General features: G+C 65.9%; 55 protein-coding genes, 1 tRNA gene and 1 riboswitch (2 of these 57 cut by a window edge). Of the genes, 22 read left to right on the forward strand and 34 right to left on the reverse strand.

Annotated elements, in window-relative coordinates; translation table 11 throughout:
- Nucleotides 1-15, forward strand: partial view of a FecR domain-containing protein gene (locus AAHK21_RS10905; RefSeq protein WP_367857246.1) — the final stretch only. Its footprint begins 915 nt before the window's first position; 15 of the gene's 930 nt are visible here — the last part of the coding sequence; the start codon falls outside the window, past its left edge; the stop codon is at nucleotides 13-15.
- Between the two features lie 71 nt (nucleotides 16-86).
- Here the strand turns inward: AAHK21_RS10905 and AAHK21_RS10910 are convergent, their stop codons facing one another.
- The 3 genes from AAHK21_RS10910 to AAHK21_RS10920 are packed head-to-tail and all read right to left on the reverse strand — an operon-like array spanning nucleotide 87 to nucleotide 3311.
- The gene (locus tag AAHK21_RS10910) at nucleotides 87-896 is read right to left on the reverse strand and encodes a nucleotidyltransferase domain-containing protein (RefSeq protein WP_367857247.1); all 810 of its coding nucleotides are present in this window, start codon (nucleotides 894-896) and stop codon (nucleotides 87-89) included.
- 39 nt (nucleotides 897-935) lie between these two features.
- Nucleotides 936-2141, reverse strand: a complete 1206-nt coding sequence (locus tag AAHK21_RS10915) for an RtcB family protein (protein ID WP_217868120.1) — start codon at nucleotides 2139-2141, stop codon at nucleotides 936-938.
- A 39-nt stretch (nucleotides 2142-2180) separates the two neighbouring features.
- Complete coding sequence (locus AAHK21_RS10920) at nucleotides 2181-3311, reverse strand: slipin family protein (RefSeq protein WP_367857248.1); 1131 nt, start codon at nucleotides 3309-3311, stop codon at nucleotides 2181-2183.
- A gap of 598 nt (nucleotides 3312-3909) precedes the next feature.
- On the opposite strand from AAHK21_RS10920, the gene rtcR reads away from it, so the two are divergent.
- Complete coding sequence (gene rtcR / locus AAHK21_RS10925) at nucleotides 3910-5493, forward strand: RNA repair transcriptional activator RtcR (protein ID WP_367857249.1); 1584 nt, start codon at nucleotides 3910-3912, stop codon at nucleotides 5491-5493.
- 36 nt (nucleotides 5494-5529) lie between these two features.
- Nucleotides 5530-5671, forward strand: a riboswitch (FMN riboswitch).
- Between the two features lie 80 nt (nucleotides 5672-5751).
- Nucleotides 5752-6402 carry a 3,4-dihydroxy-2-butanone-4-phosphate synthase gene (gene ribB, locus AAHK21_RS10930; protein ID WP_038707266.1) on the forward strand — a complete coding sequence of 217 codons (651 nt, stop codon included), beginning with the start codon at nucleotides 5752-5754 and terminating at the stop codon, nucleotides 6400-6402.
- A gap of 57 nt (nucleotides 6403-6459) precedes the next feature.
- Here ribB and AAHK21_RS10935 read toward each other — a convergent pair whose 3' ends face one another.
- Genes AAHK21_RS10935 through AAHK21_RS10945 form a run of 3 tightly spaced genes read right to left on the reverse strand, consistent with a single transcriptional unit; the run spans nucleotide 6460 to nucleotide 10220 of the window.
- Nucleotides 6460-7653, reverse strand: coding sequence for an SGNH/GDSL hydrolase family protein (locus AAHK21_RS10935; protein ID WP_367857250.1), 1194 nt, complete (start codon nucleotides 7651-7653; stop codon nucleotides 6460-6462).
- Between the two features lies 1 nt (nucleotide 7654).
- Nucleotides 7655-8818, reverse strand: a complete 1164-nt coding sequence (locus AAHK21_RS10940) for a DUF459 domain-containing protein (RefSeq protein ID WP_367857251.1) — start codon at nucleotides 8816-8818, stop codon at nucleotides 7655-7657.
- Nucleotides 8805-10220 (reverse strand): MBOAT family protein, encoded by a 1416-nt coding sequence (locus AAHK21_RS10945; protein ID WP_367857252.1) that lies wholly within the window; start codon nucleotides 10218-10220, stop codon nucleotides 8805-8807. The genes AAHK21_RS10940 and AAHK21_RS10945 overlap by 14 nt, the downstream gene beginning before the upstream one ends.
- 216 nt (nucleotides 10221-10436) lie before the next feature.
- Here AAHK21_RS10945 and AAHK21_RS10950 point away from each other — a divergent pair, with 216 nt between their 5' ends.
- From AAHK21_RS10950 to AAHK21_RS10965, 4 genes are all read left to right on the forward strand, one after another.
- Complete coding sequence (locus AAHK21_RS10950) at nucleotides 10437-10679, forward strand: exodeoxyribonuclease VII small subunit (RefSeq protein ID WP_011531978.1); 243 nt, start codon at nucleotides 10437-10439, stop codon at nucleotides 10677-10679.
- On the forward strand, nucleotides 10676-11563 hold the full coding sequence (gene ispA / locus AAHK21_RS10955) for a (2E,6E)-farnesyl diphosphate synthase (protein ID WP_367857253.1): 888 nt from the start codon (nucleotides 10676-10678) through the stop codon (nucleotides 11561-11563). The genes AAHK21_RS10950 and ispA overlap by 4 nt, the downstream gene beginning before the upstream one ends.
- 169 nt (nucleotides 11564-11732) lie before the next feature.
- On the forward strand, nucleotides 11733-13628 hold the full coding sequence (gene dxs / locus AAHK21_RS10960) for a 1-deoxy-D-xylulose-5-phosphate synthase (protein ID WP_367857254.1): 1896 nt from the start codon (nucleotides 11733-11735) through the stop codon (nucleotides 13626-13628).
- A gap of 71 nt (nucleotides 13629-13699) precedes the next feature.
- Nucleotides 13700-15577 carry a TonB-dependent receptor plug domain-containing protein gene (locus tag AAHK21_RS10965; RefSeq protein WP_367857255.1) on the forward strand — a complete coding sequence of 626 codons (1878 nt, stop codon included), beginning with the start codon at nucleotides 13700-13702 and terminating at the stop codon, nucleotides 15575-15577.
- Here AAHK21_RS10965 and AAHK21_RS10970 read toward each other — a convergent pair.
- The 12 genes from AAHK21_RS10970 to nrdR form a co-directional block, all read right to left on the reverse strand.
- The gene (locus AAHK21_RS10970) at nucleotides 15555-16367 is read right to left on the reverse strand and encodes a cobalamin-binding protein (RefSeq protein WP_367857256.1); all 813 of its coding nucleotides are present in this window, start codon (nucleotides 16365-16367) and stop codon (nucleotides 15555-15557) included. The genes AAHK21_RS10965 and AAHK21_RS10970 overlap by 23 nt on opposite strands.
- Nucleotides 16367-16786, reverse strand: coding sequence for an MFS transporter (locus tag AAHK21_RS10975; protein ID WP_367857257.1), 420 nt, complete (start codon nucleotides 16784-16786; stop codon nucleotides 16367-16369). The genes AAHK21_RS10970 and AAHK21_RS10975 overlap by 1 nt, the downstream gene beginning before the upstream one ends.
- Nucleotides 16783-17400, reverse strand: a complete 618-nt coding sequence (gene ribA, locus AAHK21_RS10980) for a GTP cyclohydrolase II (protein WP_367857258.1) — start codon at nucleotides 17398-17400, stop codon at nucleotides 16783-16785. Before ribA ends, AAHK21_RS10975 begins: the two co-directional genes overlap by 4 nt.
- Before the next feature lie 149 nt (nucleotides 17401-17549).
- The gene (locus AAHK21_RS10985) at nucleotides 17550-18296 is read right to left on the reverse strand and encodes a substrate-binding periplasmic protein (protein ID WP_367857259.1); all 747 of its coding nucleotides are present in this window, start codon (nucleotides 18294-18296) and stop codon (nucleotides 17550-17552) included.
- 16 nt (nucleotides 18297-18312) lie between these two features.
- Nucleotides 18313-18816, reverse strand: a complete 504-nt coding sequence (locus tag AAHK21_RS10990) for a phosphatidylglycerophosphatase A (protein WP_023632630.1) — start codon at nucleotides 18814-18816, stop codon at nucleotides 18313-18315.
- The gene (gene thiL / locus AAHK21_RS10995) at nucleotides 18813-19769 is read right to left on the reverse strand and encodes a thiamine-phosphate kinase (RefSeq protein ID WP_367857260.1); all 957 of its coding nucleotides are present in this window, start codon (nucleotides 19767-19769) and stop codon (nucleotides 18813-18815) included. Before thiL ends, AAHK21_RS10990 begins: the two co-directional genes overlap by 4 nt.
- An 18-nt stretch (nucleotides 19770-19787) precedes the next feature.
- Entirely contained in the window at nucleotides 19788-20288 is a 501-nt protein-coding gene (gene nusB, locus AAHK21_RS11000; RefSeq protein ID WP_046857317.1) for a transcription antitermination factor NusB, read from the reverse strand.
- The gene (gene ribE, locus AAHK21_RS11005) at nucleotides 20285-20761 is read right to left on the reverse strand and encodes a 6,7-dimethyl-8-ribityllumazine synthase (protein ID WP_023631199.1); all 477 of its coding nucleotides are present in this window, start codon (nucleotides 20759-20761) and stop codon (nucleotides 20285-20287) included. The genes nusB and ribE overlap by 4 nt, the downstream gene beginning before the upstream one ends.
- 91 nt (nucleotides 20762-20852) lie before the next feature.
- On the reverse strand, nucleotides 20853-21944 hold the full coding sequence (ribBA, locus tag AAHK21_RS11010) for a bifunctional 3,4-dihydroxy-2-butanone-4-phosphate synthase/GTP cyclohydrolase II (protein WP_102683824.1): 1092 nt from the start codon (nucleotides 21942-21944) through the stop codon (nucleotides 20853-20855).
- Nucleotides 21945-21962: 18 nt separating this feature from the next.
- The gene (locus AAHK21_RS11015; protein ID WP_023632720.1) at nucleotides 21963-22628 is read right to left on the reverse strand and encodes a riboflavin synthase; all 666 of its coding nucleotides are present in this window, start codon (nucleotides 22626-22628) and stop codon (nucleotides 21963-21965) included.
- 42 nt (nucleotides 22629-22670) lie between these two features.
- A complete protein-coding gene (gene ribD / locus AAHK21_RS11020; protein ID WP_367857261.1) occupies nucleotides 22671-23798 on the reverse strand; it encodes a bifunctional diaminohydroxyphosphoribosylaminopyrimidine deaminase/5-amino-6-(5-phosphoribosylamino)uracil reductase RibD in 1128 nt (375 codons plus the stop codon).
- 2 nt (nucleotides 23799-23800) lie between these two features.
- On the reverse strand, nucleotides 23801-24265 hold the full coding sequence (nrdR, locus tag AAHK21_RS11025; RefSeq protein WP_009685710.1) for a transcriptional regulator NrdR: 465 nt from the start codon (nucleotides 24263-24265) through the stop codon (nucleotides 23801-23803).
- 105 nt (nucleotides 24266-24370) lie between these two features.
- On the opposite strand from nrdR, the gene AAHK21_RS11030 reads away from it, so the two are divergent.
- The 4 genes from AAHK21_RS11030 to AAHK21_RS11045 are packed head-to-tail and all read left to right on the forward strand — an operon-like array spanning nucleotide 24371 to nucleotide 26497.
- Nucleotides 24371-24823, forward strand: coding sequence for a YbaY family lipoprotein (locus tag AAHK21_RS11030; protein WP_038707256.1), 453 nt, complete (start codon nucleotides 24371-24373; stop codon nucleotides 24821-24823).
- The gene (locus AAHK21_RS11035; RefSeq protein ID WP_046857321.1) at nucleotides 24824-25483 is read left to right on the forward strand and encodes a methyltransferase; all 660 of its coding nucleotides are present in this window, start codon (nucleotides 24824-24826) and stop codon (nucleotides 25481-25483) included.
- A 31-nt stretch (nucleotides 25484-25514) separates the two neighbouring features.
- Complete coding sequence (gene trxA, locus AAHK21_RS11040; RefSeq protein ID WP_367857262.1) at nucleotides 25515-26402, forward strand: thioredoxin; 888 nt, start codon at nucleotides 25515-25517, stop codon at nucleotides 26400-26402.
- An 11-nt stretch (nucleotides 26403-26413) separates the two neighbouring features.
- On the forward strand, nucleotides 26414-26497 hold the full coding sequence (locus tag AAHK21_RS11045) for a tetratricopeptide repeat protein (RefSeq protein ID WP_367858980.1): 84 nt from the start codon (nucleotides 26414-26416) through the stop codon (nucleotides 26495-26497).
- Between the two features lie 26 nt (nucleotides 26498-26523).
- Here AAHK21_RS11045 and AAHK21_RS11050 read toward each other — a convergent pair whose 3' ends face one another.
- Nucleotides 26524-26868 (reverse strand): hypothetical protein, encoded by a 345-nt coding sequence (locus AAHK21_RS11050; protein ID WP_263159433.1) that lies wholly within the window; start codon nucleotides 26866-26868, stop codon nucleotides 26524-26526.
- 134 nt (nucleotides 26869-27002) lie between these two features.
- Between AAHK21_RS11050 and AAHK21_RS11055 the strand changes: the two genes are divergently transcribed.
- The 5 genes from AAHK21_RS11055 to AAHK21_RS11075 all read left to right on the forward strand — a co-directional run bounded on the left by AAHK21_RS11055 (nucleotide 27003) and on the right by AAHK21_RS11075 (nucleotide 30905).
- Nucleotides 27003-27572 (forward strand): DUF2796 domain-containing protein, encoded by a 570-nt coding sequence (locus tag AAHK21_RS11055; RefSeq protein ID WP_367857263.1) that lies wholly within the window; start codon nucleotides 27003-27005, stop codon nucleotides 27570-27572.
- Nucleotides 27573-28283: an ABC transporter ATP-binding protein gene (locus AAHK21_RS11060; protein ID WP_110605257.1), complete on the forward strand. Its 711-nt coding sequence runs from the start codon at nucleotides 27573-27575 to the stop codon at nucleotides 28281-28283.
- Nucleotides 28283-29548 (forward strand): ABC transporter permease, encoded by a 1266-nt coding sequence (locus AAHK21_RS11065; RefSeq protein WP_367857264.1) that lies wholly within the window; start codon nucleotides 28283-28285, stop codon nucleotides 29546-29548. The genes AAHK21_RS11060 and AAHK21_RS11065 overlap by 1 nt, the downstream gene beginning before the upstream one ends.
- A gap of 23 nt (nucleotides 29549-29571) precedes the next feature.
- The gene (locus AAHK21_RS11070) at nucleotides 29572-30111 is read left to right on the forward strand and encodes a DUF3299 domain-containing protein (protein ID WP_156177772.1); all 540 of its coding nucleotides are present in this window, start codon (nucleotides 29572-29574) and stop codon (nucleotides 30109-30111) included.
- A 110-nt stretch (nucleotides 30112-30221) separates the two neighbouring features.
- On the forward strand, nucleotides 30222-30905 hold the full coding sequence (locus tag AAHK21_RS11075) for an OmpW family protein (RefSeq protein ID WP_367857265.1): 684 nt from the start codon (nucleotides 30222-30224) through the stop codon (nucleotides 30903-30905).
- On the opposite strand, the gene AAHK21_RS11080 is transcribed toward AAHK21_RS11075, so the two are convergent.
- Nucleotides 30893-32116, reverse strand: coding sequence for an MFS transporter (locus AAHK21_RS11080; RefSeq protein WP_367858981.1), 1224 nt, complete (start codon nucleotides 32114-32116; stop codon nucleotides 30893-30895). The two genes, AAHK21_RS11075 and AAHK21_RS11080, sit on opposite strands and share 13 nt — an antisense overlap.
- A gap of 97 nt (nucleotides 32117-32213) precedes the next feature.
- Here AAHK21_RS11080 and AAHK21_RS11085 point away from each other — a divergent pair, with 97 nt between their 5' ends.
- A complete protein-coding gene (locus AAHK21_RS11085; RefSeq protein ID WP_367857266.1) occupies nucleotides 32214-32654 on the forward strand; it encodes a winged helix-turn-helix transcriptional regulator in 441 nt (146 codons plus the stop codon).
- Nucleotides 32655-32684: 30 nt separating this feature from the next.
- Here AAHK21_RS11085 and AAHK21_RS11090 read toward each other — a convergent pair whose 3' ends face one another.
- Together AAHK21_RS11090 and AAHK21_RS11095 are read right to left on the reverse strand one after the other, a co-directional pair.
- Nucleotides 32685-33617 carry an NAD-dependent epimerase/dehydratase family protein gene (locus AAHK21_RS11090; RefSeq protein ID WP_139668147.1) on the reverse strand — a complete coding sequence of 311 codons (933 nt, stop codon included), beginning with the start codon at nucleotides 33615-33617 and terminating at the stop codon, nucleotides 32685-32687.
- On the reverse strand, nucleotides 33610-34494 hold the full coding sequence (locus AAHK21_RS11095; RefSeq protein ID WP_038707252.1) for a sugar nucleotide-binding protein: 885 nt from the start codon (nucleotides 34492-34494) through the stop codon (nucleotides 33610-33612). Before AAHK21_RS11095 ends, AAHK21_RS11090 begins: the two co-directional genes overlap by 8 nt.
- A gap of 181 nt (nucleotides 34495-34675) precedes the next feature.
- On the opposite strand from AAHK21_RS11095, the gene AAHK21_RS11100 reads away from it, so the two are divergent.
- Nucleotides 34676-35515 (forward strand): alpha/beta hydrolase, encoded by an 840-nt coding sequence (locus AAHK21_RS11100; protein WP_367857267.1) that lies wholly within the window; start codon nucleotides 34676-34678, stop codon nucleotides 35513-35515.
- 41 nt (nucleotides 35516-35556) lie between these two features.
- On the opposite strand, the gene AAHK21_RS11105 is transcribed toward AAHK21_RS11100, so the two are convergent.
- A complete protein-coding gene (locus tag AAHK21_RS11105; protein ID WP_023632678.1) occupies nucleotides 35557-36369 on the reverse strand; it encodes a helix-turn-helix transcriptional regulator in 813 nt (270 codons plus the stop codon).
- A 181-nt stretch (nucleotides 36370-36550) separates the two neighbouring features.
- Here AAHK21_RS11105 and AAHK21_RS11110 point away from each other — a divergent pair, with 181 nt between their 5' ends.
- On the forward strand, nucleotides 36551-37993 hold the full coding sequence (locus AAHK21_RS11110) for a sodium:alanine symporter family protein (protein ID WP_023632679.1): 1443 nt from the start codon (nucleotides 36551-36553) through the stop codon (nucleotides 37991-37993).
- A 75-nt stretch (nucleotides 37994-38068) separates the two neighbouring features.
- Nucleotides 38069-39058 carry an asparaginase gene (locus AAHK21_RS11115; RefSeq protein WP_367857268.1) on the forward strand — a complete coding sequence of 330 codons (990 nt, stop codon included), beginning with the start codon at nucleotides 38069-38071 and terminating at the stop codon, nucleotides 39056-39058.
- Nucleotides 39059-39153: 95 nt separating this feature from the next.
- Here the strand turns inward: AAHK21_RS11115 and AAHK21_RS11120 are convergent.
- The 7 genes from AAHK21_RS11120 to fdnG all read right to left on the reverse strand — a co-directional run bounded on the left by AAHK21_RS11120 (nucleotide 39154) and on the right by fdnG (nucleotide 48326).
- A tRNA-Sec gene (locus AAHK21_RS11120) sits at nucleotides 39154-39249 on the reverse strand.
- 6 nt (nucleotides 39250-39255) lie between these two features.
- Nucleotides 39256-41178: a selenocysteine-specific translation elongation factor gene (selB, locus tag AAHK21_RS11125; RefSeq protein ID WP_367858982.1), complete on the reverse strand. Its 1923-nt coding sequence runs from the start codon at nucleotides 41176-41178 to the stop codon at nucleotides 39256-39258.
- Complete coding sequence (selA, locus tag AAHK21_RS11130; protein ID WP_367857269.1) at nucleotides 41175-42602, reverse strand: L-seryl-tRNA(Sec) selenium transferase; 1428 nt, start codon at nucleotides 42600-42602, stop codon at nucleotides 41175-41177. The genes selB and selA overlap by 4 nt, the downstream gene beginning before the upstream one ends.
- A gap of 133 nt (nucleotides 42603-42735) precedes the next feature.
- Nucleotides 42736-43656: a formate dehydrogenase accessory protein FdhE gene (gene fdhE, locus AAHK21_RS11135; protein ID WP_367857270.1), complete on the reverse strand. Its 921-nt coding sequence runs from the start codon at nucleotides 43654-43656 to the stop codon at nucleotides 42736-42738.
- A 4-nt stretch (nucleotides 43657-43660) separates the two neighbouring features.
- Entirely contained in the window at nucleotides 43661-44311 is a 651-nt protein-coding gene (locus AAHK21_RS11140; protein ID WP_367857271.1) for a formate dehydrogenase subunit gamma, read from the reverse strand.
- On the reverse strand, nucleotides 44308-45258 hold the full coding sequence (gene fdxH / locus AAHK21_RS11145) for a formate dehydrogenase subunit beta (protein WP_038707246.1): 951 nt from the start codon (nucleotides 45256-45258) through the stop codon (nucleotides 44308-44310). The genes AAHK21_RS11140 and fdxH overlap by 4 nt, the downstream gene beginning before the upstream one ends.
- Nucleotides 45258-48326: a formate dehydrogenase-N subunit alpha gene (gene fdnG, locus AAHK21_RS11150; RefSeq protein WP_367857272.1), complete on the reverse strand. Its 3069-nt coding sequence runs from the start codon at nucleotides 48324-48326 to the stop codon at nucleotides 45258-45260. The genes fdxH and fdnG overlap by 1 nt, the downstream gene beginning before the upstream one ends.
- A gap of 235 nt (nucleotides 48327-48561) precedes the next feature.
- Between fdnG and AAHK21_RS11155 the strand changes: the two genes are divergently transcribed.
- A complete protein-coding gene (locus tag AAHK21_RS11155; protein WP_231867457.1) occupies nucleotides 48562-49056 on the forward strand; it encodes a heme-binding protein in 495 nt (164 codons plus the stop codon).
- An 88-nt stretch (nucleotides 49057-49144) separates the two neighbouring features.
- On the opposite strand, the gene AAHK21_RS11160 is transcribed toward AAHK21_RS11155, so the two are convergent.
- The gene (locus AAHK21_RS11160; protein ID WP_023629920.1) at nucleotides 49145-49693 is read right to left on the reverse strand and encodes a single-stranded DNA-binding protein; all 549 of its coding nucleotides are present in this window, start codon (nucleotides 49691-49693) and stop codon (nucleotides 49145-49147) included.
- 9 nt (nucleotides 49694-49702) lie between these two features.
- Nucleotides 49703-51097, reverse strand: coding sequence for an MFS transporter (locus AAHK21_RS11165; RefSeq protein WP_046857339.1), 1395 nt, complete (start codon nucleotides 51095-51097; stop codon nucleotides 49703-49705).
- 129 nt (nucleotides 51098-51226) lie between these two features.
- On the opposite strand from AAHK21_RS11165, the gene uvrA reads away from it, so the two are divergent.
- On the forward strand, nucleotides 51227-54061 hold the full coding sequence (gene uvrA / locus AAHK21_RS11170) for an excinuclease ABC subunit UvrA (protein ID WP_046857340.1): 2835 nt from the start codon (nucleotides 51227-51229) through the stop codon (nucleotides 54059-54061).
- A gap of 72 nt (nucleotides 54062-54133) precedes the next feature.
- On the opposite strand, the gene bfr is transcribed toward uvrA, so the two are convergent.
- Together bfr and AAHK21_RS11180 are read right to left on the reverse strand one after the other, a co-directional pair.
- Nucleotides 54134-54598: a bacterioferritin gene (gene bfr, locus AAHK21_RS11175; protein ID WP_016715322.1), complete on the reverse strand. Its 465-nt coding sequence runs from the start codon at nucleotides 54596-54598 to the stop codon at nucleotides 54134-54136.
- Nucleotides 54599-54761: 163 nt separating this feature from the next.
- On the reverse strand, nucleotides 54762-55445 hold the end of the coding sequence (locus tag AAHK21_RS11180) for a catalase (RefSeq protein ID WP_367857273.1). It continues 756 nt past the right edge of the window; 684 of the gene's 1440 nt are visible here — the last part of the coding sequence; its start codon lies beyond the right edge, outside the window; its stop codon occupies nucleotides 54762-54764.

Below are 55445 nucleotides of genomic sequence, written 5' to 3' on the forward strand. Positions count from 1 at the left end.
TTCATCAGCCGCTGAAATACCCAAATCGAATCGCGGCCACGCCGTCCCGTTAAATCACACCGTTACGCTCGAGGTCGGTGTTGGCGTCAGTTGGGCGTTGACGAACTTCGGCGCACGATGTCCCGCAGGAAATCATCCAGCAGCCCGGTGTCACCACGCGTCACCGGCACCTCCCGCACCTCGTCAGCCCGCGCCAGCTCGGCCTCGATGAACCCATGCAGTACCTCGTCTCGCGGCCCGTGCTCGGCTTCGCCGCTGCGTCGTTTCACGGCCAGCAACGCATCGATCGCCGCCTGCAGGCGCGGGTCATCGACGGTGCGTGCCATCAACGCGGCGAACGCCGTCGGCGGCATGCCCAGGCCCTGGTCGATCCAGCGCACCGCCAGCAACGGTCGCAGCACATACAGGTACTTCTTGAAGCGAACCGTCTCGCCCATCAGGTAGCCACGCAGGTTCTTGCGTGCCATCGACAGGTAGTGATGGCGCACCGCGCGTGGCGAGTAGAACGCCTCGCCCAGCTCGCGCAAGCGCCTGGTAGCTTCGGCGTCGGCGCGATACACCAGCGGCGAGCCCAGCCACTCGAGCAGGCTCGGGTTGGCGCCGCGCATCAGGCGCAGGGTCTTGCGCAGCTCCCAGCCGCTGATGTCCAGTTCGTCGCTCAGCGGCCGCTCGATCACGTCGCGCGGCTCATCCACCCGCAGGTACCAGTCGTTGCGCGGCACGTAGACGAAGCGCACATCGTAGTCGCTGTCAGGCGAGGCAAAGCCCCAGGCCCGACTGCCGGACTCGCAGGCATAGAGCACGGTCACCTGGTGCTCGCGCTCGATACATTGCAGTTCATCGAGCACCCGGGCGCGCATCGCCTCGGGCAGTGGGTGGGGGTCGTCCTGATACATGTCTTCGTTCCTTGTACTGGGCGCCACACGGCGCCCGTCTCAACCTTTCACACACACCACCTGACGCAGGGTGTGCACCACTTCGACCAACTCACGCTGGGCCTGCATCACTGCATCGATATCCTTGTAGGCCATCGGGATCTCGTCGATCACATCCTTGTCCTTGCGGCACTCCACATGGGCAGTGGCGCGTTGCTGGTCTTCGACCGTAAAGCGGCTCTTGGCCTTGGTGCGGCTCATCACCCGGCCCGCACCATGGCTGCACGAGCAGAACGATTCCTCGTTGCCCAACCCTCGCACGATGAAACTCTTGGCGCCCATGGAGCCGGGGATGATGCCCAGCTGGCCCTTCTGCGCCGACACTGCGCCCTTGCGGGTCACCAGCACCTCGCGGCCGAAGTGCTGCTCTTTCTGCACATAGTTGTGGTGGCAGTTCACTGCCTCGAGGCTGGCCTCGAACGGTTTGCCCAGCACCTTGCGGGTGGCGGCGACCACCGCCTGCATCATCAGTTCGCGGTTGTGCCGGGCGAAGTCCTGCGCCCACTCCACCGCCTCGACATAGTCGGCGAAGTGCCGGCTGCCTTCCTCGAAATACGCCAGGTCGCGGTCCGGCAGGTTGACCATGTGCTGGCGCATGTCGGCCTGGGCCAGTTCGATGAACAGGTTGCCGATGGCGTTACCCACACCACGCGAGCCGCTGTGCAACATGAACCAGACGCGGTCGGCCTCGTCCAGGCAGACCTCGATGAAGTGGTTGCCGCCGCCCAGTGTCCCCAGGTGCTGGCGGTTGTTGGTCTTCTCCAGACGCGGATGCTTGTCGGTGATTGCCTTGAAGCGCCCGGCCAGGCCGCTCCAGACCTGGTCGGCCTGGTTCGGCACGTTGTCCCAGGCACCCTGGTCGCGCCGGCCGAAGGTCTTGCCGTGGGGCACGGCCTTCTCGATGGCTGTACGCAGGCCATGCAAGTTGTCCGGCAGGTCACGGGCATGCAGCGAGGTGCGCGCGGCGATCATGCCGCAGCCGATGTCCACGCCCACCGCCGCCGGGATGATCGCGCCCACGGTGGGGATCACGCTGCCGATGGTCGAGCCCTTGCCCAAGTGCACGTCCGGCATCACCGCCAGGTGCTTGAAGATGAACGGCATCTTCGCCGTGTTCATCAGTTGCTTGCGGGCGTCGTCCTCGACCGGCACACCGTCGGTCCACAGCTTGATCGGCTTGCCGCCCGCCACTTCGAGTATGTTCATTACCTTGTTCCTTGTTGCGTTACGTCGTGTCGCACAGGGTCAACCCGCCTTGAGGCTGACCATGCCATTCAATACCTGATCCAGGCCACCGAACACCGAAATCCGGTCGATGCGCTCGGCCACCCGCTCCAGGGTTTCCAGCTCTTTCAGGCGCAGGGCCGTCGGGTTGCCTTCCATCACCTTGGCGGTGTTGAGCAGCGAGCGGGTCGCCTGGGTTTCCTCACGGCGGCGGATCACGTTGGCCTGGGCGGCCTTCTCTGCCTCCACTACCTGCGCCAGCAGGGTTTTCATTTCGCCCGGCAGGATGATGTCGCGCACCCCCAGGCTGCTCACCTCCAGGCCACAGCCTTGCAGGTGCGCCAGCAGGTGCTCGGTGACGCTACCGTCGATGGACTGCTTGTCTTCCAGCAGTTCGTCGAGGGTGCGGGTACCCACCGCGGCACGCAAACCGAACTGCAGTTCGCGGTACAGGTGCTCCACCGGTTTGCTCATCTGCCCGTGGGCGCCGAGTACATCGGTGTAGCGCCAGTTGGCCACCAGGCTCAGGCGCAGGCTGACCTTGTCACGGGTGAGGATCTCCTGGCCGTTGACCTCCAGCGCCTGCAAGCGGGTGTCGACCATCTCCACCGCTACCTGGCTGCCGCAGCGCCAGTAGCCATGGCGGCCCGGGGCGAGCAACCCGGCCACCACGCCGTCAATCTTCAGCACACCGACATGGAACGCCGGCACCAGCGCCAGCAGCACCAGGTCCGTGCCGGCCACGCCGGGGCGGTTCAGGCGGACTACCAGTCCATCGTCCAGGCGCCGTCCCTGATTCAGGTCGATGCGCTGCAAGCCATGCTCGACCTGGCCTTTCCAGTACAGGCGGCGACTGTCCGGTGCCAGCAACTCGACCAGGCGGCCGTCCTCGAAACGCAGGCCGGCCTCGTGCTGCGCCAGGTCCATGGCTTCGAAATGCTGCTCGACCAGAGCTGGCTCCTGCCCGCGCAGGTACTGTGCCAGCGGGTGGTCGAACAGCGGGGATTGGAGGCTGAAAGTGGTCACCGTCAGCCGGTCTTGCCAGTCGAAACGCGAGTACTGGCCAGGCTCGAGAATCGACACGAAGTCACCTTCGCTCATCAGCAGGCCACGTTCGTTTTTCTTCACCACAAAGCGTTTCAACAGTTTCATCTTGCTCATCCTTTTCCAATGTCCTTAAGTGCCGGGGTCGCCAACCCATAGGGCGTCGCGAGCGAAGCCTGGCGGAGTCCGGGGCCGGGAGCATTGCTCCAGCGGCCACCATCGTTGCGCCAGGCCCGGCCGGCGAGCCGGGTGGGCCAGCGGCGGGCCAGGCGTCCTTCGCAGTGACGGGCCGTCCTGGCCCTGCTTGCGTTGCCTGTGCCCACCCGGCGGGTGTTGCGGTTACAGCTACCTTAGGAGGGTAGTGCCGGGGCTTTGCCCGGCGAGCGTCTGCGCCGGCCGTTCCAGGGGCCCAGCGCAGCAATGACCGGTCGTTGCGGCGGCGGCATGCACGACACCGACACCTGAAGGTGGGTACGTGCACCGGCGGGGGGTTCCCCTGTCCCGAGGGCCTGCCTGGCGATGCGGTCGAGAGGGATATAGCGAGCGGCGTGCCAGGTTTTCATTCGCCCTTGAAAAAATCTTCTAACTAACTGATTTATAAGCATTTATTTTTTATTGCGCGTTAGCATGTACATTGCAACGCGTCATACCTATTCCATTTTTCGTATATCCTGAGATACATATTTATCTTTTTGGATAATCACGGATGACCAAGCCCCTCGTTGCCATCGGTTTTCTCGGCACCACCCTCGACCGCAACGGCAAGGGTGCGGCGCGCTGGAACAGGTGGCGGCCAACCATCGGCCTGTGCCAGCAACCCGACCTGCCCCTCGATCGCCTGGAACTGATCCACGGCCCCGGCGCACGCGACCTCGGCCTGGCCGAGCGAATCCGCGCCGACATCCAGCAGGTCTCGCCCGGCACCGAGGTGCGCCTGCACCCGCTGGCGCTGCGCAACCCGTGGGATTTCGAGGAGGTCTACGGCGCCCTGCACGACTTCGCCAGCGGCTACAGCTTCGACACCGAGCACGAGGACTACCTGGTGCATATCACCACCGGCACCCACGTCGCGCAGATCTGCTGGTTCCTGCTCACCGAGGCGCGCTACCTGCCGGCGCGCCTGGTGCAGACCTCGCCCTCGCGCAAGCACGACGAAAACAGCGACCCGGCCGGCATCGCCACGCTGATCGACCTCGACCTGTCGCGCTACGACCCGATCGCCTCGCGCTTTCGCCGCGAACAGGTCGAGGGGCAGTCGCTGCTCAAGTCAGGCATCGCCACGCGCAACCCGGATTTCAACCGCACCATCGAGCAGATCGAACGGGTCGCCCTGCGCTCCAAGGCGCCCATGCTGCTGGTCGGCCCGACCGGCGCCGGCAAGTCGTTCCTGGCACGCCGCGTCCATGAGCTCAAGCGCGGTCGTCACCAGTTGGGCGGTCGCTTCATCGAGGTGAACTGCGCCACCCTGCGCGGCGACGGCGCCATGTCGACCCTGTTCGGCCACGCCAAAGGCGCCTTCACCGGCGCGCAGAACGCCCGCGACGGCCTGCTGCGCGCCGCCGACGGCGGCATGCTGTTCCTCGACGAAATCGGTGAGCTGGGCGCCGACGAACAGGCCATGCTGCTCAAGGCCATCGAAGAAAAGCGCTTTTTCCCACTGGGCGCCGACCGCGAGGTGGAAAGCGACTTCCAGCTGATCGCCGGCACCCACCGCGACCTGCGCGCCAAGGTCGCCGACGGCTCGTTCCGCGAAGACCTGTTCGCCCGCATCAACCTGTGGACCTTCGCCCTTCCGGGCCTGGCCCAGCGGCGCGAGGACATCGAGCCGAACCTGGATTTCGAGTTGCAACGCCACGCCCGCGAGCAAGGCCGCCAGGTGCGCTTCAACCTCGAAGCCAAGCGCCGCTACCTGGCCTTCGCCCACGCCAGCGAAGCACGCTGGGCCGGCAACTTCCGCGAGCTGTCGGCATCGATCACGCGCATGGCGACCCTGGCCGACAGCGGGCGCATCGACGAGGCACTGGTCGAGGAAGAGATCGAACGGCTGCGCTATGCCTGGGGCCTGGAATCGGCAACCGAGCCGCTGCTGGACGGCCGCGAACTGGACCTGTTCGACCAGGTGCAACTGCAGGCGGTGATCGATGTGTGCCGCCGCGCCCCTAGCCTGTCCGAGGCCGGGCGCCAGCTGTTCGCGGTGTCGCGGCAGGAGAAGGCCAACCCCAACGACGCCGACCGCCTGCGCAAGTACCTGGCGCGGTTCGGACTCGACTGGCAGCAACTAAAGTCGTAGGGCTTGCCAGCAGACCGCCACCGTGGGGTATGCTTGCCCGGTCTTCAGGGCGGGGTGAAAGTCCCCACCGGCGGTAAATCGAAAGATGAGCCCGCGAGCGCCCCGGCCATGCCGGGGGTCAGCAGATCTGGTGAGATTCCAGGGCCGACGGTCATAGTCCGGATGAAAGAAGGCGTTTGGCAGGGGCCACCCAGGCGCCCTTGCGCGCGCATTTTGTTCGCCCCGAGACGTTCATCGATCATTCACGAGGAGCGTTTCATGTCCACCCCGCTTAACAAGCAATTCCCCAACGTCAGTGCCGCCATCGCCGCCTTCCAGGCCGGGCGCCCCGTGCTGCTGCTCGACGACGACGACCGCGAGGACGAAGCCGACATCGTCGCCGCCGCCGAGAACCTTTCGCTGCAGACCATGGCCATGATGATCCGCGACTGCAGCGGCATCGTCTGCCTGTGCCTGGACGAAGCCACCGTCGACGCCCTGCAGTTGGCGCCGATGGTGCAGAACAACCAGGCCCGCCACGGCACCGGCTTCACCGTCACCATCGAAGCCGCCGAGGGCGTCAGCACCGGCGTGTCGGCGCAGGACCGCATCACCACCATCGAAGCCGCGCTGCGCTCCACCGCGCAACAGCGCCACATCGTCAGCCCCGGCCATGTATTCCCGCTGCGCGCCCGTGACGGCGGCGTGCTGACCCGTCGCGGCCACACCGAAGGCTCGGTGGACCTGGCCCGCCTGGCCGGCCTGCGCCCGGCGGCGGTGCTGTGCGAGCTGATGAACCCCGATGGCAGCATGGCCCGCGGCGAACAGGTGGCAGTGTATGCGCGGCAGTACAACCTGCCGGTGCTGACCATCGAGGAACTGGCGCGCTATCGCGAGGCGATGGTTGAGCTGGAGGCCGAGCCGGCCTGATACCTGGGCCAGCCCGCTCCCGATCAGCGCGGGCTGGCCCCGCGATGAGGCCAGGCCTCAACGCAACCCCAACGGCCCCTTCAGAAACTCATACAAGCCCGCCGCACTCTTGCGATAGCCATCAGCTGTCAGATGGACAAGATCAGGCCGCGCCAGCCCCTGCGCCTGCCAGCCGGCGATCGAGCACGGCCCGCCCATGAACCCCTGCCAATCCCAGAACAGCGCCTTGTGCTTGCGCGCCATCTGCTTCTGGATACGGATCACCGAGGCCAGCGGTTGCGGCTGGCGTGCCGCGCAACTGCGCGCCTTGCGCTGCTTGATCGAGTCCGGTGGGCCGACCAGCAGGATCGCCGTCTGCGGCAGGTCCTTGCGCAAGCCCGTGAGGGTCGCCTCCAGCTGCGCCTGGTACAGCGCCAGGTCGAGCTTGTCGTCGAACGCTTCATTGGTGCCGTAGGCCAGGATCACCAGGTCCGGCCGCACGGCCTTGAGGCTGTCGCGCCAACCCGCCTGCCACTTGTCCACCACCTCCAGGCGCGCGCCGTTGATGCCCAGCGTCGAATAGGTCACCCCGGCATTCTTCTGCCCCTGCAGGTACCAGCCACCCAAGGCGACGCCACGGCCACCCTCCACCGTCAGTTGCACCGGCAGGCCGACATTGGCGAACGCCGGGCTGAAGCGCCACTGGCCATTGCTGGCCGGCAACACCCGACGCTGGCCGCCATTGACCAGCAGGCTGGCACTCCCGCTGGACTGGTACAGCGCCGAGACCTTGTAGCGCTGGCGGTCCTCGTCACGCGCCTGCAGCATCACGCTGGAGCGGTTGGCCTGCGGCAGCGACAGGTAGCCACCCAAGGGAAACTGCTGGCTCTGCTGGTTGCGCGCCGACACCAGTTCCCACTGGCGCTTCTCGCTCTTTATGATCACCCGGTCGTTGCGGATCCCCGGCACCGGCGAGGCCGGCACCAGGCCGATGCCGCCATCGCCGTAGCGCGCCTGTAACAGCTTGCGCAGTTCGCCGCTGAACAGGTCGGCGGCGGTATGCGAGTCACCCAGCTGGACGATGCCGACCGGGGCACGCCCGGCATTGCGCAGCTTGCTCGCGAGCAGGGCGACGTTGCCGTCCTGGCGAGTGACGGGCGTGGCGGTGGGCCGCGCCGCGGGCTGGGCGCTCACGCTGTTGGCGCCGGTGCTGCAACCCGGCGCGGCGCTGATCAGCAGGGCCAGGCCCAGCAGGTGATGCCATTGGCGCATCTCAATGTCCTGTTACGGTCAGGCCAGGGAAGCTGATCAGGGACAGTACCTGTTCGGCGATCATCTTCTGGCCTGTGATGGTGAAATGAATGCCGTCGTCGACCCGCACCTTGACCCGCTTGCCCTGCGCGGTCTGCACCGTGTACGAGAAGCTGGCGTCGGCGTAGCCGAGGATCGGGTTGGCCGACACGTAGTGCTGACCGTACAGCGCGGTCTGCTCCTGATAGAGCCCGCTGAGGTAGCCCATGGCGGTGGACAGCCGCGCCTTCTCCATGTTCGGCGGCCCGACCCAGATAACCTGCACGTTGTGCGTGCGGGCCTGCTCGAGGATCGAATCGATCCGCGCGCGATAGGCCACCTCCCATTCCGGCGACTTGAAGCGCAGGAACGGCTTGCCCTTGCCCTGAGGCATGTCCCACGGGTCGTTGGGGCCGAGGAACACCACCATCAGGCGCACGTTCGGTTCGTGGTCGAGGGTCTCGGCCACGGTCTTCGGCCAGTTGAAGAAGCCCGGGTAGGCAAGGCCGGTGCTCTGCTTGCTGAGGTTGACGGTGCGGATCTGGTAGCGCTTGCGCAAGCTGTTGGCCAGGTGCGGGGCAACGCCCTGCATCAGCGAATCGCCGACCAGGAACACCTCGTCACCGGCGGCCAGGGAGGCCACGGTGCCCGGTTGCAGCAATGCCGGCGCCGGGACTGGTGCCGGAGTTGCCGCTGGCATTGGCGCTGACGCCGGCACTGCCGCGACGGGCTGGGCGACAGCGACGGGCGCGGGCACATGAACAGGCGCCGGCGTGTGCGCCGCACCGTGCGGCAGCGGCTTGGCCAGTGCCGCCGGGGTCTGCAGGTCGACCGTAACCACCGGTATCGGTGCGGGCAGCACCTCGGGCAGCGGCGCTTCGGCCACCTGTGGCGCTGGCTGCAGGCGCTCGAGCAGGTCGTCGCGGCGCGCCTCGAGCAGCGCCGTCATTTGTGCGCCCATGCGCCAGGCCGGCATCTGCCCCAGCAGCGGGATTTCGCAGCTCTGGTGGTACTTCTGCTGGCAGTAGAGCTTGATCGAGTCCTGGTTCAGCCAGAACAACAGCGCGGTGGTGACCACGATCGCGTACAGCCCACGGGCGGCGCCCATCTGCACCTGGAACAGCTGTTTGCTATCAGAAGCTTGCATAGATGAACCCCGGCACGCCCGACTGCGAAGCGAAAATCACCAACGACACGCCGACCCCGAGCGGGATCGGGTACAGCTGCCACGGCAGGCGCTGGAAGGCCGCGCCGCTCTGGCGCAGCAGCGCCAACCATTGTGGGTAACTGGCCACGAACAGCACGCAGGCCAGCAGCATCAGGCCCGTGGCACTGTTCAGGCCCGCCAGGCTCAGCTGGGCGATGTCACCGAGCATCTCCAGCGCGCCCTCCAGCGTCGGGCTGCGGAAGAAGATCCAGGCGAAGGCCACGTAGTGGAAGGTCATCAACCGCGCCAGCAAGCCCGATCCCGGCAGGCGGGCGAACCCCGGGCACCACTGGCTGAACAGCTTGGAGATGGCCAGGCCCACGCCGTGCAGCGCGCCCCAGATGATGAAGTTCACGCTCGCCCCGTGCCACAGCCCGGACACCAGCATCGCCAACAGCATGTTCAGGTTGCCGCGCCATACGCCCTGGCGGTTACCGCCCAGCGGGATATAGACGTAGTCGCGGATGAAGCGTGACAGGCTGATATGCCAGCGCCCCCAGAATTCCTTGAGGTTGTGCGCGGCATATGGCGCGTCGAAGTTGTCCGGCAGGCGGAACCCCAGCAACAGGGCGATGCCGGTGACCAGGTTGGTGTAGCCGCTGAAGTTGAAGTAGATCAGCAGGCTGTAGCCGTACACGCTCAGCAGCACCTGCTCGGGGGTGGCGCTGCCCGGGGTGTCGAACACCGGGTCCACCCACTCGCTGCCCAGCCAGGCACTGAGGAAGAACAGCTTGACCACCGCCATCGCGATCAAGCCCAGTGCCCGCTGTGGCTCCAGCACCTGGCGCATGGCTGGCGGGCGGATCTGCGGCAGCATGTGCAGGGCGCGGTTGACCGGCCCGGCCACCAGGCTGGGGAAGAACGCCAGGTACAAGGCCAGGTCCAGCGGCGCCGACGGCGCCAGCTCGCGCCGGTTGATCGACACCAGGTAGCTGACCGAATGGAAGGTGTAGAACGACAGCCCGATCGGCACCAGCACTTCCAGCAGCGGCAGCGCCACGTCGAACCCGGCGGTGGCCAGCGCGGCCTGCGCCCCTTCGACGAAGAACGCCTGGTACTTGAACAGATAGAAACAGCCCAGCACCAGCGTCAACAGCAGCACGCGGCTGAACCAGCGCCCGGGGTAGCGCCCCGCCAGCAGGCCGAGCAGGTATACCAGCACGCTGTAGCCCAGCAGGATGTAAAGCGACTGCAGGCTGAAACTGGCCACCAGGCCATAGCTGGCCGTCAGCAGCAACAGGTTCTGCAGCCGGACACTCCAGCACAGGCTCCAATAAAGCAGAAAGAACAGCGTGAAACAGAGGCCGAATTCGATCGAGAGGAAGCTCACAACGTAGTCCATTACATGACGTCGGGGAGGGAAGCCGCTGGCCCGCGGGCCAGAGCGCGCGGATTATGGCAGAGGGCCGCCACCCCCACAATTCGATTGCTTCACAGATTGCAAGACGGGCCACTGGGGACAAGTGCAACAAAATGCGACGAACTCCCCCTGCAATTTGCTCCCCCTGCCCCGCTCTGCTAGTGTCGCGCCGTTCTGGACACCACCGAGACTGTCGCCATGGCCCGCAAAAAAGCCTCCATCGATTTCGAACAATCCCTCGCCGACCTGCAAGCCCTGGTCGAGCGCCTGGAGAACGGCGAACTGTCGCTGGAAGAGTCGCTGGCCGCCTTCGAGCAAGGCATCGCCCTGACCCGCGATTGCCAGGGCGCCCTGGCCCAGGCCGAGCAGAAAGTGCAGATCCTGCTGGAGCGTGACGGCGAGCTGGCCGCGCAGCCGTTCGACGCGGAGCCCGAGGCATGATCGCCCAGTACCAGGCGAGCGCCCAGGCCCGGGTCGACGCGGCCCTGGAACCCTTGTTCCAAGCCCCCTCAAAGGAGCTCGAGCGTCTCTACGCGGCCATGCGCTACAGCGTGATGAACGGCGGCAAGCGCGTGCGCCCGCTGCTGGCCTACGCCGCCTGCGAGGCCTTCGGCGTGCCGGCGGAGCAGGCCAACGGCGCTGCCTGCGCAGTGGAGCTGATCCACGCCTACTCGCTGGTGCACGATGACCTGCCGGCCATGGACGACGACGACCTGCGCCGCGGCCAGCCCACCACTCACAAGGCCTTCGACGAAGCCTGCGCGATCCTCGCCGGCGACGGCTTGCAAAGCCTGGCCTTCAACGCCTTGCTCGACCCGCGCCTGAGCCCGCAGCCAGACGCCATCCGCCTGCAGATGGTCCAGGCCCTGGCCAAGGCGGCCGGCCCCGCAGGCATGGTCGGCGGCCAGGCCATCGACCTCGGCTCGGTGGGCCTGAAGCTCGACCAGAAAGCCCTGGAGTACATGCACCGGCACAAGACCGGCGCGCTGATCGAAGCCAGCGTGCGCCTCGGCGCCCTGGCCAGCGCCCGCGCCGGGCAGGTCCAGCTCGATGCGCTGCAGACTTATGCACAGGCCATCGGTCTGGCGTTCCAGGTGCAGGACGATATCCTCGACGTGGAGAGCGACACCGCCACCCTGGGCAAGCGCCAGGGCGCCGATATCGCCCGCGACAAGCCGACCTACCCGGCGCTGCTCGGGCTGGAGGCGGCCAAGGCCTATGCCCTGGAGCTGCGCGACCAGGCGCTGGCCGCGCTGGCAGGCTTTGGCGACAACGCCGAGCCACTGCGTGCGCTGGCCCGCTACATCGTCGAGCGCCGCCACTGATCAGCACCGCTGCCGACATGCCGGCGCTCACGGACAACGCGATACCTATGGGAGCCGGCTTGCCGGCGATGGGGTGCGCAGCAGCCCCCGCTCAACACCCGACTGAATGGGCAGCTTTTCCTACAATGGGGTAAACTGCCGCGTCTTCACACCTATAACGACTCGCCTGATGCCCACGACGTTTCAAGAGATCCCCCGCGAACGCCCGGTCACGCCGTTGCTGGACCGCGCCGACACGCCCGCCGGCCTGCGCCGGCTGGCCGAAGCCGACCTGGAGACCCTGGCCGACGAGCTGCGCCAGGACCTGCTCTATACCGTTGGGCAGACCGGTGGGCATTTTGGTGCGGGCCTGGGCGTCATCGAGCTGACGATCGCCCTGCACTACGTCTTCGACACCCCGGATGACCGGCTGGTGTGGGACGTCGGCCACCAGGCCTACCCGCACAAGATCCTCACCGGCCGGCGCGAGCGCATGCTCAGCCTGCGCCAAAAGGACGGCATCGCCGCCTTCCCGCGCCGCAGCGAGAGCGAGTACGACACCTTCGGCGTCGGCCACTCCAGCACCTCGATCAGCGCCGCGCTGGGCATGGCCATCGCCGCCCGCCTGCAGAACGACCCGCGCAAGTCGATCGCGGTGATCGGTGACGGCGCGCTGACCGCCGGCATGGCCTTCGAGGCGCTGAACCACGCCCAGGAAGTCAACGCCGACATGCTGGTGATCCTCAACGACAACGACATGTCGATTTCGCGCAATGTCGGCGGCCTGTCCAACTACCTGGCCAAGATCCTCTCCAGCCGCACCTACGCGAGCATGCGCGAAGGCAGCAAGAAAGTGCTGTCGCGCCTGCCCGGTGCCTGGGAAATCGCCCGCCGCACCGAAGAGTACGCCAAGGGCATGCTGGTGCCGGGCACGCTGTTCGAGGAGCTGGGCTGGAACTACATCGGCCCGATCGACGGCCACGACCTGCCGACCCTGATCGCCACCCTGCGCAACATGCGCGACCTCAAGGGCCCGCAGTTCCTCCACGTGGTGACCAAGAAGGGCAAGGGCTTCGCCCCGGCCGAGGTCGACCCGATCGGCTACCACGCCATCACCAAGCTGGAGCCGGCCGACAAGCCGGTCGCGCCGAAGAAGGCCAGCGGCCCGAAATACGCCTCGGTGTTCGGCCAGTGGCTGTGCGACATGGCCGCCGCCGACAATCGCCTGGTGGGCATCACCCCGGCGATGAAGGAAGGCTCGGACCTGATCGACTTCAGCGAACGCTACCCGGAGCGCTACTTCGACGTCGCCATCGCCGAGCAGCACGCGGTCACCCTGGCCGCGGGCATGGCCTGCGAGGGTGCCAAGCCGGTGGTGGCGATCTACTCGACCTTCCTGCAACGCGCCTATGACCAGCTGATCCACGACGTGGCGGTGCAGGACCTCGATGTGCTGTTCGCCATCGACCGCGCCGGCCTGGTCGGCGAGGACGGCCCGACCCACGCCGGTGCCTACGACCTGTCCTACCTGCGCTGCATCCCCGGCATGCTGGTGATGACCCCGAGCGACGAGAACGAGCTGCGCAAGATGCTCAGCACCGGCCACCACTACAAGGGCCCGGCCGCCGTGCGTTATCCACGCGGCACCGGCCCCAACGCGCCGATCAGCGGCGACCTGGAGCCGCTGGAAATCGGCAAGGGCGTGGTCCGCCGCCAGGGTGGCAAGGTCGCCCTGCTGGTGTTCGGCGTACAGCTGGCCGAAGCCCTGCAGGTAGCCGAGCAGATCGATGCCACCGTGGTCGACATGCGTTTCGTCAAGCCTCTGGACGAGGCGCTGCTGCTGGAAATGGCCGCCAGCCATGAGTTGCTGGTGACCATCGAAGAGAATGCCATCATGGGTGGCGCCGGCGCAGCGGTCGGCGAGTTCCTCGCCCGCGAAGCGGTGGTCAAGCCGCTGCTGCACCTGGGGCTGCCGGATATCTATGTCGAGCATGCCAAGCCTGCGCAGATGCTGGCCGAGTGCGGGCTGAATGTGGCTGGGATCGAAGCCTCCGTCAAAGCCCGAATGGCCAAGCTCGGCCTGTAAGGCCATATCACGGGGCAAGTCGCGGCGGTGCGCCGATGCGACTTGCCCCGTGATCGCAATGGAACTGCCCCATGAAGATCCGCGCCCTCCCCCTGCTCTGCCTCCCCGCCGCCGCCCTTGCCGCCGACCCCTCTCGCGATGACGCCCTGAAGCTCCCCGACGTGCTGATCAGCGCCAGTCGCCAGGTCGAGTCGCGTACCGCCACCAGTGCGGCCAATACGGTGTTCACCCGTGCCGACATCGACCGCCTGCAACCCAGCAGCGTCACCGATCTGCTCGCCCGCGTGCCCGGCGTGCAGGTCGCGCCCACCGGCGGTCGCGGCAGCCTGCCGGGCATCTTCGTGCGCGGCACCAAGGCCGCCCAGACCCTGGTGCTGGTTGATGGCGTGCGCATCGCCAACGCCACCTCCGGCGACAGCGGCCTGCAGTTTCTTGGCATCGACCAGATCGAACGCGTGGAAGTGCTGCGCGGCTCGCGCTCGGCGGTATACGGCAGCGACGCCATCGGCGGGGTGATCCAGATCTTCACCCGGCGTGGCGAGGGCCAGGGCCTGCAACCGCGCCTGCGCCTGGCGGCCGGCAGCAACCAGACCTGGCAGCGCAGCCTGGGCCTGTCCGGTGGCGATGGCGCGACCCGCTTCAACCTCGGCGCCAGCCTGGACGAGACGGCCGGCATCGATTCGACCGGGCCGTCGTATGCCAGCGATGGCGACCATGATGTTTATCGCAACCGCTCGCTGAACCTGAGCTTGAGCCACAGCTTCAACGAGCGCTTCGAAGCGGGCCTGAACCTGCTCGACAGCCGTGGGCGCAGTGAATACGACAATCCTTATGGGCGGCTGGATGAAACCACTTACCTGAGTTATCCACAGCAGCCCTATACCGATTTCAGTGTCAGCAGCCTGGGCACTTGGTTCGACGCCCAGCTAAGCGACGCCTGGCACTCCAGGTTGGAACTTGGCCACAGCGAAAACCGTGACGACAGGCGTGACAAGATGAGCGACGAGCACTTCATCTACAACACCTACCGTGACCAGGTCACTTGGCAGAACGACTTCGCACTCGACGAGCGCAACCAACTGATGCTGGGTGGCGACTGGTACCAGGACCGCTTCCACGGTACGGCGAACTTCAGCGAGGACAGCCGCTGGAACCGCGCAGCCTTCGCTCAGTACCGCTTTGCCGGGGACAGCTTCTCGAGCGAACTGGGTGTACGCCAGGACCGTAACCAGCAATTCGGCGACCAGACCACCTGGAATGCCAGCCTCACTGTCCCGCTGAACCCTCGCAACGACGTGCTGCTCTCCTACAGCGAAGGCTTCCGCGCCCCGACCTTCAACGATCTCTACGATGTGAAGTACGGCAACCCGGACCTGCGCCCCGAGCACTCGAAAAGCTACGAACTGCAATGGCGCAGCCAGCTGGCCAGTGACACACGGCTGGAAGCCTCGCTGTATCGCACCGACCTGCGCGACGCAATCAACTACGACCCTGACCGCAGGCGGCCCGGCAATGTCGAAAACGCGCGAATCAATGGCATGGAGCTGTCGCTGCAGCAGCAATGGGCCGGCTGGACCTCTCAGCTGGGCCTGAGCCTGGTCGACCCGCGTGACCGGGAAAGCGGCCATACCCTTCAACGCCGCGCTCGTCGCACGTTGAGCCTGGATGTAGATCGACAATTTGCTCGCTACAGCGTGGGCGCCAGCTGGCAGGCCGTCAGTGGCAGCTACGACGATCCGTCCAACAATCGGCGCATGGGAGGCTATGGGTTGCTCGGCCTACGTGGAGGCATGGCCCTGACAGACGAGGTGAGGGTGGAACTGAAGCTGGACAATCTGCTGGACAAGCAGTACAGCCGCGCCCTCTACAGCTACGACGGCAGTTGGCACGGCTACCGCGACGAGGGCCGCAACTGGCTGTTGAGCCTTACCTGGACACCGGCGCTCTAGCATCGAGCAACGCACACAGCCGAGCAGTCGCCTCGATCATCTGCCCGCTGGGCCGCTCCAGGCCTTTGTCCGGCACCACTAGCAAGCGCTCGCCCTTCACGGCGCTCAGCCGCGGCCAGTTGCGCCAACTGGCCAGTTGCGCCTCATCGCCCGCCAGGATCACCTCGGGGTCGCGCAGCAGCACCGACTCCACGCTGACCTGCGGGGCGGGCTGGGCCAGGTCGTCGAACACATTGCGCGCCCCGCACACGCGCAAGGCGTCGCTGACCACCTGACTCCCACCCAAGGTGTACAGCGGCTTGTCCCAGACCTGGTAGAACACCCGTAGCGGCGCCTCACGCCGGTAGCGGTCGCGCAGCCTTTGCAGCCGCTCACGCAGGCTGGCGGCATAGGCGCGGCCTTGCTGGTCACGGCCAATACGTTGGGCGATGGCTTCGATCTGGTCGATCAACTGGTCGAGGTTGCCGGGCTCGCCGCTGAACGTGGCGATGCCCAGGCGCCTGAGCTGGTCGCGCTGGGCCGGAGGCACGCTGCCGGGCCACAGCAGCAAGAGGTCGGGCTCGAGGCTTAACAGACGCTCCATGTCGAGCTGACCATGGCGGCCGACGGAGGGCAACCGGGCCAGCGCCGACGGGCGCTCGCCACCATCGAGCACACCGACCAGCAACTCGCCGGCGTCCAGTTCCAGAACGATCTCGGTCATCGATGGCGCCAGGCTGACCACCCGCGGCGCAGCCTCGGCCAAGGCGCCGAGGCACAGCAGCGATACACCGGCGAGCAGCGCCCGCATCAACCGAGCTGGCGCGGGATGCGATAGAGGTAAAGCAGCACCACGGTGGACAGCGCAAGGAGAATCTGCGGCACTGCCTCCAGCCCGACCAGCACCGACAGCGCGGCAACCCAGGCCGGGAAGCAGGCGAACAGCATGGCCAGGCGGCGCACCCGCGCCAGCTCGATCCAGGCGGCCGGCTCTTCGGCGCTGCCCAGCGCCTTGTCGGTGGCGATCAACGCCCGCTTGTACGCGCTGAAGCGCGGCAGGCTGAGGAACATGCTGGCGGCACCGGCGATGAACAGCGGCATGGCCAACACCGGGATCAGCACCTCGCCCCCACCGAAGGCCCAGGCCATCACCGGCAGCGGCAGCAATCCCACGGCCAGGTACTGCCACCAGGCCAGCGCCAGCCGCCGCTTCACCTCTGTGCGCGTCACGCCTGGGGCACCTCGCCCTGGTGCTTGTTGCCCATCATGTGGCCGAGCTTGTCGGCCTTGGTGGCCAGGTACAGGCGGTTGTGCGGGTTGTGGCCAGTGTGCAGCGGCACGCGCTCGGCGACCTTGATGCTCATGTCGGTCAGGGCCTTTACCTTGCGCGGGTTGTTGGTCATCAGACGCAGCGACTTCACGCCCAGGTGCTCGAGCATCGGCAGGCACATGGCGTAGTCACGCTGATCGGCGGCGAAGCCCAGGCGCTCGTTGGCCTCGACGGTATCGGCACCGCCGTCCTGCAGCTCGTAGGCGCGGATCTTGTTCAGCAGGCCGATGCCACGGCCTTCCTGGCGCAGGTACAGCAGCACGCCACGGCCTTCACGGGCGATGGCCTGCAATGCAGCCTTCAGCTGCGAGCCGCAGTCGCAACGCTGGCTGAACAGCGCATCGCCGGTCAGGCATTCGGAGTGCAGACGCCCCAGCACCGGCTCGCCGTCGGCGATATCACCCAGGCTGAGCACCACGTGCTCGCGGCCAGTGGCTTCGTCGAGGAAGCCATGCATGGTGAAGGTCGCAAAGGGAGTCGGGAGTTTCGAGGCGGCAACAAAGACGACGGGCACGTTGTGCTCCTGGGCAGTAGGATTTTTCAGATCGGCCGATTGTATCAGCAGCCCGGCGCAGGTGCGCAGGAGGAATATCGTGGCTTAAGATCGAAAAGTTAGATGCATATGGCCCCACACCGGCCCCTGCGGGAGCGGACTGCGGGCAGTTACTGATGGGGCAGGTGATCAACCGTAAACGGATAAGGCTGCTTCCAGCGCTCGAAGATCGGCTTCAGCTCGCCGCTGCGCACCAGTTGCTCCATGCGCCGGTCGAACAGGTCGCGCAGGACCTTGCCCTGTTCACTGTGGGTGAAGGCCAGGTACAACGGCAGCTCGGCGACGTGGGTGCGGCGAAAGCGCGTGGCATCGGGCGCCTGGCCAAGCACATAGTCGACCTCGGCGAGCGCATCGATGTAGAAATCGACCCGGTCATGCTCGAGCATCGGCAGGATGCCCTCGCGACGCTGGATCTCGCGGAAGTTGTGGACCTCGGGCAGATAGCTGGCGTAGTCGTAGCCGCGCACCCAGGCCAGCCGGTACTGGCCGATGGTCTCGAGCGTTGGCACCGGCTTGTCGACCAGGCCCAGGGCATAGATATGGTCCTGGTCGAAGTACCACTGTGGATACAGGTTGTCGGCGTTCTCTTCCTTGTAGGAGCCGACCCAGGCATCCGCCTCGCCGCGCTTCACCAGCCCGACGGCGCGGCTGTAGGGCGCGCTCTTGACCACGACCTTGACCCCGGCCGGCTCGAACACCTTGCGCAACACGTCCCAGGCCAGCCCGGAGCCATCGGCATTGGTGTAGTCGACCCACGCCTCGCTGACCAGACGCACCTGCGCCGGCGCCTCCTGGGCCATCGCACCCGGCCCCGCGACCAACAGCATCGATGCCAGCACCACAGCCTTCAGGCCCATCGCAACGCTCCCTGTATCAGGCCACCGCCCACACCAGAACCTGCATGCCCAGCCAGGCGAACACGCCAGCCAGGATATCGTCGAGCATGATCCCGAACCCACCATGCACATGGCGGTCGACCCAGCGGATCGGCCACGGCTTGAGGATGTCGAAGAAGCGGAACATCAGGAACCCCGCCAGCAGCCACTGCCAACCTTCCGGCACCAGCCACAGGGTGATCCACATGCCGACGATCTCGTCCCAGACAATGCCCTCATGGTCGTGCACGCGCAAGTCGTTGGCCACCTTGCCGCACAACCACACGCCGAACAGCATGCTGATGCCCAGCAACAGCCAATAACCCCAGTCGGGCAGCATCTGCCACAGCGGGATGAACGGCAGCGCCACCAGCGAACCCCAGGTCCCCGGCGCCTTGGGCAGGGTGCCCGAGCCGAAGCCGAAGGCGATGAAGTGCCACGGGTTGCGCCAGACCGAAGGCGGAACGAACTCCGCAGGCACCTGGTTGGGGTGGTCGGTCACGGTGTCTCCCTGAAATGTTGATAGCCCCGTTGCACGGGGGTGATGTCCTGGCCTTGCGGGTCACGCAAGGTCACGCCCTGGCCTTCCAATACCCGACCGATGACGTGCACCTCACGGGCCAGGGCGGTCAGTGCGCTTTCCGGCACGGTGAACGCCAGCACATAGTCGTCACCACCGGTGAGCGCTGCATGCAAGGCCGCTTCTCGACCGAGGAAAGCCTGTAAAGGAGCAGACACGGGGACCTGCGCCAGGTTCACCTGCAGCGCAACACCGGACGCCTTGGCGATATGCCCGCAGTCGGCCAGCAGTCCGTCGGAAATATCCAGCGCCGCCGTGGCCAGGCCGCGCAGGCGCTCGCCCAGTTGCAGTTGCGGCAAGGGCGACCAGTAGTGCTCGAGCAATGGCCCGGCCACATCGACTGCCGCCTGGCGTTCGCCCAGCACCAGCGGCAAGGCCCCCGCCGCATTGCCCAGGAAACCACCGACACACAGCAGGTCGCCCGGCTGCGCGCCGCTGCGACGCAGCGCCTGGCCGGTCGGCACCCGGCCGAACACGGTCACGGTAATGCTCAACGGACCGCGTGTAGTGTCGCCACCGATCAGGCTGATACCGCAGCGCGCGGCCATGCGGCCGAGGCCGTCGGCAAAGCCGGCAAGCCATTGCGCGCCGACCTGGGGCAAGGTGAGGGCAAGGGTGAAGCCGACGGCCGTGGCGCCCATGGCCGCCAGGTCGCTGACCGCCACGGCCAGCGAGCGCTGGCCGAGCAGCAACGGGTCGCAGATTGCGGGGAAATGCACACCGGCCACGAGCGTGTCGGTGGAGATCGCCAGCTGCTCGCCGGCAGGCAGGTCCAGCAGGGCACAGTCATCGCCGATCCCCAGGGCCACGCCCTCGCCGCCCTGCGCACAGGGCGCGGCGGCGAAGTAGTGACGGATCAGCTCGAACTCACCCATGGCTGGTCAGCGCCGCGATCAGCGCTTGTTCGCCTTGACTTCCGCCTCACGCAGACGCGGAGCCAGCTTGTCGAGCACGCCGTTGACAAACTTGTGGCCGTCGGTGGCGCCGAAGACTTTCGCCAGTTCCACACCTTCGTTGATGACCACGCGGTACGGTACGTCGGCGCGCATCATGAACTCCCAGGTGGACAGGCGCAGCACGGCCAGTTCGACCGGGTCGAGCTCTTCCAGCGGCGTATCCAGGCAAGGCTTGAGCGCCTCGTCGATCTCGGCCTTCTTCGCCGGGACCCCGTGCAGGATCTCGCGGAAGTAGGCGCCGTCGATATCGGTGAAATCGTTGTCGACCCGGAACTGCGCTTCGACCTCGTTCAGCGAATGCTTGGCCATGTGCCACTGGTAGAGCGCTTGCGTGGCGAGCTTGCGGGCTTCGCGACGCTTGGCGCTCTTCGAGGGCTTGCCGGCATCCGCGGGTTTTGGATCGCGCGGGTTGAAACGATCGCTTTCGTCGCTAATCACTTGGCCTCCAACTGCGCCAGCAGGCTGACCATTTCCAGAGCGGACAGGGCAGCTTCGGCACCTTTGTTGCCGGCCTTGGTGCCGGAACGCTCGATGGCCTGTTCGATGGAGTCGACGGTCAGTACGCCGAAGGCCACCGGAACACCGAACTCCATGGACACCTGGGCCAGGCCCTTGGTGCACTCGCCCGCCACGTATTCGAAGTGCGGGGTACCGCCACGGATCACCGCGCCCAGGGCGACGATCGCGTCATAAGCGCCCTGCTGGGCGACTTTCTGTGCCACCAGCGGGATTTCGAACGCGCCCGGGGCACGGATGATGGTGATGTCGCTTTCGCTGACGCCGTGGCGTACCAGGGCATCGACTGCACCGCTTACCAGGCTTTCGACGACGAAGCTGTTGAAGCGGCCAACCACCAAAGCATAGCGACCTTTGGGGGCGATGAAGGTACCTTCGATGGTCTTCAGGGTCATTCCGGAGTTCTCATCTTCAAGAGCGAGGCCGCGCTGTGGCGGCCTCGGGAGGGTTTTGACTCGAGCTTAAGGGCGATCAGGCCGCCTCAAGTCACTCGGAGGGCACGTATTCTACAACTTCCAGATCGAATCCGGATATCGCATTGAACTTCATCGGCGAACTCATCAGGCGCATCTTGCGCACACCGAGGTCGCGCAGGATCTGCGAACCGGCACCGACGGTGCTGTAGGTGGTGGGTGCCTTGGGCTGCGCATCGCCCGCGCTTTCGCGGATGTGCGCCAGCAGCACGTCGCCGTCCAGCGGGTGGCCCAGCAGCAGGACCACGCCGCTGCCGGCCTCGGCCACCGCGGCCATGGCCGCGCGCAGGCTCCAGCGCCCCGGCTGCTTGACCAGCAGCAGGTCGCGCAGCGGGTCCATGTTGTGCACCCGTACCAGGGTCGGCTCTTCGGCGCAGATCTTGCCCAGCGTCAGGGCCATGTGCACGTCGCCTTCCACCGCGTCACGGTAGGTGACCAGGTTGAATTCGCCCAGCTCGCTCTCGACCGGTTGCTCGGAAACGCGCTGCACAGTGCGCTCGTGGATCATGCGGTAGTGGATCAGGTCGGCGATGGTGCCGATCTTCAAGCCATGCTCGGCAGCGAACACTTCCAGCTCGGCGCGACGCGACATGGTGCCGTCGTCGTTCATCACCTCGCAGATCACCCCGCTCGGCTCGAAACCGGCCATGCGCGCCAGGTCGCAGGCGGCCTCGGTATGGCCGGCGCGGGCCAGGGTGCCGCCGGGCTGGGCCATCAGCGGGAAGATATGCCCAGGGCTGACGATGTCCTCGGCCTTGGCGTCCTTGGCCGCAGCCGCCTGCACGGTGCGGGCGCGGTCGGCGGCGGAGATGCCGGTGGTGACGCCTTCGGCGGCCTCGATCGACACGGTGAACTTGGTGCCGAAGCCCGAACCGTTGCGCGGCGCCATCAGCGGCAGCTTCAGGGTTTCGCAGCGCTCGCGGGTCATCGGCATGCAGATCAGGCCACGGGCGTGCTTGGCCATGAAATTGATGTGCTCGGGCAGGCAGCACTCGGCCGCCATGATGATGTCGCCTTCGTTCTCGCGGTCTTCGTCATCCATGAGGATGACCATTTTGCCCTGGCGGATGTCTTCGACCAGTTCTTCGATGCTGTTGAGCGCCACGCGGCACCCCCTTCTCAATCAGGATTTCAAGAAGCCGTTGGCGGCCAGGAAGCTTTCGGTGATGCCACTGCCTTTGCTCGGCTCGGCGGCCTTGTCGCCCAGCAGCAGACGCTCCAGGTAACGGGCCAGCAGGTCGACCTCAAGGTTCACCCGACGCCCTGCGCGGTAGTCGGCCATGATGGTTTCGGACAGGGTGTGCGGGACGATGGTCAGCTCGAACTCGGCGCCATCGACTTCGTTGACCGTCAGGCTGGTGCCGTCGACGGTGATCGAGCCCTTGTGGGCGATGTACTTGGCCAGCTCCTTGGGTGCGCGCACGCGGAACTGGATGGCGCGGGCGTTATCAGCGCGCGAGACGATCTCGCCGACACCGTCGACGTGGCCGCTGACCAGGTGTCCGCCCAGGCGGGTGGTCGGGGTCAGGGCCTTTTCCAGGTTGACCCGGCTGCCGCTCTTGAGGTCGACCATGGCGGTACGCTTGAGGGTCTCGACGCTGACGTCGGCCCAGAAGCCGTCGCCGGGCAGCTCGACGGCGGTCAGGCACACGCCGTTGACCGCGATGCTGTCGCCAAGCTTGACGTCGGCCAGGTCGAGCTTGCCGGTTTCAACGTAGACGCGCACGTCACCGCCCTTGGGGGTGAGGCTGCGGATGGTGCCGATGGATTCGATGATGCCGGTGAACATGCTGTTCTCCTCAAGTACGGGCTGCGCGAAGCAAGCCAGGCATTATACGCCGGGGGCCGGCAGGGGGATGGCAGTGACTCGCCAGTCATCGCCGACCGCGCGCATGTCGGTGATCTTCAGCCGCGGCGCCTCGCTCATTTTCGACAGCGGCCAGTCCAGCAGCGGACGGGCGTCGGAGCCGAGGAAGGTGCCGGCGACGAACAACTGGTACTCGTCGACCAGGCCCTGGCGGGCGAAGGCGCCGACCAGGCCGGCGCCGGCTTCCAGGAGGATCTCGTTGACGCCGCGCCCGGCCAGCACCCGCAGCAGGGCCGGCAAGTCGACGCGGCCGTCGCTGCCGGGCAGGTCGAGCAGCTCATGACCGGCGGCGGCATAACGAGGGTCCTCGCCGGCGGCGGTCACCACCAGCGCCGGGCCGGCCTGGAAGAACGGCGCGTCCAGTGGCAAGCGCAGGCGCCCGTCGATCAGCACGCGCAGCGGCGGGCGCGACACGGCCAGGGCAGTGAGCGCCTCATCCAGGCCCAGTTCCTCGCCACGCACGGTCATGCGGGCGTTGTCGAACAGCACGCTCTCGGCGCTGGTCAGCACCACGCTGGACCGGGCGCGCAGGCGCTGGACCGCGGCACGGGCGGCGGGGCCGGTGATCCACTGGCTCTCGCCACTGGCCATGGCAGTGCGACCGTCCAGGCTCATGGCCAGCTTGGCGCGCACGAATGGCAGGCCGTGCTCCATACGCTTGAGGAAGCCTGGGTTGAGGGCGCGGGCCTCGGCTTCGAGCACCCCGCTGGCGACCTCGATGCCGGCCTCGCGCAGACGGCGCAGGCCATTGCCGGCCACTTGCGGGTTGGGGTCCTGCATGGCCGCGACCACCCGCGCCACCCCGGCGTTGACCAGGGCTTCGGCGCACGGCGGCGTGCGCCCATGGTGGCTGCAGGGCTCGAGGGTGACGTAGGCACAGGCGCCTCGGGCGCGCTCGCCGGCCTGGCGCAGGGCGTGAACCTCGGCGTGCGGCTCGCCGGCACGCACATGCCAGCCCTCGCCGACCACCTCGCCATCGCGCACGATCACGCAGCCCACGCGGGGGTTGGGGTGGGTGCTGTACAGGCCCTTGCGGGCCAGTTCCACGGCCCGGGCCATGTAGTGGGCGTCGAGAATGGCTTGGCTGGACATGCTTACTCTTTGGCTGGCTCGCGGGCCAGGCGGTCGATTTCTTCGCGGAATTCGTCGAGGTCCTGGAAACGTCGGTAGACCGAGGCGAATCGGATGTAGGCCACTTCGTCGAGCTTGCGCAGCTCGGCCATCACCATCTCACCGACCACCAGCGATTTCACTTCGCGCTCGCCGGTGGCACGCAGGCGGCTCTTGATGTGCGCCAACGCCGCTTCCAGGCGCTCGACGCTGACCGGGCGCTTTTCCAGCGCGCGCTGCATGCCGGCACGCAGCTTGTCTTCATCGAAGGGCTGGCGCGTGCCGTCCTGCTTGATCAGCCGCGGCAGCACCAGCTCGGCGGTTTCGAAGGTGGTGAAACGTTCGCCGCAGGCGACGCACTCGCGACGGCGACGCACCTGTTCGCCCTCGGCGACCAGGCGCGAGTCGATGACCTTGGTGTCGTTGGCGCCGCAAAACGGACAGTGCATGGTGGCAGGCAACAAAAAAAGGGAGGGCCATGGTAGCGCATTGCACTGGCAAGACAAGCCAAAGGGGTTACCATCCATGCAAATCTGCCCGTGAAGGACGACCCCATGTACCCTCGAGCGCTCGTCGTGCTGTGTTGCGCCGCCCTGCTCGCCGCCTGCGGCAGCGACCGCCCCAAGCCGGAGCAAGCCCCGGCGCCGGTGCCGGCCAAGGTGGCGAAGAAGACCGAACCCCTGGGCCCGCTGCCGGCCTACCAGCGCGAGCTGAGCGGTACCCTGATGGAAATCCCGGCAGGTGCCGATGTGGAGCTGGCCCTGCTGGTGATCGACGAGCGTGGCCGCCCGCAGCAACTGCTGGCCAGCAGCACCCTGAGCGGTACCGGCCAGGCCCTGCCCTACCGCCTGCGCTTCAACCCCGAAGCCTTCCCGGCCGGCGCCCGCGTCGAACTGCGCGGCCGCGCCAGCCGCTCCGGGCAACTGATCCTGCACCTGCCTCCGGTACCCATCGCCCAGGCCCAGACCCAGGCCACCGGCCCGCTGCGTTTCGAAAAGGCACCGTAGATGGCCCCGTTGGCCCTGCAGCAGGCCTTGAGCGGCCTGATCGGCGAAGCACGCCTGATCGTCAGTGAACTGCCCGAGTGCGACCTGAAACTCTGGTTGATCGACGACCAGAACATGGACCGCGCATTCAGCAGCGAGGAAACCCGGCGCATCCTCGAAGAGCCACCTTACTGGAGCTTCTGCTGGGCCAGCGGCCTGGCCATGGCGCGCTACCTGGCCGAGCAACCGCACTGGGTGCGTGGCAAGCGCGTGCTGGACTTCGGCGCCGGCTCCGGCATCGCCGGGATCGCCGCCGCCCGGGCCGGCGCGCTGGAGGTGGTGGCCTGCGACCTCGACCCGCTGGCCCTGGACGCCTGCCGCGCCAACGCCGCGCTGAACGGCGTGACGCTGGGCTACAGCAGCGATTTTTTCGCCGAGGCCGACCGCTTCGACCTGATCCTGGTCGCCGATGTGCTCTACGACCGCGCCAACCTGCCGTTGCTGGACGCATTCCTCGGCCGTGGCCGCCAGGCGCTGGTGGCCGACTCGCGGGTGCGCGATTTCAGCCATCCGCTGTACCGTCCGCTCGGCGTGCTGGAGGCGCTGACCCTGCCGGATCTGGCCGAGCCGCACGAATTCCGCCGGGTCAGCCTGTACCACGCCAGCCGCGAGCCCTTATAGTGGGGGCATTCACGGATTTGCGAGAGTTGCGATGAGCCAAGCGCCAGTTAACCAAAGCCTGCCCTATATCTTCGATGCCACCGATGCCAACTTCCAGCAACTGGTCATCGAGAACTCCTTCCACAAGCCGGTACTGGTCGACTTCTGGGCCGAATGGTGCGCGCCGTGCAAGGCGCTGATGCCGCTGCTGGCGAAGATCGCCGAGGGTTACCAGGGCGAGCTGCTGCTGGCCAAGATCAACTGCGACGTCGAGCAGCAGATCGTCGCCCAGTTCGGCATCCGCAGCCTGCCGACCGTGGTGCTGTTCAAGGATGGCCAACCGGTCGACGGCTTTGCCGGCGCGCAGCCCGAGTCGGCGATCCGCGCGATGCTCGAACCTCACGTGCAGATGCCCGCGCCGCCCGCCGCCGCGCCGCTGGAGCAGGCCAAGGCGCTGTTCACCGAGAGTCGTTTCAGCGAGGCCGAGGCCCTGCTGCAAGTGCTGCTGGGTGAAGACAACAGCAATGCCGAGGCGCTGATCCTCTACGCCCGCTGCCTGGCCGAGCGCGGCGAGCTGGGCGAGGCCCAGGTGGTGCTCGACGCGGTCAAGACCGACGAGCACAAGGCCGCACTGGCCGGCGCCAAGGCCCAGCTGACCTTCCTGCGCCAGGCCGCCAGCCTGCCGGAAGCCGCGGAGCTGAAGAGCCGCCTGGCGCAGAATCCGCAGGATGACGAAGCAGCCTACCAGCTGTGCATCCAGCAGTTGGCACGCCAGCAGTACGAGGCCGCGATGGATGGTCTGCTGAAGCTGTTCCAGCGCAACCGCGCCTATGAGAACGGCCTGCCGCAGAAGGCGCTGCTACAGGTATTCGAGCTGCTGGGCAACGAGCATCCGCTGGTCAGTGTGTACCGCCGCAAGCTGTCCTCAGCGTTGTTCTGAGGCTGCTGGGGCTGCTACAGGTATTCGAGCTGCTGGGCAACGAGCATCCGCTGGTCAGTGTGTACCGCCGCAAGCTGTCCTCAGCGTTGTTCTGAGGCTGCTGGGGCTGCTATGCAGCCCCTCATCCCACCCAGCGATACACCGGCGCATCCACGCCACTTTCCACCTTCACCTCACTGCTATGGCGCAAGCGCACCAGCAGCCGCTTGCCTGCCGCCACGCTTCCGGCCAAACCTTCCAGACGCTCCAGCAGCTCCGGACCACCCATCTGCCCCGCCTGACGCAGCACTTCACGCGCCGCCGCCCACTGTCCGTCATCCTGTCGGGGTACGGGGCTGGCGCTGACCGGCGCAGCTTCCACCGGGGCCTGGACATCCATCCTACGCCCCAGCTGCGCCCATTCATGCGGCTCCAGCTCGACAGTCAGGTCCACCGGCCACGCGCCGATCTGTCCACGAATTCTCACGATTATTTCCTTGTTTCCAGGCTCGATTACGCCATGCTCCCACGAACATGAAACCTGTGCCAGGCAGGCTGGCGGCGCAAATGCAAATTGTTATAACATCACAAATTCATCCCAAGCCGCCTGTGGAGCCGTCCATGCGTCGTCTGTTGCTCGCCCTGCCCTTTGCCCTGCTTCCCCTGGCCGTGGCCCATGCCCACGACGACCATGACCATGACCATGATCACGATCACGCCCATGGCACCCTCGGTGCCCATGAGCACGGCGTGGCCAAGCTCAACGCGGTAATCGACGGCAACGTCCTCGAGCTGGCACTGGACAGCCCGGCGATGAACCTGGTCGGCTTCGAACACGCCGCCAGCAGCGACGCCGACAAAGCCAAGGTCGCCGCCGCCCGCCAGCAGCTCGAACAACCCCTGAAGTTGTTCGCCATCGCCCAAGCCGCTGGTTGCAAGGAGGAGGCCCAGGAGCTGGAAAGCCCGCTGTTCGGTAATGCCCCCGAGGCTGGCGGCGACGCGCACCAGCACGCCGACATCAATGCCCGTTACCAGCTGACCTGCGCCACCCCGGGCAAACTCACCCAGATCGACCTCGGCCGCCTGTTCAAAACCTTCCCGCAAACCCAAAAGATCAACGTGCAACTGATCGGCCCGAATGGCCAGAAAGGCGTGGAAGCCACCCCCGCCAAGGCCGTGGTCGAGTTCTGAATGAGCCAGCCGCTGATCGAACTGCATGACCTGGTGTTCGCCTGGCCTGGCCAGGCGCCGCTGCTGGAGATCCCGGCGTTTCGCCTGGAGCCCGGCGAGGCGTTGTTCCTCAAGGGCCCCAGCGGCAGTGGCAAGACCACCCTGCTCGGCCTGCTGGGCGGGGTCAACCGCCCAGGCCAGGGCAGCATACGCCTGCTCGGCCAGGACTTGGCGACCTTGGGCCAGGGCGCGCGCGACCGCTTCCGGGTCGATCACACCGGCTACATCTTCCAGCAGTTCAACCTGTTGCCGTTCCTCTCGGTGCGCGAAAACGTCGAGCTGCCCTGCCGCTTCTCGAAAAGCCGTGCCGTTCGCGCCGCCCAGCGCCACGGCAGCATCGACCAGGCCGCTGCCCAGTTGCTCGCCCACCTGGGCCTGGACGACCCGGCCCTGCTCGCCCGCCGCGCCGACAGCCTGTCGATCGGGCAGCAGCAGCGAGTCGCCGCGGCCAGGGCGCTGATCGGCCAGCCCGAGCTGGTGATCGCCGACGAGCCGACCTCGGCCCTCGACGCCGACACCCGCGAGGCGTTCATCCGCCTGTTGTTCGACGAATGCCGCGACGCCGGCGCCAGCCTGCTGTTCGTCAGTCATGACCAGAGCCTGGCGCCGCTGTTCGACCGCCATCTGTCCCTGGCCGAGCTCAATCGCGCCGCCAAGCCCCGGGAGGCCTGATGTACCTGCTTCGCCTTGCCCTGGCCAGCCTGGCCAACCGCCGTTTCACCGCCCTGCTCACCGCGTTCGCCATCGCCCTGTCGGTGTGCTTGCTGCTGGCCGTCGAGCGGGTACGCACCGAAGCCCGCGCCAGTTTCGCCAGCACCATCAGCGGCACCGACCTGATCGTCGGCGCCCGTTCGGGGTCGGTGAATCTGCTGCTGTACTCGGTGTTCCGCATCGGCAATGCCACCAACAACATCCGCTGGGACAGCTACGAGCATTACGCCAAGGATCCACGGGTGAAGTGGGCGATCCCGATTTCACTGGGCGATTCGCACCGTGGCTACCGGGTGATGGGCACCAGCGCCGACTACTTCAGCCATTACCAGTTCGGGCGCCGCCAGCACCTGGCACTCGACCAGGGCCGGGCGTTCGCCGACGATCCATTCGAAGTGGTGCTGGGTGCCGAAGTCGCCGAGGCGCTGCACTACAAACTGGGTGACAAGCTGGTGCTGGCGCACGGCGTGGCCGCCATCAGCCTGGTCAAGCATGACGACAAGCCATTCACCGTGGTCGGCGTGCTCGAGCGCACCGGCACCCCAGTGGACCGCACCCTGCACATCAGCCTGGCAGGGATGGAAGCGATTCACATCGACTGGCACAACGGCGTCCCGGCCCGTGGCGCCGGACGCATCAGTGCCGAACAGGCTCGCGCCATGGACCTGCAACCCACCGCCATCACCGCCTTCATGCTCGGGCTCAACAGCAAGATCGCCACTTTCAGCCTGCAGCGCGAGATCAACGAGTACCGTGCCGAGCCCCTGCTGGCGATCCTGCCCGGCGTGGCCCTGCAGGAGCTGTGGAGCCTGATGGGCACGGCCGAGCAGGCATTGTTCGTGGTGTCGTTGTTCGTCGTGCTCACCGGCCTGATCGGCATGCTCACCGCGATTCTCACCAGCCTCAACGAACGCCGCCGGGAAATGGCCATCCTGCGCTCGGTGGGGGCCCGTCCCTGGCACATCGCCGGGCTGCTGGTGCTCGAGGCACTGGCCCTGGCATTGTCGGGCATCGCCGCCGGGCTTGGCTTGCTGTATGCCGGCATAGCCCTGGCACAGGGCTATGTGCAGGCCAACTACGGGCTGTACCTGCCATTGGCCTGGCCAAGCGCCCATGAGTGGACGCTGCTGGCTATCATCCTTGGCGCGGCGCTGCTGATGGGCAGCGTGCCGGCCTGGCGTGCCTACCGGCAGTCGCTGGCCGATGGCCTGTCGATTCATCTTTGAGAACCTTCATGAGCGCGACGTCCATGGACAACAGGCAGGCTTCCACTGCTTGGCATTACTTGTTACTGGCAGTGGTGTTGCTGGCATCCACGGTGTGCGCCGCCGAACCTCGTGAGCTGGACTGGCCCGCGTTGATCCCCGAAGGCGCGCCGATCATCCCGCCGCAACTGACGCCACTGCACGACCTGTCGCAGATCAGCGACGCGCTGGCCGCCGAGGCCGCCCCCGCCGCGCGCCAGCAGGCGCCCAACGCGCCGGTGGTAAAGGCGCTGGACGGCCAGCCGGTGAAGATCCCCGGCTACATCGTGCCACTGGAAGTCAGCGACGAAGGCCGCACCACCGAGTTCCTCCTGGTGCCCTACTACGGCGCCTGCATCCACGTGCCACCGCCGCCCTCGAACCAGATCGTGCACATCTTCAGCGAGATGGGCGTGCGCATCGAAGACCTCTATCAACCCTACTGGATCGAAGGCACGATGCAGGTCAAGGCGTCCAGCAGCGAGCTGGCCGATGCGGGCTATCAGATGGAAGCCGAGAAAATCTACGCTTATGAGCTGAAGTGAGAACTGTGCACGCCCGTTTGAAGAGGCTTCGTTGAGCTGGGTCAAACTTTCTGTTTAGTCAGCTTCGTACCATTGGACTACTCGATTACTCACGTCCTCTGGGAGCTTCCATGAACAAGTCCTTGCTCAGTGCCTCGCTCGTCGCGTTGGCGCTCGCAGCCCCTGTTGCCCACGCCCACCAGGCGGGGGATTTCATCCTCCGCGCCGGCGCCATCACCACTGCGCCGAACGAAAGCAGCGGTGACATCAAGCTCGATGGCGCCAAAGTCTCGGGCACCAAGGCGACCCTGGACAGCGACACCCAGCTGGGCCTGGCCTTCGCCTACATGCTTACCGACCACATCGGCCTCGAGCTGCTGGCCGCCACGCCGTTCCAGCACAAAGTCGGCGTCAAGGGCCTCGGCCCAGGCCTGGATGGCAAGCTGGCCGACATCAAGCAGCTGCCACCGACCCTGTCGCTGCAGTACTACCCGATGGAGCCAAGCTCCAAATTCCAGCCCTACGCTGGCGTGGGCATCAACTACACGATGTTCTTCGATGAAGACCTGACCAGCAACCGCAAGGCCCAGGGCTTCAGCAACATGAAGCTGAAGGACTCGGTAGGCATCGCCGGCCAGCTGGGCATGGACTACATGCTCACCGACAACCTGCTGCTCAACGCCGCGGTCTGGTACGTCGACATCGACACCAAGGCCAGCATCGATGGCCCGAGCGCCCTGGGCGTCGGCAAGACCAAGGTCGACGTGGACGTCGATCCATGGGTCTACATGGTCGGCATCGGCTACAAGTTCTGATCCGCAGGCAAGCCCGTTCCTTCTGGAGCGGGCTTGCCCCGCGCCGTCTCGCACCACCACAGATACCCCCAGTAGCCCCAGGCAACCGCGCTTATTCCCGCCCCCAATCCGCACACCGCCACCCAGCCCCACTGCCCATACACCCAGGTCGCCAAGACCGCACCCACCCCGCTGCCCACCGAATAGCAGCACATGTAGGCACCGATCAACCGGCTGGCCATCTCGCCGCGCCCCGCCAGCAACAGGCTCTGGTTGGTCACATGCACGGCCTGCACGGCCAGGTCCAGCATCAGCACCCCGATCACCAGCGCCAGCAATGACTGCTCCAGGTAGGCGCTGGGCAGCCATGACAGCGTCAACAGCCCGAGCGCCCATCCGCTCACCCGCCGGCCCTGCCCCTGATCCGCCAGGCGCCCGGCACGCGACGCCGCCAACGCGCCAGCCACGCCGACCAGACCGAACAACCCGACCTGGGTATGATCGAGCGCCAGCGGCGGGGCGCTCAGGGGCAACACCATCGCGCTCCACAGCACGCTGAACGCCGCGAAGATCAGCACCGCAAACACACCGCGCTGACGTAGCAGACGGTCATGCCGGTACAAGCGCAGCACTGAAACCAGCAGTACCCGATAGCGCTGCCTCGGCCCCTGCGGCCTGACAGCAGGCAAGCGCCAGGCCAGCAACAACGCCATGGCCAACGCCAGCCCCGCCGCCACGACGTATACGCCGTGCCAGCCCAGCAGGTCAGCCAGTGCACCCGAGACCAGGCGCGCTGACAGGATGCCCAGCACCACGCCACTGGTGACAGTCCCCACCGCCTGCCCCTGCTGAGCCGGCGTGGCCAGTGTGGCGGCATGCGCGACCATCACCTGCACCACCACCGCAGCCAGGCCGACCATGGCCATCGCCGCCAGCAACATGGCCCAGTCCACGGCAAACGCCACGGCCAACAACGCGCCGGCCGATGCCAGCAACTGGCCAACGATCAGCCGGCGGCGATCGACCAGGTCGCCCAGCGGCACGATCAGCAACAGACCCAAGGCATAGCCGGCCTGGGTCATGCCCACCACCAGGCCGACGCGCGCAGCGCTTACGCCGAGGCTTGCGGCCATGGCCTCCAGCAGCGGCTGGGCGAGGTACACAGTGGCCACGGCCAAGGCGCAGGCGGCAGCCAGCAACAGCGTCAATCCACGAGTGAGCGATGGCATCAGCGACCCTTTCATTTCTGGTTTCAATTTAAAACCACATGATTGGCTTTTAGCAAATGTAGTTTTATTCTGCAACCAGATCACGTTTAAGGAACGCCTCATGCTCGACGAGAACAACCAGCAATGCCCAGTGGCCCGCGCCCTGGAGGTGCTCGGCGACCGCTGGGCGCTGATGATCCTGCGTGATGCCTTCGATGGCCCGTGCCGTTTCAGCGAATTGCAGAAAAACCTCGGGCTGGCGAAGAACATCCTCGCTTCGCGCCTGAAACTGCTGGTGGAGGCCGGGCTACTGGCACAGCAGCCTGCATCCGATGGCAGTGCCTACAAGGAATATGTGCTGACGGAAAAGGGCCGCTCGGTGTTTCCGATCGTGATCGGCTTGCGCCAATGGGGGGAGCGGTACCTGTTCACGTCAGGAGAGTCACGCTCGCAGTTGGTCGATGATCGCGGCCAGGGGCTGGAGACGTTGCAGGTGCGGGCCCGGGACGGGCGAGTGCTGGGGCCGGAGGATTGCCGGCGACAGCTGATTCGGCATTCGTGACGTCATCGCGGGGCAAGCCCCGCGAGAGGCTCAAGCTTTGCCGAGCAAGCGGGCCAGACCTTCTACAAACGGCGTTGGCTCGGGGAATGCGAAACGTGCCAGCAAACGCGAGTTGTCCGCCCGCGAATGGCGGATGTCCCCCGAGCGTGCCTGGCCGTAGCTGATTGCAGGCAAACCGCCCACCACCTGTTCCAGCGCCTTGAGCAACTGGTTCAGCGAGGTCGCCTGGTTGAGGCCGATGTTCACCGCGCCCTCTTCCACCGCCTGCTGCTCGAGCGCCTGCACCATTACCTGGACCAGGTCACCGACAAACAGGAAGTCGCGGGTCTGCTCGCCATCACCGAACACCGTGATCGGTTTGCCACTGGTGGCGCGCTCGCAGAAGATGCTGATCACCCCGGAATACGGCGAGGAAGGGTCCTGGCGTGGCCCGAAGATGTTGAAGAAGCGGAACACCACCGGCTCCAACCCGTGTTGGCGGCGGTAGAAGTCCAGGTACTGCTCGCTGGCCAGCTTGTCCACTGCGTAGGGGGTCAGCGGCGCCTTGGGCGTATCTTCGGCAATCGACTGGCCTTCGCCGTTGTTGCCGTACACCGCCGCGCTGGAGGCGAACAGCACGCGGCGGATGCCGTTCAGGCGCATCGCCTCGCACACGTTCAGCGTGCCGATGAAGTTGCTCTGGTGAGTCTTCACCGGGTCTTCCACCGAGGCCTGCACCGAGGCCACCGCGGCCAGGTGCACCACCGCCTGGCAGCCACTGGCGGCACGGGCCACCAGCGCGGCATCGGCGACATCGCCCTCGAGCAGTTCCAGGCGCGGGTGGCCAAGCTGCAGGTTGTCGCGCTTGCCGGTCGACAGGTCGTCGAGGATACGCACCGCGTAGCCTTTCTCCAGCAACGCATCGCACAGGTGCGAGCCAATGAAGCCGGCACCGCCGGTGATCAGGATGGGGGCGTCAGCCATGTCGGTAGAATCGGTCCAGTAGGGGCGGCAAGCCGGCGCGCCAGGCGCGTGGCTTGATGCCGAAGGTATGAAGGATCTTCTTGCAGGCCAGTACCGCGTGCTGCGGCTCCTCGCTGGCATCCGGGCGGGCGGCGTGGGCCTGGGCGGTGGGCGCCTGCACGGCCAGCTTGCGCCACTGGGTGGCCTCGGTGAGGATCGCCTGGCCGAGCACCAGCGGCGTGGTCGCTTCGTTGCCGGCGTAGTGGTAGGTGCCCCACAGCGGCGCCTGGCAATCGAGTTGCTTGAGCACCGAGAGGATCACCCGCGCGGCGTCGTCCACCGGTGTCGGGTTGCCGCGGCGGTCATCGGCCAGCAGCAGCTCCTGGGGCTGTTCGGCGCGGGTCAGGAAACGCCCGAGCGCGCCATCGAGGCTTTCATCCAGCAGCCAGCCGAAACGCAGCAGCACATGCTGCGGGCAGGTGGCGCGCACACTCTGCTCGATGCGCCACAGCGCCTGGCCACGCAGGCCGAGCGGCACCGGCTCGTCCTTCTCGCTGTAGGCCGTGGCGCGCGAGCCATCGAACACCCGGTAGCTGGACGGCTGCACGAGGATCATCTCGTGGTGCTGGCACAGTTCGGCGAGCCGCTCCACCGCCCGCTCCTGCTGGGCCAGGCGTTGCTCGCTGACCGACTCGGCCTGGAACCAGTCGAAGTAGTAGGCCAGGTTGATCACGGTGTGCGGGCGCTGCTCGTCGAGCAGCAGGGTCAGGCTGGCCGGATCCCAGCCGTTTTCCGGAGGGCGAGGCGCCAGGAACGCGATGTCTTCCTCGGCCCCGAGACGAATCAGCGCTTGCCCGAGGGCATTGCCACCACCCAACAGCATCAGGCGCATACGCATAGAGTCAACAGGTCCGGTCTGGTCGATGGAGGAAAGGGTTCATTTTGCTGTTTCCGACAGGGGAAGTCCAACCCAGGCAAGGCCTGGCGCGCGCGGCGTGCCGATTGGCGCCGATCGGACGGGTGTTCCGCCTTTGCCGACAGCTACTTATACTGCGCATGGCCTGTTCAAGGAGATCAACATGGATGCCGAGTCGAACACCGCGCTGCGCGCCAGATGGCAATACGACGAACCCGCTCCCGGCCCGGAACGCTTCATCGACGAGGCTTTCGACGGCTATCGGCAACAGGCCCGCCTGCTGCTCCCGGCACATGAGTGCGCCCCCACGGTCTTTGTGGTCGGCGGCGCCCGCTCCGACTTCACCCGCCTGAACCCTTTGCTCTATCGCCTGCAACAGCAGGGGATCGGTTCGCTGACCGGCAACCTCTCCGGCCACAGCCTGGCCAGCGAGCCCGGTGCAAAGGACGCGTCGTTGGCCAGCAACCTGCAGGAAGCCCTGCGCTTCCACCAGCATCTGGATGCGCGCAGCGACACCCTGGTCGGTCACAGCCTGGGCGCCGCCATCGCTCTCAAGCTGGCCGCCCAGCGCCCCAACGTGCGCAAGCTGGTGCTGATCTGCCCGGCGGTCTATCCCGATGCGGCCCATTGCGCGCCCTTCGGGCCGGCCTTCAGCGAAGCGATTCGCAAGCCTTTTGCGTTCCTCGACTGCGACAGCTATGCCTTCCTGCGTCAATTCCAGGGCCGGGTGCTGCTGGTGATCGGCGAATATGACGGGCTCAACTCCAAGGTCCACGGCCAGGGCCCCGGGACCTCGGCCGGGACCCGGCGCTTGGCGGGTGTCGAGCGCTACAGCCCGATCCCCGAGGAAGTCACCCATGCCTTGTTGCGTTCGGTGCCGGCGCCCCATGTGGAATGCCTGATGCTCACCGACTGCGACCACGGCATCGCCGCGCACCTGCGAGACCGGCCACAGGTGGCGGATCAGGTGGCCGATGCGGTGGCGGCGTTCATTCTCGACTAGCTCTGCGGGCGCCCACGAGTCAATGCGCCATCAACGTTGCTTCACTCGATTTCGAACAACCCGTTGCTGATCATCCCCGCACTGAGGCGGTCGCGGATATCGTCATCGATGCGCGGATCGTCCGGGCGGTACAGCTTGATCTGGCGGAAGGCGTTGATGCGGTTGATCTCCTCGCCCAGATATTCCCACACCACGCGGGTGCAGGCCGGGTTGCGCCGGTCACCGCTGGAAACCCCGGTCTTGAGGCCGTTCAGGCGGCTGATACGGCTCTTGAAGCTGGGGATGAGCACGGTCTGGCTCATCTCGTTGAGGGTCAGCGACTCGTAGTCGATCAGGAACATCCGGTCCTGCAGCTGGAACGCCGCACCCAGGTAGCGGCAGCGCACCTCTGCATGCCGGTCGAGGCCGCTGCTGCGCTCCTGGCGTTCCTGGCGCTCGAACAGGAAACTGCCGCGCTCCTCCCACAGGTGCACCAGCGACACCAGGATCGAACCGGGCACCGACATGCAGTTGGAGTATTCGAAGTAGTAGCCGCAATAGCGCGAGAGGTTGCCGGCTTCTTTATGCAGTGGCTTGAACAGCTCGCTGATGGGGTCGTCCTGGGGGCCGACAGGCTGCTGCTGGTTGCGTGCGCCGATCAGGCGGGCGAACTGCTCGGGCGGCAGGCCCAGCTCGTAGTCCTCCACACCGAAGAAGTCGCCGATGCGCTTGAGGTTGTAGGCCGTCGGGCGGCTCTGGCCGCTCAGGTACTTGTTGAACTGCGCCCGGTTGATCGACAGCTGCCGGCAAACCTCGGAGATAGAGCGGTAATGGCTGCAGGCCAATTTGAGGTTGATAGCGAAATGATCGCCCATGATACGCGGGTCCAGGTGATGCGAGTGGCGCCATTCTAGCATCAACTCGCACCAAAATGGAGCAACCCGCGAAATTGTAACCATAGTTGTCATGGCCAACCATGCGCCCCCAATGAATAGCGGTGCGCCTGCCGTCCGCTGGTCTTTCCATGCGAAGAATAAGAATCGAGGTCATTTTCCAATGCTCGAAGCACTCAACGATTTCCTTTCGGGGAAACTCCTCATCGTGCTGATCGTCGGACTCGGCGGTTACTTCACCATCCGCTCGCGGTTCGTCCAGTTCCGCCACTTCGGCCACATGTTCGGCGTCTTCAAGGAATCCCTTCGCGGCCAGGCAGGCCAACTGAGCTCGTTCCAGGCCCTGATGCTGAGCCTCGCCGGCCGCGTCGGCGCCGGTAACATCGCCGGTGTCGGTATCGCCGTGACCCTCGGCGGCCCAGGCGCCGTGTTCTGGATGTGGGTCACCGCACTGGTGGGCATGTCCAGCAGCTTCTTCGAGTGCACCCTGGCCCAGGTATACAAGCGCGCCGACGGCGACGGCCTGTACCGCGGCGGCCCGGCGTACTACATCCAGCACGGCCTGAAGCTGAAAAGCATGGCCATCGTGTTCTCGATCCTGCTGCTGGTCACCTACGGCTTCGCCTTCATCGGCCTGCAGTCGTACACCGTGACCCACTCGCTGCAGAACGCCTTCGCCTTCGATCCCAAGCAGACCGGCATCGTCCTCGCCGTGCTGCTGGCCATCACCTTCATCGGCGGCATCAAGCGCATCGCCGCAGTGTCCGACCTGCTGGTACCGGTCAAGACCCTGGCCTACATCGGCGTGACCCTGTACGTGATCGGCACCCAGATCGAACACGTGCCAGCCATGCTGGAAACCATCTTCAAGAGCGCCTTCGGCCTCGACCCGGCGTTCGGCGGCCTGCTCGGCAGCGCCATCGTCATGGGCGTGAAGCGTGGCGTGTTCGCCAACGAAGCGGGCCTGGGCAGCGCGCCGAACGTGGCCGCCGTGGCCGCCGTGAAGCACCCGGGCGCCCAGGGTGTGGTCCAGGCCTTCAGCGTGTTCCTCGACACCTTCGTGATCTGCACCTGCACCGCGCTGCTGATCCTGCTGTCGGGCTTCTACACCCCGGGCTTCGAAGGTGACGGCATCGTCCTGACCCAGAACTCGCTGGCCGCCGTGGTTGGTGACTGGGGCCGCATCTTCGTCAGCGTCGCGCTGTCGCTGTTTGTCTTCACCTGCATCCTCTACAACTACTACCTGGGCGAGAACAGCCTGCAGTTCCTCAGCCGCAACCGTGCCGTGCTGATGACCTTCCGTGGCCTGGTGCTGGCGCTGGTGGTGTGGGGTTCGACCCAGGACCTGTCGACCGTGTTCGCCTTCGCCGACATCACCATGACCTGCCTGGCCTTCGTCAACCTGATCGCCCTGGCCATGCTGTTCAAGGTCGGCCTGCGCGTGATGCGCGACTACGACGCACAACGCAAGGCGGGCATCAAGCAGCCGGTGTTCGACTCCAGCAAGTTCGCCGACCTGGATCTGGACCGCGCCGCCTGGCCGGCCAACCCGCAGGCTGAAACAGCCGCTGACAAAGCCGCCGCCCCGGCGCCAGCGCAGCACTGATACCCTGCCCTGCCACAACCGCCCCGCCCGGGGCGGTTGTCTCTTTCCTTCGCTACATCGCTACGGAATACTTCCATGCGTGCAGTCAAGAATCTGCTTGTCCTCTACACCGGCGGCACCATCGGCATGCTGCAGACCGCCGAAGGCCTCGCGCCGGCCGGTGGCTTCGAAGCGCGCATGCGCGAACACTTTGCCGCCTGCGGCGATGCGCCCAAGGTGCAATGGGCGCTGCGTGAACTCAATCCGCTGATCGACAGCGCCAACATGCAACAGGCCAACTGGCTGGCGATGCGCGATGCCATCGTCGAGGCGGTCGAACGCGACGGGCATGACGGCGTGCTGGTGCTGCACGGCACCGACACCCTGGCCTATAGCGCTGCTGCCCTGTCGTTCCTGCTGCTGGGCCTGCCGGTGCCGGTGCTGCTTACCGGCTCGATGCTGCCGGCCGGCGCGCCGGACAGCGATGCCTGGGCCAACCTGGTCGGCGCGCTCAATCTGTTCGAGAACGGCCTGGAAGATGGCGTGCAGCTGTATTTCCATGGCCAGTTGCTGCACGGCTGCCGCGCCTCGAAACTGCGCAGCGAGGCGTTCGACGCCTTCACCGTGCTGCCGCGCCATCGTGATGGCGAGCGTGCCCCGGAACTGCCGACCCGCCTGGACTACCGCCAGCCACGCCAGCCGGTCAAGCTGGCGGTCATGCCGGTGTTCCCGGGCCTTGCGGCCGAACACCTGCGCGGCCTGTTCGACAGCGGCATCCAGGGCCTGGTGCTGGAGTGCTATGGCAGCGGCACCGGCCCTTCGGATGACCAGGCGCTGCTCGACGCACTGCATGACGCCCGCCAGGGCGGCGTGATGATCGTTGCCATCAGCCAGTGCCCGGAAGGCTCGGTGGTGTTCGACACCTACGCCGCCGGCAGCCGCCTGCGCGACACCGGGCTGGTCAGTGGCGGCGGCATGACCCGCGAGGCGGCGCTGGGCAAGCTGTTCGCGTTGCTGGGCTCGGGGCTGGATGTACAGGCGGCGGAGCACTGGTTCGCGCTGGACCTGTGCGGCGAGCGCGCCTGACTCGCAGATCTTCCGTTCGCCATCGCGGGGCAAGCCCGCTCCCACAAATCCGTGGGAGCGGGCTTGCCCCGCGATCGTTTCAGCATCTGGAAAAGTGGCGGAAGGCAGCGGGAGTCGAACCTGCCCGGGAACGGCTGCCGTCCCCAACCGGGTTTGAAGCCCGGCCGCGCCACCGGGCGCGATTGCCTTCCTTGAAATCAGGGCCCGTGTTGCGGCTGGGCCAGGGCGCTGTCGGCACGAACCTGCCGCAGGTCACCGACCCGTCGGGTCAAGCCAATGCGATCGAAGTACTCGAGGATCTGCACACTGCGCTTGCGACCGATGGCCAAACCATCGCGAAACGCCGCGACCTGCACTATCGGCGATGTCGCGGCCTGGCGCAACAGCAGCTCTGCCATGCGCCTCAGAGTCGCTTCCGGGTAGAACAGGTCACGCACCACCTGATGCACAACGCCCAATCGGGCCAGCTTGCGCAACAACAGCCGGACATCAGCCTCTTCGCAGCCCTCCTCGCCGGCCAGGGTCCTTACCCAGGGCGGGTCGAACTCACCTGCCAACAGGCGCGGCAACAGACGCTCCCACAACGCGCTGTCCGCGGCGCTCAACTGGACCCGGTGGTCCGGCAGGTGCAGCCATGGGCCACTGCTGCTGATCGCACCTGCGCCCAGCAACTCATCCAGCAAGCTGACAAACGCGGGACGCTCCAATGGCAAGGCGCTAAAGCGGCGCAAGCGGTCCCGGTCCGGGCCAAGCTGATCGGGTTCCTGCTCATGGAACTGCGCCAGACGCTCCAGCACCTGTCGCTTGAGTGCCTGCCACTGTAAGCGATCGAACAACAGCTGACCTTGACGGGTGGCAACCACCAGCACCGAGTCCGGCAACTGCCAGCTCTCGCGCAGGCGGTTGAACTGGCGCTCCAGACGCCGGGGCTCGAGACCGCCGGGGGCCGCCTCGAGCAGGGCCGACAGCGCTTGCTCGAGATTGTCGGCTTCGCGCAGCACCTGCAACTGACGCAAGCGCGCCTCGCTGCGCCGTTGCCGGCTCGGGGCGAACGGGTCGAGCACACGCCCACCACCCAGCGTGCGCTGGGCGCGTTGGTCCCGCAGTACCAGGCGATCCCCGTGCACCGCCTGCAGCGGGGCATTGAGCAGCAACTGGGCGAACATGCGCTGGCCGGCGGCGAGCCGTTCACCCTCGAGCAAGGCAACCCGGGCGATGACATCCTGGGTGCCCAAGTGTACGTGCACCGCGCTGAAATGCTCGAAGGCGCGGGTTTCGCCCGGCAGCAGGGTGAAGTCGATATCGACCCGCACGCTGGGCGCGTGCAGCCACTCCGGCACAAGCCAGTCGCCACGATGCACCTGCTCGGCCGAAAGCTTTTCCGCGCTGATGTTCAAGGCCACCCGCTGCCCGGCTGCGGCGACCAGGGCCGCCTGGTTCTGGGCATGCAGGCCACGCACCCGCACCGCTTTGCCGACCTTGCCGAGCAGCAAGGTGTCGCCGACGCTGACCTGCCCGGCCAGCGCCGTGCCGGTGACCACGACTCCCGCTCCGGAAACCGCGAAAGCTCGGTCTACCGCCAGACGCAAACCGCCACGCACGCTGCGCTGGCGAACATGCGCTTCAGCCGCCATCAAAGCCTCGCGCAGGGCGTCGATCCCCTCGCCGGACAGGCTCGAAACCGCAAACTGCCTAGCCCCGGCGAAGGGGCCTGGCGCGAGCAGTTCGGTGACCTGGGCCCGGACTTCGCTCAACCGCGACGGCTCGACACGGTCGCACTTGCTGATCACCACCAACGCCTGGGGAATGCCCAGCAACTCGATGATCGAGAGGTGCTCACGGGTCTGCGGCATCACCCCATCGTCAGCAGCCACCACCAGCAGTACCAGGTCGATGCCATGGGCACCGGCCAGCATGTTGTGGATAAACCGCTCGTGGCCCGGCACATCGATGAAACCGGTCAGCGGCGCTCCTTCCGTCAGCGCCGCGTAGCGATAACCGAGGTCGATGGTCATGCCCCGGTCGCGCTCCTCCCGGCGGGTGTCGCCGGCCTGGCCGGTCAGGGCCTGGAGCAGCGCGGTCTTACCATGGTCGATGTGGCCGGCAGTCCCGACGATCACTGCACCGGCCCCAGTTGCAACGCCGGCAGTTGCGCCAGCCACTGGGCCTCGTCGTCCAGCTGGCGCAGATCGAGCCACAGGGCATCGTCGTCGATACGCCCGAGCACCGGCACCGGCAGGTCGCGCAACGCGCGCTCCAGCACATGCAAGCTACGCCCGCGCAGTTTCTTCGACACCTGCGGGCGCAGGCACAGCGCCGCGCTGGGCAGCCGCGCCACCGGCTGGCTGCCGCTGCCGATCATGCCCAGGGCCGGCTCGACGCTCACCACCCATTGCGCGCCGAGACGAGCAGCCAACTCAGGCGCCAGACGCTCGGCCTGGGCGGCGATCTCGGCTTGCGCGCGGGTCAGCAGGCGCAGGCTGGGCAGGCGTTCGGCCAGGCGATCGGGGTTGCGATAAAGCTGCAGCACCGCCTCCAGCGCGGCAAGGGTGATCTTGTCGACCCGCAGGGCACGCTTGAGCGGGTTCTTCTTGATCTTCGCGATCAGTTCCTTGCGCCCGACGATGATCCCCGCCTGCGGGCCGCCCAGCAGCTTGTCGCCGCTGAAGGTGACGATGTCGGCGCCGTCGGCCAGCGCCTGGCGCACCGTCGGCTCGGCCGGCAGGCCCCAGCGGGTCAGGTCGAGCAGGCTGCCGCTGCCCAGGTCTTCGAGCAGCGGCAACTGGTGGTCGTGGGCGATGCGCGCCAGCTCGGCGGTGGGTACCTGGGTGGTGAAGCCCTGGATGCTGTAGTTGCTGCAATGCACGCGCATCAGCAGGCCGGTACGCGGGTTGATCGCGCCTTCGTAGTCGCGGGCGTGGGTGCGGTTGGTGGTGCCGATCTCGTGCAGCTTGACCCCGGCGCGGGCCATGATGTCGGGGATGCGGAACGCACCGCCGATCTCGATCAGCTCGCCGCGGGAGATGATGCCCTCCTTGCGTGCGCCCAGGCTGTTGAGCGCCAGCAGCACGGCGGCTGCATTGTTGTTGACCACGGTTACGGCTTCGGCGCCGGTCAGCTCGCGGATCAGGCCTTCGATCAGGTCGTCGCGGTCACCCCGCTTGCCGGTGGCCAGGTCGAACTCCAGGTTCAGCGGATAGCGGGCAGCGACCTGCATCGCCTGCACCGCCTCCTCCGGCAGCAAGGCGCGGCCGAGGTTGGTGTGCAGCACCGTGCCGGTGAGGTTGAAGACCCGGCGCACCTGGCTGCGTTGCTGGATGGCCAGGCGCTCGCCCGTGCGCCCGAGCAGGACGTCGGCGCTCAGTTCCACGGTACCAAGCTGACCTAGACGGGCCGGTTCGCGCAGGTCGTCGAGCAGCTGGCGCAGGGTGGCCAGGGTGGCGTCGCGGCCATGACGGTCGAGCAGCGGCTGGCAGGCCGGGTGGCGCAGCAGGGTGTCGATGGAGGGCAAGCGTGGGGTGTCGCTGGCGGGGCTTGGAGACATGCGGTACTACCTGTGACTGATCCGTTGTCTGTTACGGCCCACTCGCGGGGCAAGCCCGCTCCCACGCAATGTGTGCCATGCGTGGGAGCGGGCTTGCCCCGCGAGTGGGCTCAACTCGATTGCAGTGTAGACCTCAACCTGGCGCCAGCAGCAGGTTCGGCGCCAGCCGATGGAAGCCCTCCTCGTCCAGCCGCATGTCCAGCGCCAGGCTTGCCAGGTCATCGGCCAACGGCTCGGCCGCCGCGTCGTTCTCCAGGTAGCTCTGCTTCAGGTAGCCCTGGCACCCCGGACAGCACTCGGCGCGCAGCGGCGCCTTGCCCGGCGCATGGCGGTCATCCTCGAGGCTGCTGTAGCGCAGGTCCTTGCTCGACTCGCAGTACACGCACTTGACCCGCACCACATGCCATTCGCAGGCACACAGCGAACAGGCCAGGTAGCGCAGGCCGTTGTGCTTGCCACGATTGCGCACCACACCGGCCATGGCCGGCGAGCCGCAGGCCGGGCACTGGGCCAGGCTGCCAGCGGGCTTGAGCTCAGGCTCCGGCAGCGCCAGCAACCAGCTCGACCAGGCGGCCTGCAACGCCGCGCCCAGGAAGGGCACCAAGGCCGCCGGTACGGCGTCGTACTGGCCACCGAGCAGCGCGACGGCCCAGCCCTTGCGCTGCTCGTCACCGCTCTCGCGCAGGCTGCCCAGCGCCGCTGCCAGCGGCCCTTCGGGCGCCGGCTCGAAGCGATCGAGCAGCGCTTGCAGCCACACCAGCCACTGCCCTTCGCGCACCAGGCCGTCCGCTGCCAGAGGTGGCAGGCCATGACTTATGCACAGGCGCTGACGCTCCGCGGCCACCGGCAAGCCACCGGGCGGGTTATCCACAAGCTGCTGCTGGATCCGGCACAGCCGCGCGACCAGATGCAGATACTCGCCAAGGGCATTGCCCTCGGCCAGGTGCTCCAGGCGCGCGGCCCGCACTGCGAACAGGTTGGCGGGCGGCAGATGCAGGAACGGCGGCATTACCGCCGACGCTTCGATCTGTCCAGGTTCGAGAATCGTGCTCAAACGCTCATCCTTCTTTTCTACTGTGCGGCGTCTTGTCGTCGGTGACTTCCCGGTACCACAGTTCATGGTGCTTGCGCGCCCAGGCGCGGCTGACCCAGCCATGCAGCATGGCGCCAATCGAGCCCTTGATCCAGATCCCGGCGTAGATGTGCACGATGATGCTGAGGATCAGCACGAACGCCGCCAGGGCATGCAGCAGCGCCGACAGGCGGATGACGTCGATACCGAACCAATGGCTGAAATACGCGCGCCAGATCACCACGCCACTGACCAGCAGCACCAGCATGCACGCCAGCAGCGTCCAGAACAGCAGCTTCTGCCCGGCGTTGTACTTGCCGATCGGCGGCACGCCCTCTTCCTTGTTGAGCATCACCCGGTCGATGCGGCGCAGCCACAGGCGGTCGTTGGCGGTGATGAAGTTGGCGCGCCAGAAGCGCAATACCAGGCCAAGGAAGAACACGAACATCGCCACGCCGATGAACGGGTGGAGGATCCGTGTCCACGGCCCGCCGCCGAACAGGTGGCTGAGCCAGAACAGCGCCGGGTGGAACAGCGCCAGCCCCGACAGGCCAGCCAGCACGAACAGGATCGCGACGATCCAGTGGTTGCTCCGCTCGTTGGCGTTGTAGCGCAGGATAGGCTTGTTGTCGTTCATGGCCGCTGCTCCCCCTGCCCGCCCGGGCGGTTCGGATCATAGACATGCACCGCCGGGTCCACCTGGTGGACATCGTTATCCACAGGTGCCGGATGCTCGTCTTCCTCGACCCGCTGCGGGCCGACACGCACGTAGTGGAAGAACCCGGCCAGCACCGCCGCGCCCATGGCCAGCAGTGCCAGCGGCTTGCTGAAGCCCTTCCACAGCCCGACCAGCGGGCTGATCACCGGTTGGTCCGGCAGGCCGGCGTAGATCCGCGGCGTGTCGGCATGGTGCAGCACGTACATCACGTGGGTGCCGCCGACACCGTCCGGGTCGTACAACCCGGCGTTGTCGTAGCCCCGCGACTTCAGGTCGACGATGCGCTCGTCGGCATGCACCTTCATCTCCTCCTTGCTGCCGAAGACGATCGCCCCGGTCGGGCAAGTCTTCACGCAGGCCGGCTCCAGGCCCACGCTCACGCGGTCGGAACACAGGGTGCACTTGTACGCCTTGTGATCCTTCTGCGAAATGCGCGGGATGTTGAACGGGCAGCCGGTGATGCAGTAGCCGCAACCGATGCAGTGGTCCTGGTTGAAGTCGACGATACCGTTGGCATGCTTGATGATCGCCCCTGGGCTCGGGCACGCTTTCAGACAACCCGGATCGGCGCAGTGCATGCAGCCATCCTTGCGGATCAGCCACTCCAGGTTGCCGTCGTCGCGCTCATGCTCGGTGAAGCGCATCAAGGTCCAGGTTTCGGCACTGAGGTCCTGGGGGTTGTCGTAGGTGCCATGGTTGTGGCCGACCTCGTCACGCAGTTCGTTCCACTCCGAGCACGCCACCTGGCAGGCCTTGCAGCCGATGCACTTGGTGGTGTCGATCAGCTTGGCGACTTCCTGCTGCTGGCGTACCGAAGGCGGCACGGTGGTGGTGGCCGAGCGGGCAATGATGTCTTGGCTGGCCATCAGAGTTTCTCCACTTTGACGAGGAACGACTTGGACTCCGGCGTCTGGGTATTGCCATCACCGAGGAACGGCACCAGGGTGTTGGTCAGGTAACCGTGCCGCGTGGCGCCGGTGAACCCCCAGTGCAACGGGATGCCGATCTGGTGCACGGTCTGGTTGTTGACCTGCAGCGGGCGGATCCGCTTGGTCACCACCGCCACCGCGTCGATATGCCCGCGCTTGCTCGACACCCGCACCCGGTCACCGGCCTTGATGCCCTTCTCGTTCGCCAGCACCTCGCCGATCTCGACGAACTGCTCGGGCTGGGCGATGGCGTTGAGCCGGCAATGCTTGCTCCAGAAGTGGAAGTGCTCGGTCAGCCGGTAGGTGGTCGCCGCATGGGGGAACTCGTCGTGGGTGCCCAAGGTGTCCCACACCGAATCGAAGATGCGCCCGGCCGGGTTGCTGGTGGCCTTCTTGTTCTGCGGGTGCAGCGGGTTGATGCCAATCGGCGTCTCGAATGGCTCGTAGTGCTCGGGGAACGGCCCCTCGGCCATCTTGTCGATGGCGAAGAAGCGCGCCACGCCCTCAGGGTTCATGATGAACGGGTTCATCCCCGCTTCCGGCGGCGAGTCGACCTTGAAGTCGGGCACGTCGGTGCCGGTCCAGGCCTTGCCGTTCCACCACACCAGGCGCTTCTTCTCCGGGTCCCATGGCTTGCCTTGCGGGTCGCTGGAGGCGCGGTTGTAGAGGATGCGGCGGTTGGCCGGCCATGCCCATGCCCAGTTCTGCACCTGGTGCATGCCATAGGGGTCGCTGTTGTCGCGACGGGCCATCTGGTTGCCCTGCTCGGTCCAACTGCCGGCAAAGATCCAGCAGCCCGACGCGGTGCTGCCGTCGTCCTTCATCTGGGCGAAGCCGGCGAGCTGTTGCCCCGCTTTGAGCGTGGCGCCGGTGGCATCGGTGAGATCGCTGACCGCCCAGCCGTTCATCTCCTTGGCCAGCTCTTCGGGGGATGGCTCCTCAGGGACCTTGTACGGCCAGCTGATGTTGAGCAGCGGGTCCGGATAGGCGCCGCCCTCGGCCTGGTAGCGCTTGCGCAGGCGCAGGAACAGCTCGCTCATGATGTGCACGTCGGTACGGGTCTGGCCCGGCCCATCAGCGCCCTTCCAGTGCCACTGCAGCCAGCGGCTGCTGTTGACCAGCGAACCGTCCTCTTCGGCGAAGCAGGTGGTGGGCAGGCGGATCACCTCGGTCTGGATGTTGGCCGTGTCGACGTCGTTGAACGGGCCGGCGTTGCGCCAGAACTCGGACGTTTCGGTAGCCAGCGGGTCCATGATCACCAGCCACTTGAGCTTGGCCAGCGCGGCGGTGACGCGGTTCTTGTCCGGCAACGCGGCGATCGGGTTGAAGCCCTGGCACATGTAGCCGTTAACCTTGCCCTGGCCCATCATCTCGAACATGCGCAGCACGTCGTAGGCCGGCACGTCGAGCTTGGGCAGCCAGTCATAGCCCCAGTTGTTCTCCGCCGTGGCATTGGCGCCGTACCAGGCCTTCATCAGGCTGACATGGAACTTGCCGTAGTTCTGCCAGTACGACAGCTGCCCCGGGCGCAACGGCTTGGAGGCGCGCTTGTCGATGTAGGTGGCGTAATCCTGCTCGGCGTCGCCGGCCAGCGTGAGGTAACCCGGCAGCGAGTTCGACAGCAGGCCCAGGTCGGTCAGGCCCTGGATGTTGGAGTGCCCGCGCAGGGCGTTGACCCCGCCGCCGGGCATGCCGACGTTGCCCAGCAGCAACTGCACCATCGCCGCGCTGCGGATGATCTGCGCGCCGATCGAGTGCTGGGTCCAGCCCAGGGCATAGAGGATCGTCATGGTCTTGCCCGGCACCGAGCAGGTGGCGATCTCTTCCCAGACTTTCATCATCTGGTCCTGGGGCATGCCACAGGTCATGCTCGCCAGCTCCGGCGTGTAGCGGCTGTAGTGCTGCTTCATCAGCTGGTACACGCAACGCGGGTGCTGCAGGGTCGGGTCGACCTTGGCAAAACCGTCCTCGCCCAGCTCGTAGCCCCAGCCGGACTTGTCGGCATACACGCGCTTGGCCGCGTCGTAGCCGCTGAACAGCCCGTCCTCGAAGCCATAGCTCTCTTTGACGATGAACGACACATCGGTGTAGTTGCGCACGTACTCGTGCTGGATCTTGTCGTTGCTCAGCAGGTAGTTGATCAGCCCGCCCATGAAGGCGATGTCGCTGCCGGTACGGATCGGCGCGTAGTAATCGGCCACCGAGGCGGTACGGGTGAACCGCGGGTCGACCACGATCAGCCGCGCCTTGTTGTGCGCCTTGGCTTCGGTCACCCACTTGAAGCCGCACGGGTGCGCTTCAGCGGCGTTGCCGCCCATCACCAGGACCAGGTTTGCGTTGGCGATATCAGACCAGTGATTGGTCATCGCGCCACGGCCATACGTCGGGGCAAGACTTGCCACCGTCGGGCCGTGTCAGACACGCGCCTGGTTATCGAACCCCAGCATGCCGGTTGCACGGACCACCTTGTGCGTCAGGTAGCCCGCTTCGCTGGAAGCGGCGGACGCAGCAAGGAACCCGGTGGTGAGCCAGCGGTTGACCGTCTGGCCCTGGGCATTCTTCTCGATGAAGTTGGCGTCGCGGTCCTGTTTCATCAGGTCGGCGATGCGATCGAGGGCGTCGTCCCACTCGATGCGGGTCCACTCGTTGCTGCCCGGCTTGCGCACCTCGGGGTACTGCAGGCGGCTCGGGCTGTGGATAAAGTCCAGCAGGCCCGCGCCTTTCGGGCACAAGGTGCCGCGGTTGACCGGATGGTCCGCGTCGCCCTCGATATGGATGATGTTCTGTTTGACGTTCTTGCCCGCATCACCCTGGCTGTACATGATCAGGCCGCAGCCGACCGAGCAGTAGGGGCAGGTGTTACGGGTTTCTTTGGTGTGCGCCAGCTTGAAGTGGCGCACCTGCTCGGCGAACGCGGGGGTCGGGGCCATGCCCAACGCCGCGAGGCTCGAGCCTCCAAGGCCGACGGCGGCGACCTTGAAGAATTGCCGACGGTTGAGGTCCATCGTGCACTCCTGATCAGGTTCTCGGGCGCACGGGACTTGGCCGGCGCCTCAGGGACTTCACGGTGGCGGTGGGTAGAGACCGCCAACTGTTAAGCCTAGTCAAGAATCTGGGAAGTGGGGTGACCTGGATCATGGAAAGGTAATGCAATCCCACATCGCGATCAGAAACGGACTACACCGCAAACCAGCTTTTGCTTGCTAGGTTGCTGAATCCACATGGACGAGGCACGTATGAATGAACACGAAACACTTCATGGTCGGGCTCTTGCTCGCCCTCCCGATGCACGTAACGCCCACACTGGCGACTCCAGCCAACCGGCCTGACGCCCCTGCCATTTCGCCCATCAGCGCCGAGAAAGCGCGAAGCATGGCCGCCGCCGCCGAACGTGCCGCTCGCGCCCAGGGCTTCGCCATCGTCATCAGCATCGTCGACAACCACGGCAACCTGAAGCACTTCCACCGCATGGACGGCACCAGCAGCGGTAGTGTCCAGGTAGCGCAGCTCAAAGCCGCTACATCTGCACGCTTTCCACTGTCATCCGGCTCACTGGGTGAACGCAGCGCCGGGTTGCCAGCCAATCCCTACGCTTCGCTGCCCGGCTTCACTTTGCTGGAAGGCGGGTTGCCAATCATGGATGCGAACGGCAGGCATATCGGCGGTATAGGCATCAGCGGAGCAACACCAGAGCTAGATGCACAGTTTGCCCAGGCGGCGCTCGAAGAAAGCTGACAGGCAAAAAGAAACCCGCTTCATGCCTGAAGCGGGTTTCTTGTCACAGCTCCGTTCACCTGTGGCACCTAGTGCCCACAGGCAAGGATCAGAACGGAATATCGTCGTCGAAGCTGTCGAAGTCAGCGGCTGGCTGTGGAGCCGGCTGTTGCGGCGCTGGGCGCTGCGGAGCTTGTTGCGGGCGCTGGGCCTGCTGGCGCGGGGCCTGGTTGTACTGTTGCTGCTGACCGCCCTGGTTGTAGTTGTTGCCACCACCCTGGTTGTACTGGTCGCCACCGCCCTGCTGGCCCTGCGGACGACCGCCGAGCAGCTGCATGGTGCCGTTGATGTCGACGATGATCTCGGTGGTGTAGCGCTTGATGCCGTCCTTTTCCCACTCGCGGGTCTGCAGCTTGCCCTCGATGTAGCACTGCGAACCCTTGCGCAGGTATTCGCCGGCGATTTCGGCGACCTTGCCGAACAGCGAGACACGGTGCCACTCGGTGCGCTCGACCTTCTGGCCCGACTGCTTGTCGGTCCACTGCTCGCTGGTGGCCAGGCTCAGGTTGGTCACGGCGTTACCGTTGGGCAGGTAGCGGACTTCGGGATCCTGACCGCAGGTACCGACCAGAATGACTTTGTTAACCCCACGGGCCATAACGTTCTCCTAGGCTTCGCACGCCGCAGAGGCTGGATTCACCAGACGCTCGAGGGTCGCACGGTCCAAAATTTTCGTATCCAGTTTGATATAGATGGCGGCTTCTTCTGCCACCACCACGGCGTCGGTCACACCCGGCACGGCCATCAGGCGCTCGGTCAGCCCGGCTTCCCGGACCGCTTCCGGCGTCAGCGGCATGCGCAGGCTGGTCACGTACGGCGGCTCGTTCATGCGCAACGCCGTGAGCAGCCAGAAGGCGCACAAGCCAGCGCAGCCGAGGAACACCATGCTCAAGCCACCGTGCTGGAACAACCAGCCACCGAGGATGCCACCCAGTGCCGCGCCAAGGAACTGGCTGGTGGAGTACACCCCCATCGCCGTGCCCTTGCCGCCGGCAGGCGACACCTTGCTGACCAGCGAAGGCAAGGATGCCTCCAGCAGGTTGAATGCAGTAAAGAATACCACGGTGCCGATCACCAGTCCGCGCAAGTTGTCAGCCCACTGCCAGAAGAACACCTCCACCAGCAGCAGGACACTGACCGCGCCGAGCAACACGCGTTTCATCTTGCGCTTCTTTTCCCCGTAGATGATGAAGGGGATCATTGCAAAAAATGAAACCAGCAGCGCGGTCAGGTACACCCACCAGTGCTGTTCCTTGGGCAGCCCGCCACGCTCGACGAAGGCCAGGGGCAGCGCCACGAAGCTGGCCATCAGGATCGCGTGCAGCACGAAAATACTGATGTCCAGGCGTAGAAGGTCCGGATTGCGCAGGGTCGGGCCGAGGGCCTGGCGGGCGACACCGGACTCGCGATGGCTCAGCACACTGTGCGAGCTGGGCACGACGAAGGCGATCAGCGCGATGCCGACCAGGGCAAGTCCTGCCGTGGCCAGGAACAATCCTGACAAACCAAAGGCGCGGGTCAACAGCGGGCCGACCACCATCGCCACGGCGAACGACAAGCCGATGCTCATGCCGATCATGGCCATGGCCTTGGTCCGGTGCTGTTCGCGGGTCAGGTCGGACAACAGCGCCATGACCGCCGCGGAAATTGCCCCCGCGCCCTGCAGGATGCGCCCGGCGATAACCCCCCAGATCGAGTCGGCCTGGGCCGCCAGCACACTGCCCAGGGCGAAGATCACCAGCCCCACATAGATCACCGGCCGGCGACCGATGCGGTCGGAAATCACCCCGAACGGAATCTGCAGCACCGCTTGCGTCAGACCATAGGCACCGATGGCCAGGCCGATCAGTGCAGGCGTCGCACCGGCGAGGTCCATACCGTAGGTGGCCAGCACCGGCAGCACCATGAACATGCCCAGCATACGAAAGGCAAAGACCAGGGCCAGGCCGCTCGCGGCGCGGGTTTCGCTGCCACTCATGCGCTCGTTGTGGGTGTCGTGCATGGATTAACCTCGTGTGAACCGGCGGCGATTCTATCAGTCCGACGCCTTGACGGCATATACGCGACGCTTTGCCGCGTACTGGCAGCGCGCCGTATACTGCTTTGTTTATGCCCGCCGAGCGAGGCCGTAGTGGACAAGATCCTGATCCGTGGGGCGCGTACCCACAACCTGAAGAACATCGACCTGACCCTGCCCCGGGACAAACTGATCGTGATCACCGGCCTGTCCGGGTCCGGCAAGTCCTCGCTGGCGTTCGACACGCTGTACGCCGAAGGCCAGCGCCGTTATGTCGAGTCGCTGTCGGCCTATGCCCGGCAGTTCCTGTCGATGATGGAGAAACCCGACGTCGACACCATCGAAGGATTGTCGCCGGCCATCTCCATCGAGCAGAAGTCGACCTCGCACAACCCGCGCTCGACCGTCGGCACCATTACCGAGATCTACGACTACCTGCGCCTGCTCTATGCCCGCGTCGGCACCCCGCGCTGCCCGGACCATGACATCCCGCTTGAGGCGCAAACGATCAGCCAGATGGTCGACCTGGTGCTGGAAAAGCCCGAAGGCAGCAAGCTGATGCTGTTGGCGCCGGTTATCCGCGAGCGCAAGGGTGAGCACCTGGCGGTGTTCGACGAGCTGCGCGCCCAGGGCTTCGTGCGCGCCCGGGTCAACGGCAAGCTCTACGAGCTCGACGAGTTGCCCAAGCTCGACAAACAGAAGAAACACAGCATTGATGTGGTGGTAGACCGCTTCAAGGTCCGCGCCGACCTGCAGCAGCGTCTGGCCGAATCCTTCGAGACCGCGCTCAAGCTGGCCGACGGCATCGCCCTGGTGGCGCCGATGGACGACGAGGAAGGCGAAGAAGTGATCTTTTCGGCGCGCTTCGCCTGCCCGGTGTGCGGCCATGCGATCAGCGAGCTGGAGCCGAAGCTGTTCTCCTTCAACAACCCGGCTGGCGCCTGCCCGACCTGCGATGGCCTGGGGGTCAAGCAGTTCTTCGACACCAAGCGCCTGGTCAACGCCGAGCTGACCTTGGCCGAAGGCGCGATTCGCGGTTGGGACCGGCGCAACGTCTATTACTTCCAGATGCTCGGCTCGCTGGCCGCGCATTACGGCTTCAGCCTGGAGGAACCGTTCGGCGAGCTGTCCGCCGAGCACCAGAAGGTCATCCTGCAAGGCAGTGGCAAGCAGAGTGTCGACTTCAAGTACCTCAACGACCGTGGCGACATCGTCAAGCGCTCGCACCCGTTCGAAGGCATCGTGCCGAACCTTGAGCGTCGCTATCGCGAGACCGAGTCGGCCACCGTGCGTGAAGAGCTGGCCAAGTTCCTCGGCACCCAGCCCTGCCCTGATTGCCGCGGCACACGCCTGCGCCGTGAAGCGCGCCATGTCTGGGTGGGCGAGAAGACCCTGCCGGCAGTGACCAACCTGCCGATCGGCGAAGCCAGCAATTACTTCGGCGCGCTGAGCCTCACCGGTCGGCGTGGCGAGATCGCGGCGAAGATCCTCAAGGAGATCTGCGAGCGCCTGCAGTTCCTGGTCAACGTCGGCCTCGACTACCTGACCCTCGACCGCAGCGCCGATACCCTGTCTGGCGGCGAGGCCCAGCGCATCCGCCTGGCCAGCCAGATCGGTGCAGGCCTGGTGGGCGTGATGTACATCCTCGACGAGCCCTCTATCGGCCTGCACCAGCGCGATAACGACCGCTTGCTGGCGACGCTCAACCACCTGCGCGACCTCGGCAACACGGTGATCGTGGTCGAGCACGACGAGGACGCCATTCGCCTGGCCGACTACGTGGTGGACATCGGCCCGGGCGCTGGCGTGCATGGCGGGCAGATCGTCGCCGAGGGCTCGCCCGAGGAGGTGATGGCGCATCCCGACTCGCTGACCGGCAAATACCTGTCCGGGCGCAAGAAGATCGTCGTGCCGGCCAAGCGCACCCCGCGCAACAAGAAGCTGTCGCTCAAGCTCAAGGGCGCGCGCGGCAACAACCTGCAGAACGTCGACCTGGAAGTGCCGATCGGCCTGCTGACCTGCGTGACCGGTGTGTCCGGCTCGGGCAAGTCGACGCTGATCAACAACACCCTGTTCCCCCTGGCCGCCACTGCGCTAAACGGGGCCAGCAGCCTGGAGGCTGCGCCGCACGCCAGCGTCGATGGCCTGCAACACTTGGACAAGGTGGTCGATATCGACCAGAGCCCGATCGGCCGTACGCCACGGTCGAACCCGGCTACCTATACCGGCATCTTCACGCCGATCCGCGAGCTGTTCGCCGGCGTGCCGGAATCGCGTTCGCGCGGATACGGCCCGGGGCGTTTCTCGTTCAACGTCAAGGGTGGGCGCTGCGAGGCCTGCCAGGGCGACGGCCTGATCAAGGTGGAGATGCACTTCCTGCCGGACATCTACGTGCCGTGCGACGTGTGCAAGAGCAAGCGTTACAACCGCGAGACCCTGGAGATCAAGTACAAGGGCAAGAACATCCACGAGGTGCTGGAAATGACCATCGAGGATGCCCGCGAGTTCTTCGACGCAGTGCCGGCCCTGGCGCGCAAGCTGCAAACCCTGATGGATGTGGGCCTGTCGTACATCAAGCTGGGGCAATCGGCGACCACGCTGTCGGGCGGCGAAGCACAGCGGGTCAAGCTGTCTCGCGAGCTGTCCAAACGCGACACCGGCAAGACCCTGTACATCCTCGACGAGCCGACCACTGGCCTGCACTTCGCCGATATCCAGCAACTGCTGGATGTACTGCACCGCCTGCGTGACCACGGCAACACCGTGGTGGTGATCGAGCACAATCTGGATGTGATCAAGACCGCCGACTGGCTGGTGGACCTGGGACCGGAAGGTGGGTCCAAAGGCGGCCAGATCATTGCCTGTGGCACCCCAGAGGAGCTGAGCAAGATGAAGCAGTCGTACACCGGCCACTACCTCAAGCCACTGCTGGAACGTGACCGGGCCTGAGTGAAGTCGCTGACATGAAAAAGCCCCTGGTACCGTCGGTGCCAGGGGCTTTTTCATAGGGCTGTGGATAACTTACATCTGCGACTGCAGGTAGTTCTCCAGGCCGATGGCCTTGATCAGACCCTGCTGCTTCTCCAGCCAGTAGGTGTGATCTTCTTCGGTGTCGGCCAGCTGCGCGCGCAGGATGTCACGGCTGATGTAGTCCTTGTGCAGTTCGCACAGCTCGATGCCCTTGCACAGCGCGCCACGCACCTTGTACTCGAGCTTGAGATCGGCCTCGATCATCTCCGGTACGGTGCTGCCCACTTCCAGGTCGTCGGCGCGCATGTCCGGAGTACCTTCGAGCATGAGGATACGGCGCATCAGGGCATCGGCGTGCTGCGTCTCTTCTTCCATCTCGTGGTTGATACGCTCGTAGAGCTTGGTCAGGCCCCAGTCTTCGTACATGCGCGAGTGGATGAAGTACTGATCGCGTGCTGCCAGTTCGCCCTTCAGCAACGTGACGAGATAGTTGATTACGTCCGGGTGACCTTGCATCGCCCTGCTTCTCCGTGTGAATACGTCAATAGAGCCTAGTGTGAACCAGGTTTTGCTCGCGGTCACTGAAAAACGCGCAATTAGAAGCAAAAAATCGGCTAACCAGTAGTGATATTCATTGAAAAACCGCCCAAATGAGGGCGGTTCTTCTTATCACTTCGACTTAGCCGAGATTCACACCCAATGCCTTGGCAATCCCTTCGCCGTAGGCCGGATCAGCCTTGTAGAAGTACTGCAGCTGACGCTGGATGACATCGTCGCTGACACCGGCCATGGTCCCGGCGATGTTGTTGATCAACAGCGCCTTCTGCTCTTCGCTCATCAGGCGGAACAACGCCCCGGCATGGCTGTAGTAATCGTTGTCCTCACGGTGATCGTAACGATCCGCCGAGCCGTTCAGGGCCAGTGCGGGCTCGGCATGCCGCGGCGATTGCTTCGGCGCGCTTGCATGGCTGTTGGGCTCGTAGTTAGGAGCGCCGCCGTATGCGCCGATGGCCATGGAGCCGTCGCGTTGGTAGCTGTTCACCGGGCTGCGCGGCGCATTGACCGGCAGTTGCTGGTGGTTGGTGCCTACGCGGTAACGATGCGCATCGGCATAGGCGAACACACGGCCCTGCAGCATGCGATCTGGCGACAGGCCAACCCCGGGGACCATGTTGCTGGGCCCGAACGCCGCCTGCTCGACTTCGGCGAAGTAGTTGAGCGGGTTGCGGTTGAGCTCCAGCACACCGACTTCGATCAACGGGTAGTCCTTCTGCGACCAGGTCTTGGTCACATCGAACGGGTTTTCGTCGCGGCTGGCCGCCTCGGCCTCGCTCATCACCTGGATGCACACGGTCCAACGCGG

This window comes from Pseudomonas sp. TE50-2 (assembly GCF_040813665.1).
In the GTDB taxonomy this organism is placed as follows: domain Bacteria; phylum Pseudomonadota; class Gammaproteobacteria; order Pseudomonadales; family Pseudomonadaceae; genus Aquipseudomonas; species Aquipseudomonas soli.

Excerpts from the sequence above, each read along its gene's own strand:
- AAHK21_RS10910 (WP_367857247.1), bottom strand. The coding sequence starts at position 896 with ATGTATCAGGACGACCCCCACCCACTGCCCGAGGCGATGCGCGCCCGG.
- AAHK21_RS10915 (WP_217868120.1), bottom strand. The coding sequence starts at position 2,141 with ATGAACATACTCGAAGTGGCGGGCGGCAAGCCGATCAAGCTGTGGACC.
- AAHK21_RS10920 (WP_367857248.1), bottom strand. The coding sequence starts at position 3,311 with ATGAAACTGTTGAAACGCTTTGTGGTGAAGAAAAACGAACGTGGCCTG.
- rtcR (WP_367857249.1), top strand. The coding sequence starts at position 3,910 with ATGACCAAGCCCCTCGTTGCCATCGGTTTTCTCGGCACCACCCTCGAC.
- ribB (WP_038707266.1), top strand. The coding sequence starts at position 5,752 with ATGTCCACCCCGCTTAACAAGCAATTCCCCAACGTCAGTGCCGCCATC.
- AAHK21_RS10935 (WP_367857250.1), bottom strand. The coding sequence starts at position 7,653 with ATGCGCCAATGGCATCACCTGCTGGGCCTGGCCCTGCTGATCAGCGCC.
- AAHK21_RS10940 (WP_367857251.1), bottom strand. The coding sequence starts at position 8,818 with ATGCAAGCTTCTGATAGCAAACAGCTGTTCCAGGTGCAGATGGGCGCC.
- AAHK21_RS10945 (WP_367857252.1), bottom strand. The coding sequence starts at position 10,220 with ATGGACTACGTTGTGAGCTTCCTCTCGATCGAATTCGGCCTCTGTTTC.
- AAHK21_RS10950 (WP_011531978.1), top strand. The coding sequence starts at position 10,437 with ATGGCCCGCAAAAAAGCCTCCATCGATTTCGAACAATCCCTCGCCGAC.
- ispA (WP_367857253.1), top strand. The coding sequence starts at position 10,676 with ATGATCGCCCAGTACCAGGCGAGCGCCCAGGCCCGGGTCGACGCGGCC.
- dxs (WP_367857254.1), top strand. The coding sequence starts at position 11,733 with ATGCCCACGACGTTTCAAGAGATCCCCCGCGAACGCCCGGTCACGCCG.
- AAHK21_RS10965 (WP_367857255.1), top strand. The coding sequence starts at position 13,700 with ATGAAGATCCGCGCCCTCCCCCTGCTCTGCCTCCCCGCCGCCGCCCTT.
- AAHK21_RS10970 (WP_367857256.1), bottom strand. The coding sequence starts at position 16,367 with ATGCGGGCGCTGCTCGCCGGTGTATCGCTGCTGTGCCTCGGCGCCTTG.
- AAHK21_RS10985 (WP_367857259.1), bottom strand. The coding sequence starts at position 18,296 with ATGGGCCTGAAGGCTGTGGTGCTGGCATCGATGCTGTTGGTCGCGGGG.
- thiL (WP_367857260.1), bottom strand. The coding sequence starts at position 19,769 with ATGGGTGAGTTCGAGCTGATCCGTCACTACTTCGCCGCCGCGCCCTGT.
- ribE (WP_023631199.1), bottom strand. The coding sequence starts at position 20,761 with ATGACCCTGAAGACCATCGAAGGTACCTTCATCGCCCCCAAAGGTCGC.
- AAHK21_RS11015 (WP_023632720.1), bottom strand. The coding sequence starts at position 22,628 with ATGTTCACCGGCATCATCGAATCCATCGGCACCATCCGCAGCCTCACC.
- ribD (WP_367857261.1), bottom strand. The coding sequence starts at position 23,798 with ATGTCCAGCCAAGCCATTCTCGACGCCCACTACATGGCCCGGGCCGTG.
- nrdR (WP_009685710.1), bottom strand. The coding sequence starts at position 24,265 with ATGCACTGTCCGTTTTGCGGCGCCAACGACACCAAGGTCATCGACTCG.
- AAHK21_RS11030 (WP_038707256.1), top strand. The coding sequence starts at position 24,371 with ATGTACCCTCGAGCGCTCGTCGTGCTGTGTTGCGCCGCCCTGCTCGCC.
- AAHK21_RS11035 (WP_046857321.1), top strand. The coding sequence starts at position 24,824 with ATGGCCCCGTTGGCCCTGCAGCAGGCCTTGAGCGGCCTGATCGGCGAA.
- trxA (WP_367857262.1), top strand. The coding sequence starts at position 25,515 with ATGAGCCAAGCGCCAGTTAACCAAAGCCTGCCCTATATCTTCGATGCC.
- AAHK21_RS11055 (WP_367857263.1), top strand. The coding sequence starts at position 27,003 with ATGCGTCGTCTGTTGCTCGCCCTGCCCTTTGCCCTGCTTCCCCTGGCC.
- AAHK21_RS11060 (WP_110605257.1), top strand. The coding sequence starts at position 27,573 with ATGAGCCAGCCGCTGATCGAACTGCATGACCTGGTGTTCGCCTGGCCT.
- AAHK21_RS11065 (WP_367857264.1), top strand. The coding sequence starts at position 28,283 with ATGTACCTGCTTCGCCTTGCCCTGGCCAGCCTGGCCAACCGCCGTTTC.
- AAHK21_RS11070 (WP_156177772.1), top strand. The coding sequence starts at position 29,572 with ATGGACAACAGGCAGGCTTCCACTGCTTGGCATTACTTGTTACTGGCA.
- AAHK21_RS11075 (WP_367857265.1), top strand. The coding sequence starts at position 30,222 with ATGAACAAGTCCTTGCTCAGTGCCTCGCTCGTCGCGTTGGCGCTCGCA.
- AAHK21_RS11085 (WP_367857266.1), top strand. The coding sequence starts at position 32,214 with ATGCTCGACGAGAACAACCAGCAATGCCCAGTGGCCCGCGCCCTGGAG.
- AAHK21_RS11090 (WP_139668147.1), bottom strand. The coding sequence starts at position 33,617 with ATGGCTGACGCCCCCATCCTGATCACCGGCGGTGCCGGCTTCATTGGC.
- AAHK21_RS11095 (WP_038707252.1), bottom strand. The coding sequence starts at position 34,494 with ATGCGTATGCGCCTGATGCTGTTGGGTGGTGGCAATGCCCTCGGGCAA.
- AAHK21_RS11100 (WP_367857267.1), top strand. The coding sequence starts at position 34,676 with ATGGATGCCGAGTCGAACACCGCGCTGCGCGCCAGATGGCAATACGAC.
- AAHK21_RS11105 (WP_023632678.1), bottom strand. The coding sequence starts at position 36,369 with ATGGGCGATCATTTCGCTATCAACCTCAAATTGGCCTGCAGCCATTAC.
- AAHK21_RS11110 (WP_023632679.1), top strand. The coding sequence starts at position 36,551 with ATGCTCGAAGCACTCAACGATTTCCTTTCGGGGAAACTCCTCATCGTG.
- AAHK21_RS11115 (WP_367857268.1), top strand. The coding sequence starts at position 38,069 with ATGCGTGCAGTCAAGAATCTGCTTGTCCTCTACACCGGCGGCACCATC.
- selA (WP_367857269.1), bottom strand. The coding sequence starts at position 42,602 with ATGTCTCCAAGCCCCGCCAGCGACACCCCACGCTTGCCCTCCATCGAC.
- AAHK21_RS11140 (WP_367857271.1), bottom strand. The coding sequence starts at position 44,311 with ATGAACGACAACAAGCCTATCCTGCGCTACAACGCCAACGAGCGGAGC.
- fdxH (WP_038707246.1), bottom strand. The coding sequence starts at position 45,258 with ATGGCCAGCCAAGACATCATTGCCCGCTCGGCCACCACCACCGTGCCG.
- AAHK21_RS11155 (WP_231867457.1), top strand. The coding sequence starts at position 48,562 with ATGAACACGAAACACTTCATGGTCGGGCTCTTGCTCGCCCTCCCGATG.
- AAHK21_RS11160 (WP_023629920.1), bottom strand. The coding sequence starts at position 49,693 with ATGGCCCGTGGGGTTAACAAAGTCATTCTGGTCGGTACCTGCGGTCAG.
- AAHK21_RS11165 (WP_046857339.1), bottom strand. The coding sequence starts at position 51,097 with ATGCACGACACCCACAACGAGCGCATGAGTGGCAGCGAAACCCGCGCC.
- bfr (WP_016715322.1), bottom strand. The coding sequence starts at position 54,598 with ATGCAAGGTCACCCGGACGTAATCAACTATCTCGTCACGTTGCTGAAG.